The following is a 57,262-nucleotide window of genomic DNA, read 5'->3' as shown; positions in this document are numbered from 1 at the left end:
TTGAACGTGCCTTCGCCCACTTCGGCAGGATCGAGGTCCACGCTCCAGGCGCCGGTCTCATCGACCACGACCTGTTCGATCGCGGCCCCCAGCGTGACGGTGACCGTGCTGCCCGCATAGCCGGTGCCGGAGACGGTCACCATGCCCGGATCGCCGGCGAAGTCCGCCGCGTTCAGGTCCAGCGGAGAGGTGCTGGTGATCGTCGGGCGCACTTCGTCTTCGGTCAGCGGCACGTCGATATCGATCGAACTGGTCGCCGTGGTCGACGTGTTGCCCGCGATGTCGGTCGCATAGGCGCTGACATCATAGGACGCGTAATAGGTATCGCTCAGCGTGGGGTTGTCGAAGGTGATGTCCCACAGGCCGTTCGTTTCATCTGCGGTCGTGGTCAGGCTGACACCGGCAAAGTCCACATGCACGGTCGCGCCCGGTTCCGCCGTACCGGAGAACATCACGGCCGCAAGGCCCGCCGCGTCGGTGACCGATGCCGGGGCGTCGATGGACACGGTCGGAACCGTGGTGTCGATGATGAAGGTCTGGCCGGTGACCGACAGCGGAACGCCCTCGTAGGTGCTGGCCGCGGTCACGGCAAAGGCGCCGGTGCCGATGTCGGCCACGTTGATCGTGGCCATCCAGGACCCGGTCGTTCCGGTCTCGGCGTTGCCACCTTCCACCGGCACGGTCACGCTGGCGTCGCCGAGCGTGACGGTGACCTCCAGCCCCGGATAGCCTTCGCCCTCGAAGGTGAAGGACGTCACGCCCGAAGCCGCATCCACCGTGGTGGTCGACTGGTCGTAGATCGTCGGCGCGCCCACCACGAAGATCGTCCCGGATACCGGGTCGCTGCTGTTGCCCGCCGCGTCAAGCGCGGTTGCGGTGATGGCGCTGGTCTCGGTGATGCCGCCTGCGGGCACGGTGACGGACCAGTCACCCGCCGCGTCGGCGGTGCCCACGTAGGGGGTTCCGTCCACGGTGACCGTCACCGTGGCGCCGCCTTCCGCCGTACCGGCGATGACCGTCTCGGCAGAGGCATCGGACAAGATGACGGGATCGACCGTCGGATCCTGCGTCACCGTATCCACCGTGATGCCACCGCTCACGTAAACGATCCGCGAATTGCCCGCGAGGTCCGTCGCGGTGACGCTCATCGTGTAAGAAGCGTCGTGGAATTCAGACATGTCAAAGTCGACGATCCGCCAGATGCCGTTCTCATCCGCGTTGGCCAGCGGCAGATCGGAACCGGCGATGGACACCTGCACCGAGGCCCCCGGCTCGGCCGTGCCGGTGAGGGTCACGGCACCGATATTGTCGGCATTCACCACCGGCGGAGTGTCCATGCTCACCACCGGAATGATCGTGTCCACGAGGACACTGTCAAACGACAGCCCCGAGACCACGGTCGTATGGCCCGCCGCCGAGACGATCAGCGGGAAGCTGCCCTGACCGATGTCGGCCACGGTGAGCTGGATTTCCCAGTTTCCCTCTTCGTTCACGATGGCCGGGGTGGCATTGCTGGCCCCGCCCAGCGTTGCCGTGATCGCCGTCCCCGGAAAGCCCGAACCCGTGACGGTGATCGTCTCGCGGGCCTCTGCGTATTCGGCGTCGATGACGTCTGTTCCGACGCTGACGTCGGTCGGGGTCAGCTCCTCGACGGTCAGCGGCACCTGCAACGACATCGACCCGTTCACGGCGTCAGAGAGGTTACCTGCCTCGTCCATGGCATAGACGCTCAGCAGGTAATCCGCGTCGTAGGAATACGTGCGCGGCAGGGTGTCGGTGTCGAGCCCCTCGAAATCGTCCGCAGTCGCGCTCCAGGTGCCATCCGCGCCAACCGTCACCTCTGCCGTAACGGGGAAGTTCACTTCGTCGGGGCCGCTGTTCGCGAGGTTCAGCGTCACGTAGACGGTGTTGCCCGCCTCGCCGGTGCCGGTCAACGTAAGCGCGTCCAGGGCATCCTGCGTCGTGATGGTGCCCGGATCGTCGAAGGTGACGACGGGGGCGGTCAGGTCGACGTCAAAGGTCGCGCCGGTGGTGACGACCGTGCGCAGGACAGCGGAGTCGGCATTGAACGGATCGACATATTGCGTCGCCGTGATGCGGACCGTCGCCGTGCCTTCGCCCACCTCGCTGAGCGGCAGCGTGACCTGCCATGTGCCGCCCGAGACAGCCAACTGTTCCAGGGAAATGCGCAGCTGTGGTTGGGACTGCTGAACCCAGGCTTCACCGGTCGCACCCCCCATGGTGACTTCGATGAAGGACCCGATCTGACCCGAACCGGACAGGATGATCGTGCCGTCGATGTCATCCGACACTTCGATGTTGATCGTGCCGTCAGGCAGGTTGTCCGACTGGACCACGGGCTTCAGATCGGCAACCGCCGCCAGACCATCGGACACGGTCGTGGTGTCCAGTGTGCCGTCCTTCAGCGCGGTGACAACGTCGTCCTGAACCACGGTCTGAGTGGTGGCTATTTCATCGAGGGTCGTGGCCCGTTCGATGGCGTCCGCCGCTGCCGCCGCTGCCGCGCCGACCCCGGTGGTGTCCTGCAAATCGCCGCCGAAGGCATCCACCACAGCCTGCGCCGCCGCGGCAAAGGCATCGTCGTAATCGGAATCCACCAATGTGCCGTTGGCAATCAGCGTGTCCATCACGTGATCCAGCGCCGCTTCGGCGGCCACATCGGCCTGATCGGGATCGGCGTAGAGCGCCGTCGCCATGGAAATGACCGTCGCAAGGATCGCGGCGGACTGCATCGCCGCCACATCGCCACCCGCAGCCGCCTCGACCGGATCGAGCGTGCTGAGGTCCTGACCCTCAAGGCCAAGCGCCGTGGCCACTTTGCCGTTCGCCGTTGTGGCATCTTCGCCGGTGGCCACCATGCGCTGCTGCACCGCCGTGGTCAGCGGCGTGATCACCGTCGAACCAGAGGGAGCGGTCAGCGTGCCGGTGAACGCCTTGCCGGTGGAAATGTCCGTGCCGCCCGTGGCGGTCAGCGTGCCGTTGTCCAGTTCGTTCTGCGTCACGCCATTGGCAAAGACGAAGTCGCCGTTCGCGTCTGATGTCGTCTGGCTCTCGGTGCTGTCCGCAACGCCGTCGCCATCCATGTCGTAGAAAACGGTCGCCCCCGCGAGGTAGCCGTCAATCGCCGAGCCGGAGGCCGCGAACCGTGCCGCCTCGGTCGTGCCACCCGTAGACACCCCGCCAGAGGAGGAGGAGGACGAAGATCCGCCAGAGGACGACCCGCCGCCCGCACCGCCGATCAGTGCAAGCCCGCCGATCCCCGCCGCAGCGCCCCCGATGCCGCCCATGCCGCCAGCGATCCCGCCAGCCAGACCGCCCCCGGTGGTGGCTGCCGCCGAAAGTTCTGCAATCTGCGTCGCCGTCCCTTCGGCGATCAGGAATTCACCGTTCGGACCGATCTGGACCGAATTGGCGGGCAGCTCGAAGGTGCCGCCATCCTTCAGAGTGACCTTGAAATTGCCGTTCTCCAGCTTCTCGACCGAAGCGACGTTTTCCATCTGCCCGAGGTTGACCGTGGCGCGCGCACCCGCCTGCTGGGCCGCCGCGTCCTGCGGCACAGAGAACAGCATCAGCACCATCGCCGCGCCACCCATGGACATGAGCTTGCGGTTGCGGCGCCCAAGTTCCGCGAAGAACCGGCGCTTTTCCTCGTCAGTCTTCGGCAGCACGATCGGAATGGCGTTCCCGCCTGCCACGTTCTTCAGCAGGGAGTCCCCTTCGGGCGAGGTCGCCGTGCGGACATGCGGAAAGAAAGTGCCGCCCAGACCCACATGCGTGGTCAAATCCTTCAGGGCGAAACGGCGGGAAACTGCGTCGTGCATAAAAACCTCTCATTTCCGGCTTCTTAAAATATGGTCCAGGCTGCTCAGATCGATGTCCGTGACAATCCTCGTATATTCCCAGTGACCTAACACGGCAAAGATTTTCTTAATTCCTAACCGCATATGCGGAGCCTCCTTGACCAGAGGCCGTGAGCGGGCGGGCAAGTTCCATCAAGGGTTGCGTTCCGCCCGCTTCGACGCCATCCCGACCGGGTCACCGCCTTGTGTGTCAGACCAATTGGCACAGTGCCGCGCGATATGGACCAACCGTCACTTTCAAATGGAAAGGCTGTTTGATTTCCAGTCCGGACGCAGGATCTTTTCGGCTGGCGACAGCTTCGACAGAAACGCAACCAGTCGCAATTGATCCACCAGCAACATCCACCACTCGGCAACGGACCCAAAGGTCCCCGCAAAGATCCGATCAGCCCACGGCGGGCGCACGCATGATGACGTTGGCATAGCCGTCGTGGATCACGCGGCTCATGGCATCGCGCGCGTCGTTCGGCACCCCCGAGGCGATGGCCGACACGATGGCCCGATGCCGTTGCGCCACCGTTTCGCGCCGGTCCGAAAAATCGCCGATATGTTCGGACATGAACAACGAATACAGCGCGGTCTGCACAAGGTCGCCGAGCGATTGCAGGAAACGGTTGCCGGACAGGCGCAGCACCTGCTTGTGAAACTCGTAATCCGCCAGCGCGAAATCCGTCCGGTTGTCTGCCGTCGCCAGCCGGTCGCACAGGGCATAGAGCGCTTCGAGATCAAGCTGGTTCACCCGCCCCGCCGCCTGCGCCGCCGCCGCCGGTTCAAAGATCATGCGGATCTCGTACAGTTCTTCGTAGAACCGCGTCGGATTGCGCGCCGTGGCGTGCCAGCGCAGCACGTCCTCGTCGAACATGTTCCATTCGTCGGCAGGGCGCACATGGGTGCCCACCTTGGCCTTGGACTGGATGAGGCCCTTGGCGATCAGCGTCTTCTTGGCCTCGCGCACGACTGTACGCGACACGCCGAACATCTCGCACAGGTCGGGGTCCAGCGGGATCATGGTCTCTGCCGGGTATTCCCCTGCCACGATGGCCCGGCCCAGCTGGTCCACCACAAAGGCCGTGTGATTGGACGCGCGCGCGTCGCCGCCGCTGACAAGGGTCATGAGAGAGCGGCGGAACCAGTCGCTGTGCGCAGCCTTGCCTGCGCTGCCCTTTTCTCTGCCGCCCACGTCAGTCCTTTCTGCAGGAGGATGAATGCGAACAGCAGTCCTCCGATCACGATCTTGGTCCACCAGCTCGACAGGGTGCCGTCGAACACGATGTAGGTCTGGATCAGCCCCATGATGAGGATGCCAAAGAACGTCCCCGCGACAAAGCCGTAGCCCCCCGTCAGCAGCGTGCCGCCGATCACCACCGCCGCGATGGCGTCCAGTTCCACCCCCACCGTCGCCAGCGAATAGCCGGCAGAGGTATAAAGCGAGAAGACGATCCCGGAAAGCCCCGCCAGCCCACCCGAGACGGCGTAGATGCCGATGGTGGTGCGGGCGAGGGGGACGCCCATGAGGCGCGCCGCCTGCTCGCCACCGCCGAGGGCGTAGACGTTCTGGCCGAACCGCGTGCGGTGGGCGACGATGATGCCGATCAGGAAGGTCAGCACCATCAGCCCCCCGATCAGGCGGAACCGCGCGCCGTCGATCTTCCAGTACAGCCCTTGCAGCGTGTCGTAGAACTCATGCGTGATCGGCACGCTTTCGGTGGACAGCACATAGGCCGCGCCGCGGGCCAGAAACATCCCCGCCAGCGTCACGATGAAGGGCGGCATTTCGAGGTAGTGGATCGTCGCCCCCATGGCCGCGCCGAAGGCGGTGGTCAGCGTCAGCACCAGCGCAAAGGCCATGAGCGGGTGCATGGAGGTGTCGCGCAGGATCACCGCGAGGAACACGCCGGTGAAGGCGATGACCGACCCGATGGACAGGTCAATCCCCCCCGATAGGATCACGAATGTCATCCCCACCGCCGCGATCCCCAGAAAGGCGTTGTCCGTCAGCAGGTTCGCCACCACCCGCGTGGACAGCATCGCCGGGTAGGCCGAGGCACACAGCGCATAGGCCAGGATAAACGTCGCCAGCGTGATCAGCAACGGCAGGTGGGTGGAGCGGATCATCGCGCGGCTTCCTTGTCGGTGCGGGGCAGGGGGGGTGTCTCGGGCTGCGGTTGCGGGCCGGAGGCGCGCAGCAGGTAGATCACGTTGCCGATCCGGGGCGACTGGATCACGAGGATGCCGAGGATCAGCAGCGCCTTGATGACAAGGTTGAACTCTGGCGGCAGGCCGGACAGCAGGATCACCGAGTTGACCGACTGGATGATCAGTGCCCCCAGGAGCGACGCGACGATGGAGAACCGCCCGCCCAGCAGGGAATTCCCGCCGATGACGACCGCGAGGATGGCGTCCAGCTCCAGCCACAGCCCGGCGTTGTTGGCATCCGCGCCCTTGATGTCGGCGGCGACGATCACCCCCGCCAGCGCGGCGCACAGCCCCGAGACGAGGTAGACACAGACCAGCAGCACGCGCGAGTTGATCCCTGCCAGCCGGGACGAGCGTTCATTGATCCCGATGGCCTCGATCAGCATTCCCAGCGCAGTCTTGCGCACGGCAAAGGTCACCAAAGCCCCCAGCGCCAGCCAGATCAGGATCGGCGTCGGCACGCCCGCCACGGTGCCCGCGCCCAGCTGGATCAGGCCGGGGTTGTCGAAGGTGAGGATCTTGCCCTCGGTCACCAGCTGCGCAATCCCGCGCCCCGCGACCATCAGCACCAGCGTGGCCACGATGGGCTGGATGCGCAGCACTGCCACAAGGAACCCGTTCCACAGCCCGCACATGCCTCCCGCCGCCAGCGCGGCCAGCAGCGCCGTGCCCCAGCCGTGGCCCTGCACAACCATCGACGCCGCCACCGCCCCGGCGATGGCCATGACCGCGCCGACGGACAGGTCGATGCCTTTGGTCGCGATGACCAGCGTCATGCCGATGCACAAGAGCGCGACCGGCGCGCCCCGGTTCAGCACGTCGATCAGGTTGCCGAACAGACGCCCGTTGCGGAAATCGATGTGGAAAAACTCGGGGAACACCAGCACGTTCAGCGCCAGCGCGGCGGCAAGGATCAACAGTTGCGGCATAACCCGCTTCAGCAGCGAGGGGCGGGGGCCGATGGGGGTGGCGGTCATGCGTCCTCCGTCGCGATGGCGTTGACGATATTGTCGGGGGTGATCTGGTCGCCGGTCAGTTCGCTGACCTGCTGGCGGTCGCGCAGCACGATCACGCGGGTGGAATAGGCGACCAGCTCCTCCAGTTCCGACGAGGCGACGAGCAGCGCCATGCCATCGGCACGCAACTGTTCGATCAGGGCGATGATCTCGGCGTGGGCGCCGACGTCGATGCCACGGGTGGGTTCATCGAGGATCAGGAAATCGGGGTTCGTCGCCAGCCAGCGGGCCAAGAGCGCCTTTTGCTGGTTCCCCCCCGAGAGCAGTCGGATCGGCATGTCGAGCGAGGCCAGCCGGATGTCCAGCGCGCGCACGTAGCTTTGCGCGATCTCCTCGATCCTCGCGCGGGGGATGGGGCGCATCCAGCCTTGCCGCGCCTGTAGCGCGAGGATGATGTTGTCGCGGACGGACAGGTCACCGACGATGCCGTCGACCTTGCGGTCCTCGGGGCACAGGGCAAAGCGATGCGCCACCGCGTCGCGCGGATTGTTGATGTCGATGGGCTGGCCGCGCAGCGTGATCCGCCCCTGATCCGCGGCGACCGCGCCGAACAGAAGGTTTGCCGTCTCGGTCCGCCCGGACCCCAGCAGACCGGCAAGGCCCACCACCTCGCCCTCGTGGATCGCCATGGAGAACGGCGCGATCATGCCGCGCCGGCCGAAGTCCTGCACCTGCACCAGCGTCTGCCCCGCCACGCCCACGTCGCGCGCCTTCACCCGTGCCTCCAGCTGGCGGCCCAGCATCATGGTCACCACGTCGCGCTGGGTCACCTGCGACAGCAGGCATTCGCCCACCACCCTGCCATTGCGCAGCACCGTGGCGCGGTCGGAAATCTCGAACACCTGGTCGAGGAAATGCGTGATGAAGACCACCGCCAGCCCGCGTGCCTTCACCTTCCGGATGACGCCGAACAGCAGTTGCACCTCGTCGCGGTCGAGGCTGGCGGTCGGCTCGTCGAGGATCAGCACCTTGCCCGACATTTCCACCGCGCGGGCGATGGCCACGACCTGCTGAATCGCCACGGAATAGGCGGTCAGCGGCTCGGCGGGGTCGATGTGCAACCCATAGCCCGCCAGCACGTCGCGCGCCTGATCGTTCATGCGGCGGCGTGCGACAAACCCCCAGCGCGTCGGCTGGCGCCCCAGAAAGAGGTTCTCGGCCACGGTCAGGTTGGGCAGCAGGTTGACCTCCTGGTAGACCGTGCCGATGCCCATCTGCTGGCTTTCGGCGGTGGACCCCGGCTCGACCTCCACCCCGTCCAACACCATCACCCCCGCATCGCGGCGGTAGGCCCCGGTCAAACACTTGATAAGCGTGGATTTTCCCGCCCCGTTTTCGCCCAGCAGCGCGTGGACCTCGCCGGGCATCAGGCGCAGTTCCACGTCATCCAGCGCGATGGTGCCGGGAAAGAACTTCGACACGCCGCGCGCGTGCAGCACGGGGGTGTCGGGGGTGAACGTGTCTTTCATGAAAGCGACCTTATCCGCCGGGGCATGGCCTGCCTACGGCCAAGGGTGCCGGGCGGGGGAGCGCCCGGCGAGGGGGACCGGTCGGGAGGACGCCCTGCCGATCCCCGGTTTCGTGGCCCGTGACGGGCCTTGGTTCAGTACCCGAGGTCCTTCTTCTCGTTGAAGATCGCCAGGTTGTCGTCGGCGCTGGTGAACAGCTTCGACTCGGTCTGGATCCACTTCTCCGGCGCGGTGCCGTCTGCCAGGAACTTCTCCAAGGCGTCCAGCGCAGGCCCGGCCATGTTCGGCGTCAGCTCGATCGTGGCGTTCATCTCGCCGTCGGCGATGGCCTTGTGCGCGTCGGGGACCGCGTCGATGGCGACGATCTTGATATCCTCGCCGGGCTTCAGCCCCGCTTCCTTGATCGCCTGGATCGCGCCCACCGCCATGTCGTCGTTATGGGCATAAAGCGCGCAGATGTTGCCCGCACCCTCGGCCTTCAGGAAGCTTTCCATCACGACCTTGCCCTGCGCGCGGGTGAAATCCCCGGTCTGCGAGCGCACGATCTGCAGGTTGTCATGCCCGGCGATGCCCTGCTCGAACCCCGCCTTGCGGTCGATGGCGGGGGAGGACCCGGTGGTGCCCTGCAACTCCACGATGCGGCAGTCCGCGCCGTTCATCTCGGAGGCCAGCCATTCGCCTGCCACCTTGCCCTCGTGCACGAGGTCCGAGGTCACGGCGGTCAGGTAGAGCGACTTGTCCGCGTCCACGGTGCGGTCCAGCAGCACCACGGGGATCTCGGCGTCGGCGGCTTCCTCCAGCACCTCGTCCCATCCGGTGGCCACCACGGGCGCAATCAGGATCGCGTCGACCCCTTGGGCGATAAACGAGCGGATCGCCTTGATCTGGTTTTCCTGCTTCTGCTGCGCATCGGCGAATTTCAGGTCGATGCCGCGCTTCTCGGCTTCCTGCTTGGTCACCGTGGTTTCAGCGGCGCGCCAGCCGGATTCCGAACCGATCTGGCTGAAACCGATGGTCAGGTCGGCGGCAAAAACGGCCGCCGGTGCAAAGGCAAATACGGACGCCAGAAGCGTTCTCTTGAATGTCATGATTTCCTCCCTGTCGGAGCCTTCTCCTACTCCGTGCATGTGATTAAGTAATATTTTATCACTTTTGTAAATAGCCCAGGTACGCACTGGAGGCACATGGCTTCGTTTGATGGCCAACTTACTGGTGAGACATGGAAAAACCCGGCCTTGAACTTGGCCGGACCCAAGGAACGGCGCCTTGCAGGGACCCGACGAGCCTGCGAAACCGCTTCGGAAAGGATCTGCGCAAGCGCACCGCGTCGAACCGGGGCGGCGCGGGGACCAGTGGTCATGGAGGAGGGCAGTCAACCGCCGATCGGGCATGTGCGACCCGGTCGTCTCAAGGGGCATCACCCGTCCAATGCACACGCGCCCGCAGCGCTGGCCGGAAAAGTGGCGTCGCTTCGGAGCTACATTTGATTCTGGCGAGTCTGAAGGCTCAAGCCTCGTTGCGACAGGCGGCTCTATCCCAGTTTTCTCATCTCTTCCCGGAAGGCTTCCAGGGGAGTGCGCCAGCCGAGGCACTTCCTCGGCGTGCCGTTCAGCCGGTCGCAGACGTCCTTCATCGCATCGTCGCCGAGCAGGACCACCGGCGTGTCACGAGGCAGCCAGCGGCGGGCGCGCTTGTTCAGGTTCTCGACCGATCCCTTTTGCCACGGGGCCTGCGGATCGCAGAACCAGGCTGTGGTTCCGATGCCAGCCTCGAGCTTGCGCCAGTCGCGGAACGCGATGCCGCGGTCGAAGGTGATCGACTGTCTCGCAGGCTGGGGAAGGGGTTCCATCACGGCCATCAGGCGGCGCTTGAAGTGGGTCGTACTCCGGTCGTTGTTGCGGAACAGCACGGCGAAGCGGGTCTTGCGCTCGATCAGAGACGCCACGTTCATTTTCCCTGTGGCCCGTTCGAAGATCATTAGGTCTCCTTCCCATTCTCCGAAGGTTTCCCGTGACTTGACGTAGTCGGGTCGCTGATGGATCGACCGCTCCGGCGGAAAGACCCGCCCGCGTGGCTTGCGCGCATGCCGCGGTTTTCTCCGCTTTCTGCGGCTGGGAAGGTGCCGGGCCAAGTCATCGGCGCGGCCTTCGGGGCCATAGACCCAAGCATAGATCGTTTCGTGGCTGATGCGGGCATCAAAGCCCTCAAAACCAAGGCGGCCAGCGATTTGTTCCGGTGACCACCCGAGCTTGAGCTGGTCAATGATGGCATGGCGAAGCGTCTCAAGCCTCAATAGCTTGCGCCGACGCGCACGTCTGGCCAATGCATCCTTCTGAGCGATCTCCCCGTAGTACCCGTTCAGTTCCGGCAATTCCTCATCACAGAAGGCGTTGCGCTTGATCTCGCGGTAGATTGTCGAGCGATGCCTGCCGATGGCATCCGCGATCTTCCGTATCGGGGCCTGGGCATTCAGCATGTCTTCAATCCGACGTCTTTCACGCAGGTTCAGTTCCGTGTGGGCCAAATCTCGATCTCCTTGCTTTCCAGCAGGATAGAGTGTTGGATGTCACTGAGAACTGACCCAGCAACGATAGAAATTGTCACTGAGAATTGACCCATGTGGAACCCTTCCCCTGACGGGATTTGTCGGGGGTCATTGGAGTGATCGACATGGATATTTTGAGCGTCATTCGACGTTGGGCACTTCGGGATAAGTTGCCCATCCGTGAGATTTCGCGACGGACTGGTCTGTCGCGAAATACTATCAGGCGTTACCTGCGTGCCGGGATCGTCGAGCCCAAGTTCAATGCACCATCGAGACCGAGCAAACTCGACCCGTACGCGGAGAAGCTGTCCGGCTGGTTGCTGGCCGAACAGCGCAAATCGCGCAAGGAGCGGCGGACGGCGAAGCAGATGCACGCGGATTTGGTTCAGCTGGGGTTTGACGGGTCCTATGAGCGGGTCTCGGCCTTTGTCCGAGCCTGGAAATCGGACCGAGTGCGCGCGCAGAACACGACGGACCGCGGGACATTCGTGCCTCTGGTGTTCAAGCCTGGCGAGGCCTTCCAATTTGATTGGAGCGAAGATTACGCGATCATCGGGGGTGAACGGACCAAGCTTCAGGTCGCACACATCAAGCTGTCGCACAGCCGCGCGTTCCTGGTCAGGGCGTATTTGCTGCAGACACACGAGATGCTGTTCGACGCGCATTGGCATGCGTTCAGAATCTTCGAAGGCGTGCCGGGCCGCGGGATCTACGACAATATGCGCACGGCGGTAGACCGCGTGGGCGTCGGCAAAAAGCGCGACTTAAATGCGCGCTTCATGGCGATGACCAGCCACTACGTGTTCGAACCCGACTTTTGCAATCCGGCGGCGGGATGGGAGAAGGGCCAGGTCGAGAAGAACGTCCGCGATGCGCGCAGCAGGATGTGGCAGGTGATGCCCACCGTCCCTGATCTCGATGCGCTGAACCGCTGGCTGGAAGAACGGTGCAAGGCGCTATGGGCCGAGACCGCACATGGCGGTTTGCCCGGCAGCATCGCAGACGTCTGGCAAGCGGAGAAGCCCTCGCTGATGCCGTTGCCCACCGCGTTCGACGGCTACGTCGAGCAAAGCAAGCGGGTGTCTCCGACTTGCCTCATCACGTTCGATCGCAATCGCTACTCCGTGCCTGCCAGCTTTGCGAACCGGCCGGTCAGCCTGCATATCTACCCCGAAAGGCTTGTTGTCGTTGCCGAAAGGCATGTCGTCTGCGAGCACCGGCGCATCATTGAAAGGTCGCACCGGCAACCGGGCCGCGTCATCTATGATTGGCACCATTACCTCGCCGTGGTCCAGCGCAAGCCGGGCGCGCTGCGCAACGGTGCCCCGTTTGTCGAGATGCCCGAGGCATTCCGCCAGTTGCAGGATAAACTGCTGCGCAAGCCCGGCGGCGATCGAGAGATGGTGGAAATCTTGTCCTTGGTGCTCCATCACGACGAGCAAGTCGTGCTTTGCGCGGTGGACATGGCACTGCAGGCAGGTGTGCCGACAAAGACCCACGTATTGAACCTGCTCCATAGGTTGGTGGATGGCACGCCGACTGACCAGCCAGACGTGACGCCGCCTTCGAACCTCGTCCTGACGAAAGAGCCCGAGGCCAATGTCGCACGCTACGATGGGCTGCGAACATCCGGAGGCAAACGCCATGCGTCATGACCCCGCCGGCGCTGCCATCGTCATCATGCTCCGCAGTCTGAAGATGCCAGGCATGGCGCAGGCCGTGCATGACCTCATGGAACAAGGTGCGCCTGCGTTCGAGGCGGCGATTCCAATCCTGTCGCAGCTGCTGAAGGCCGAAATGGCCGAACGTGAAGTGCGGTCTATCTCTTATCATATGAAGGCAGCGCGCTTCCCGGCCCACAAAGACCTGTCGGGCTTCGACTTCGCGGCCAGCGAGGTCAACGAGGCTCTCGTCCGGCAGCTTCATCGATGCGAGTTCCTGGATGCTGCCGAGAACGTGGTCCTGATTGGCGGGCCCGGCACCGGGAAAAGCCATGTCGCGACCGCCCTCGGTGTCCAGGCGATCGAGCATCACCGCAAACGTGTGCGCTTCTTCTCCACGGTCGAGCTGGTGAACGCGCTGGAACAGGAAAAAGCGCTGGGAAGGGCCGGGAAGATCGCCGAGGCGTTGGTGAAAACCGAATTGGTGATCCTCGACGAACTCGGATACCTGCCGTTCAGCGCCTCGGGCGGTGCCTTGCTGTTCCACCTCCTCAGCAAACTTTACGAACGCACCAGCGTCGTGATCACCACGAACCTGAGCTTCAGCGAATGGGCCAGCGTCTTCGGTGACGCCAAGATGACCACGGCGCTCCTCGATCGCCTCACACACCGCTGCCATATCCTGGAAACCGGAAACGACAGCTATCGCTTTAAGGCAAGCTCGGAGACCGCGAAAAAGAAGAGGAAGGAGACGCCAATGTTGACCCCATCATGAACCGACCGACATACTGACAGGCGGGTCAAATCTCAATGACAATGCTGGGTCAGTTCTCAGTGACATCCAACAACAATGGGTATCCGAGGCATTCCCCCTCGCAACATATTTTTGCAAGCGTATGCAAACATCCATCAGCGTGCGTGAAGGCAAGCCTTGCTCCTGCCCCGGCAGCGCATAAGGAGGATCAGGTCCGCGTGGTGCCGCGATGGATGGCGACCGGCTCGATGCGCACTTTACGCACGGGGTGGTCGTCGTTTTCGATGGCGCCGATCAGCTCGTCGACGCAGGCCGACACCATGGTGTTCAGCCGCTGCCGCACGGTGGACAGGTTGAACGACGGCCAGGAGGCCTGTGTCACATCGTCGAACCCCACCACGGCCACGTCTTCCGGCACGCGAAGGCCCAGTTCATGCCGGATCACGTCCAGCGCGGCAAAGGCCATGTGGTCGTCGCTGACGAACAGCGCGTCGGGCGGGGTCTCGACGCTGAACAATTCGCGCGCCGCCTCTGCCGCCTCTTCGTAATGGTAGTTGCCTACGGCCCGCGCGTGCAGCGCCACCCCGGCATCCGCCAGCGCCGCGCGGAACCCTTCCTCGCGCTCCTGCTGGGTAGAGGCCCCTTCGAAGCCCGCCAGATGCGCCACCCGCTGCGGGTTGCCCTGCAACAGCATTTCCGCCGCGATGCGCCCGCCCGCCACGTTGTCCGAGGTCACGGCCCGCATGTCTTCGCGCGGCTGGTCGCGGTTGAACAGCATGACGGGAATGTTCAGCTCGCGGCAGCGGTCGGCCAGCGTCGAGGACATGGACACCGACATCAGCACGATGCCGTCCACCCGGTAGTCGAGGATGGTCTGCACCACGGGTTCGACATTGCCGATGGTGTTGGAGGCCATGAACAACAGGACGTGATAGCCGTTCTCCTGAAGCGCGATGGACAGCTTTTCCACCGCTTCCGGGTAGAACTGGTTTTCGAGGTAGTAGACCACAAGCCCGATGATACGGCTCTTGCCGGTTATCATGGCGCGCGCCAGCACGTTGGGCCGATAGCCCAGCTCGTCGGCGGCGAGTTTGATCTTCTCCGCCATTTTCTTGGACACCGAAGCGCCCGGCGTGAAATAGCGCGAGACGGCAGACTGGCTGACCCCGGCCTTGCGGGCCACATCCACGGAAGTCACTGGTTTGCCGCTCACGTCACGCACCTCTCTTTAACCTACAATCGTCTACCCGCGTGCGCGGGGGCTGTCACCCCTCACGCTGCGGTCTGTATGTCAGGCTCTGGCCCGTGGTCACGTCGAACAGATGGCAGGTCGCCACCGGGATCGTGGCGCGCACCATGCTGCCGATCTCCGCCCTGAAGTCCTTGGCGGCCTTGAGGTTCACCAATTCGCGGCCGACGCGCACCGCCACCATCGACGCTTCGCCCAAGAGTTCCAGCGCAAAGATCGGTGCGTGAATGTCGCCGCCCTCTGGCACGAGGCTCACGTCCTCGGCGCGGAAGCCGAGGATCACCTTGCCGGAATGGCCCGTGGGCAGACCCTCCAGACTCAGGTTCTCCGCCTCGAAGACGCCATCCGCAATCACCCCTTCGACGAGGTTCATCGCCGGAGAGCCGATGAACCCCGCGACGAAGGTATTCGCCGGGTTGTCGTAGATCTCGGTGGGGGTCGCCACCTGCTGCACCACGCCCTTGCTCATGACCACCACGCGGTCGGCCAGCGTCATGGCCTCGATCTGGTCGTGGGTGACATAGATGGTCGTGGTCTTCAGCCGGTGTTGCAGGTTCTTGATCTCGGCCCGCGTGCTGACGCGCAGCTTGGCGTCGAGGTTCGAGAGCGGCTCGTCCATCAGGAACACCGTCGGTTCGCGCACGATGGCCCGCCCCAGTGCCACGCGCTGCCGCTGGCCGCCGGACAGCTCGGCGGGCCGCCGGTCGAGCAGTTCCAGCAGGTCCACCTGTTCGGCGGCCTTCATCACCCGGTCATGATGCTGATCCTTCGGCACCTTGCGCACCTTCAGCGGAAAGCGGATGTTCTCGTAGACCGTCAGGTTCGGATAAAGCCCGTAGGACTGGAACACCATCGAGATGTCGCGGTCCTTCGGCTCCAGGTCGTTCACCACGCGCCCGCCGATGAAGATCTCGCCCTCGGTGATGTCCTCCAGACCGGCGATCATCCGCATGGTGGTGGATTTGCCGCAGCCCGACGGCCCCAGCAGCACGAGGAATTCCTGATCCCGGATATGCAGGTCGAAGTTGTCCACGCCGACCACGTTGCCCCACTTCTTGGAGATGTTCTTGAGGTGAATATCGGCCATTGGCTTATCCCTTGACGGCGCCGGCGGTCAGGCCGCTGACGATCTGGCGTTGGAAGAACATCACGAGGATGAACAGCGGCACGGTGGCAGAGACCACGGCGGCGACCGCATACATGATCGTGCCCTCCGTCTGCACCGTCCCGAGGAAGGAGTTGATCTTGGGCACCATGGTCTGGTTATCCTGGTTCAGCAGCATCGCCGTCACGGCAAAGTCGTTGTAGGCGAGCAGGAAGCTGAACAACCCGGTCGTGATGACCCCCGGCCACATCACCGGCATGATCGCCCAGCGGAACGCCTGAAACCGGGTGCAGCCATCGACCATGGCGCTTTCGTCCAGATCCCTGGGGATCGACAGAAAGAACGAATGCAGCATCCAGATGGTGAACGGCTGGTTGATCGCCACGAGCACGATGATCGCCGTGGGCAGGTAACCCCAGATGTTCAGCTCGAAGAAGGGCAGCAGGTAGCCCGAGACCAGCGTGATATGCGGCATGGCGCGGAACACCAGCGCCGCCATCAGGATCCAGAAGGTGTATTTCCGCGTCGACCGCGACAGCGCGTAGCCACCCAGCGTGCCGAACACCAGCGAGATGGAGGTGACGCAGACCGTCACGATCACCGTGTTCCAGGCTGCGTGGTAGAACTCCCGCTCCACCCACGCGCCGCGATAGCCGTCGCCGGTGAACGGCCCGCCGGTCTGGCGCGTCGTGGCCGGGCCGAAAATCGCATCCCAGAACGACGCGCGGGAGAAGAAGTCCGCCTGCACCTTGAACGATCCCCAGACCGTCCAGAAGAAGGGTAAAGCGGCGAGGATGAGCCAGACCACCAGAACCACGCCGGTGACGATCATCAAAGGCTTCGATTGTCCGATCTTGCTGTCCATCAGCGGGCCTTCCGGTTGAATTCGCGCCATGTGCGGATCAGCACCGGCATCAGCAGGACGATCACGCCCAGCATGGTGAGGATCGAGGTCGCCGCCGCCGAGCCGAACAGCGGGTCCACCTGCCCGTTCAGGTCGTTGTAAATGCTCCACGAAAGAGAGGTGGCATTGGCCTCTGCCGAGAAACCGATGATCGGCTCGAAGACGCGGAAGTTGTCCATCATCAGCACGAGACCGACAAAGGTCGCCAAGGGCACCAGATGCGGCATGACCACGTAGCGGATCCGCTCCCAGCGGTTCGCGCCGTCGATCATCGCCGATTCCAGCGTGTCCTGCGGCAGGGTCTGCAGACCGGCGTAGAACACGACAAAGGGAAACGGCGCCATGTGCCAGATGCAGTAGACGATCAGCGTGACCCATGTCAGCGCGGGCGAGGCCTTCAGCGACAGTTCCGGGTCGTCGAACAGCCATTGCAGCGTCGCACCGATCACCCCGTCGGAGTTTATCATCCAGAACAGGATCAGCGAGCCGATCAGCGGTGTAACGATATAGGGCAGCAGCGAGAGGAAGATCACCGGCCCCTTCCAGACCTTCGGAATGGTGTTCACCCCCAACGCCACGGCAAAGCCGAGGATCATCGCCAAGGGCGTCACCAGCGCGGTATAGACCAGCGTGAAGGACAGCGCCTTGTAGAACGGCAGGTTGTAGATCCGCGCCATCACGTCTCTGAGGCCGTCATTGTCCGACAGGATCGCGCCGACCTCTTCCACTGCCAGATGCGCACGGTTGAGATAGGTGCCAAGCCCGTTGAAGCGCCCCAGCGGTTCGGCCTCTTTCAGCGCGGCGGTGGCATCCGGGTCCACCTTTTCCTGTGTGTCGCAGCCGAAAGGGGCCGCAGGTTTCAACCGTCACCAGCACCTGCTCGTGCTCGACAAACAGCGATTGCACCGCAACCGAGACGATCGGCAGCGCGATGAACAACAGCATGGCGAGGGCGGAGGGGAGGATGAAGGCGGCAAAGTCGCGATGGCGCATGTCGTCTCCTTGAAAGGCTGCGCCCCCGGAGCGGGGGGGAGGAGACCCCGGAGGCGCTCGGGTCCGGTCCCGTCAAGGGCCGGTGTATCATGTCAGTTCAGGAAGCCCGCTTCGTTCGCGGCGGTGCGATAGGCGGCAGAGACATCGGCCAGCGCCTGTTCCGCGCTTTCCTTGCCCTGCATGAAATCCGCCAGTTCTGCGCCAAGCGCCGTGTGCATCAGGCCCATGTAGGGCGACATCGGATAGGGTTTCGCGCCCGCGCCCGCATTGCCCAGAACGCCCTTGGCGGTCTCCGGCGCGGTGAAGTCCTTCATCAGCCAGGTGGCAGCAGAGGGGTTTTCCTGCGCCACTTCGGGGCGGATGCCGTGGACCATCGCGATAAAGGACGCTTCGGCATCCTCGTCAGAGAAGTTCTTGGCGATGGTGAAACCATCCCACCACAGCGCCGCCGCCGGGGTGGAGCCGCCGCCCACGGTCGGAGCGGGGGCCAGCACCGTCGCCGCGCCGATCTCCGGCGCGGGGCCGGTCGGGTCGATATGACCGTTCACCATGCTGCCCCACTGGTTGATGATCGCCACGTCCCCGGCCAGATACATCGCCTTCATCTCGTCCGAGGTGAAGGTCATGTACTCCGGCTCCATGTATCCGGTCATCGCCTTCATCATTTCCAGCGTCTTCAGCCCGGCCTCGCCCTCGATGGCCGGCTCCGCGGACCCTGCGGCAAAGAACGCGCCGCCATAGCCGAGGTAGGTATTCACGAACTCATTGCCCAGATACCAGCCCGCCTGGTCGGCCCCCGCCAGCGGGTATTCCATGATGCCCTTCTCGCGGATTACCTTGGCCGCTTCCAGGATGCCCTCCATGGTGGTCGGCTGCTCCAGCCCGGCCTTCTCCAGCACGTCGCCGCGCATGAACAGGTGCTGACCGTTGCCCATGAAGGCCATCGCCATGATCTTGCCGTCGATCTTGATCAGCTGGCTCGGCTGCAGCGTCTCGCCGTATTTCGCCACCAGATCATCCAGCGGCCGGATCAGGTCATCGTTCATCAGCGGCACGATGGAGTTGTTCGCCACCACGGCCACCGTGTATTGCGCCGGGTTCACCGTCAGCGCGGGCACCTGAAGCGCCTTGTGCTCGGTGGTCATGTTCTTTTCCACCGTCACGCCGTCGCCCGCGCAGCTCTCGGCCTCCGCGATCACCAGCCCCAGCGCGTCGCAGTCATTGGCGAGGATGCGGACAGAGCCGCCCTCGATGCCGCACCCAGCCTGTGCCGCCGTGGCCATCAACAGGCCCAGGGCCGTGCCCAAAGCGGTGGAGTTCAGGAATTTCATGGTCTCTCTCCTTGTCGGCCCGACGGTTGTTTGCCACCGTTCGGGGGATCGGGGTGACGGGCGGGGTCATCCCCGCCCGGGGGTCAATTGTCCAGAACCTCTTCCGAACAGGGTTTATCCGCCAGCTGCGCCATCCGGATCTGCACCAGCAGCGACAGCTCGTCGTAGACGGTCCATTCGTCGACGATCTTGCCGTCCTTGTAGTGGTAGTGGCTGATGCCCATGACCTGCACGCGCTTGCCCGTGGGATCGCCGAGGCTGGTCAGCCCGCCAAAGCCCAGATGATGACCCTCCATCACCCAGCGCACGGCGACCTTGGTGCCGCCCTCGTTGCAGGGGGTCGAACAGATGTGCTGCGGCGCGAACTGCGCATCCGGGAAGGCCCCCACAAGGCCAAGCGCCTGATGCGTCACCGAAGCCACGCCATACAGCTCCTTCATCAGCGGCCCATGCCACATGACGGTCGGCGCATAGACGTCGCGGTAACAGCCGAACATCTTGCGGTTAAAGCTGTCATGCAGCCAGGTCAGCGTGTGCCGCTCCAGATCGGTCCTGGCGATCGACAGGTCCGCCTTTTCGGCCACGGGATACTGGCCCAGCATCAGCCCGGTCTCGCCAATGTCGAGCACGGTCTGCCCTGCGGCCAGTTTCGACATGGCGATCCGCTCGGCATAGGCGTCCACGTCCAGTCCCAGCTGCCGCACGATGGCCATCTGGTCCGACACAACCCACTCGCGGTAGATCTTGTTGCGATGGATCATGCAATCCGCCACGGTCCGGCTGACAAAGGGCCGCCCGTTCGCCGGACCGTAATGGCCATTCTGCGTGTAGCGCCCAGACCCGGTCACCAGGTGCGAGGTGTAGAACCCCTCCTTGTCGTCACCGCCCCAGACCACATGCGTCGCCATGCCCCGCCGTTCGGGCAGCGACACCAGCCGCTGGATCGTGTCGCGCACCACGGCCTCGCGGTCGTAGATCGTCGCCATCGGCGTATGAAGCACGATGTTATGCGTGTAATGCGTGTAGATCAGGCCGACGTCGCGCTCGTCCCAGATCTTGTGGGTGCAACGCACGATGTAATCGACGATATCGCTGTAGCAGGGATCGAAGCCGTCCATGCCCTGCACCGGCGCACGGCCTTCGGGCACCAGTTCCTGGAAATCCGCGCGCTCGACGTTCATCACCTCTCCGTTGAACGGCGCATCGTCGCGTTTGGGCGCAGCCTTTGCCGCCTTGGGGAGCGTTGGCGTCTCGTCGGTCAAAGCCATCTTGTCCTGTTCCTTCCGCGCGGCCGAGCCGCGTTTGCATACCTATTCATTTACCTGCCGCAGCTTTTACGTTCTGGCAACGGCAAAATGCATACTTATGCAAAAATCATCGGAAGAGGCTCTCCGCGACAGTCTGCCCTTGCCGGAGGGCGGTTGCATACATATGCAATTCAGCAGGCTGCGAGGAACCAAATGACCGCCGAAAATCTGGACAAACTACTGCAAGATGCGGGCATTTCCCTGCCCGAAGAAGAGCTTCGCGCCACGCTCCCCGGTGCCGACTGGCTTCTGACACTGGCGAGTCATCTCCCGGAGGCCGCGCATGACTGACCCCCTCGACCAGACGCTCACGGAACAGGCCCGCGCCATCACGGAAGAGCGGATCACCGTGCAGGACATCCTCACCGCAACCCGCGCACGCATCGGCGCCCGCGACACCGCGTTCCGATCTGTGGTGTACCTGCCGGAAACCGACAACCCCGCCAGTGGACCGCTGCAAGGCCTGCCCATCGGCATAAAGGACCTGCTCGACGTCGATGGACAACCGACCCGCTGCGGGTCCCACGCACATTCCACAACAGGCCCCGAAGGCACCGCGCTCCAGCGCCTGCGCGCGGCGGGACTGACGCAGATGGCGAAACTCGCCACCTATTAATACGCCCTCACCGGCCCCGCTTGGGACCAACCGAACCTTCCCGCGCGCAACGCATCCACCTGGTTGCCCTGCCCGAATACGCTCCGCTGGAGTCCGCGGGCTGCGTCATCCTGCAACACGAGGCCTGGGCGATCCACCGCGACCGCCTCGCCGACCACTGGCAAAGCTATGGCAAGGACGCCCGGCGCAACCTGATGACCGGCGCGGTGCTGACACAGACCCATGTTGACCGCGCCCGCGCCATCGCGGCGGCCTTCCGCGAAACGGTCGATCAGCACCTCACCACCCATGCCGCGCTGTTGACGCCGACAACCCTCTCCCCCGCGCCAAGGTTCTCGGACTTCGAGGATGGCCCGGTCTGGACGGCGATGCGCACACTGCCCTTCAACATGAGCGGCCACCCGGCGATCTCGGTGCCCTGCGGGCTGGCGGATGGCCTGCCGCTGGGCGCACAACTGGTTGCGGCGCATGGTCAAGAAGCGCAACTCTGCCGCATCGCCCACGCCTTTGAACAGGCCGGGCCCTATCTCTGCGCGCCGACCGGCCTCACGCAAGGCATGGAAAAGGCGGACGCCTGACCGCGCCCGCCCCTGCTTCTTCCTGCTACAGATACATCCGGGGGTGTGGGGGCAAAGGCCCCCACCCGTTCAGGCCTGCACCTGCATCCGGTCCAGACGCAGCTGCGCCGCCCGGCGATGCCCTTCCAGCGTCTCGGATGCCGCCTGACGCGCCGCCGGGGGCGCGACCTGACGCACGCCTTCCTCGGTCAGCCACTGGTGCGTCACGGTCTTGATGTAGGTGCCCACCCACAGCCCGCCGGTATAGCGCCCCGCGCCCATGGTCGGCAGCGTGTGGTTGGTGCCCGAACATTTGTCGGAATAGACCACGCTGGAATTCGTCCCGATGAAGAGCGAGCCGTAATGGCGCAGCTTCTTTGCCAGCCCATGCGCGTCCTCGGTGTGGATCTGCAGGTGTTCCGCCGCGACGATATCGGAATAGGCGATCATCGCCGCCTCGTTCTCGCACACGACGATCTCGCCGTAATCGCGCCAGGCTTGTCCCGCCGTCTCGGCGGTGCTCAGCGTCTCCAGCTGCACATCGACCTCCGCCAGAACAGCCTCGGCCAGCGCCGCATCCGTGGTGATGAGACCCACCCGCGTCCGCGTATCATGCTCCGCCTGCGCCAGCAGGTCGGTCGCCAGCATCTCGGCATCGCCGGTGTGATCCGCCAGCACGAAGATCTCCGACGGGCCCGCCAGCTGGTCGATCCCCACCGGGCCAAAGACCTGCCGCTTCGCCTCGTTGACAAAGGCATTGCCCGGCCCGACGATCTTGTCCACTGGCGGCACGCTCTCCGTCCCCAAGGCCATCGCGGCAATTGCCTGCGCCCCACCGATGCGAAAGATCCGGTCCGCGCCCGACAGGTGACAGCCCGCGATCATCGCCTCGTGGGCATTGGGCGGCAGGCAGGCGATCACCTCCTCGCAGCCCGCGACCTTGGCGGGAACGATGGTCATGATCGGCGCCGACAGCAGCGGATAGCGCCCGCCCGGCACGTAGCAGCCGACCCGCTCCAGCGGGATGTTGCGATGGCCCAGATGCACACCGGGGCGGATTTCCACTTCGATCTCGGACAGCGATCCCAGCTGCGCCTCTGCAAAGGCGCGCACGTTGGCGATGGCGAATTCCGTATCCGCGCGGGTCTGCGGGTCGAGCCGGTCGAGCGCCGCCTGACGCGCCTCCGGCGTGACCTCGAAGCGGTCCAGTTCGGCCTTGTCGAACCGGGCCGAGTAGTCGCGCACGGCGGCATCGCCCTCGGCCTTCACGCGGGCGAGCACCTCGGCCACCAGCGCCTCGACGGGCGCGTTGTCGGCCACCGCATCACGGTCCGGGGATTTCACGAAAGTCAGCCCCTCGGGCAGTTTGAGACGGGTCATGTCGGTCCTCTTCAGGTGTCTGGAACGGGCGTTCAGAGCGGGTTCAAGTCATGTTCTGGCGGCTTCGAAGGCCGTCCATGCGGCCTCGAAGCGGTCGAAATCGAAATCGGGGGCGCGGGCGGCATCCAGAACGATTCGCTCCGTGCGTTGCATCTTCGCAATCGCGGCGGGCAGTTCGGGCAGGCAATGATCCGCGATCACCACCGCGCCGTGCGGGTCCGCGTGCAGCCAGTCGTCCGGTGCGATGCCCAGGCCAAAGATCTCCACGCGACAGGCGACCTCCGTCACATGCACAAACGCATGGCTTGGCCCGACATGCCCCGCCAGAACGGGAAACCCGGACGCGAGATCGCCCAGATCGCGCATCACTCCGTTGGTCAGCGCCCCGGCCATGCCAAAGCCCTTGTGGACGGCGGTGTTCAGCTCGCCCCAATAGGCCCCCACCGGTGCCGGGTCGATATCCTCGACCACGGCGATGCGCGGCCCCTGCCCGCTGGCCATGTGGCGGTAATAGTCCATCCGCCGGGCGCGGATGACCTCGGGCGGCTCCTGCGCGGGGCGCACCGCCGAAATCCGCGCCGTGCGCGCGCGACCAACCATCACGCCCGCGGGGTCAGAGGCCAGCACCCGCCCCCGCGTAAACGCATCGAAGCCGCGTTTACCGTCGATCACCTCGATCGCGTTGCAGACCGTCGGCGTGTCCACACGCCGCAGCAGGTCGAGGGTTTCTGTCAGGTCAGCCATTGGCGCAGCGCCTCCGTCACGATGTCAGGGGTTTCCAGCGTCGGCAGATGCCCCGCCCCGCCGATCACCACGTACTCGGCATGGGGCATCAGCCCATGCATCAGCTCATGCCGCGCCACCGGGCAAAGCGCGTCTTGCGCCCCGCAGAGGATCAGCGTCGGGCCGTCAAACCCCGCCAGCGTCGCGCATTGGTCAGGCCGGTCGCGCAGCGCCAGCGACTGCCGGACAAAGACCTGTGGCCCAAGGTCCAGCGCCATCGCTTCGCACATCCGGGCGATTTCGGGGTCCGGGCGGGCGAGGTAGCGCGGCACGAAGGTATCGGCCATCATCGCCCCGAGGTCGCCACCCTCCGCGCGCGCCACCTGCGCCGCCCGGCCTGCCTGCACCTCCGGCAGTTCGGCCAGCGGGTTGGTGTCCAGCAGCGCCAGCCGCTCGACCCGCTCCGGCGCCTGCCGCAGCACCTCCATCGCGACGATGCCACCCATCGACAGCCCCGCGAGCGCAAAGCGCGGCGGAGCCTCCCGCAGCACAGCCTCGGCCAGCGCCGCGACCGTGGCGTGACGCGAGATGTCCATGCAGGCGACCATCCGCCCCCCGGAAAGCCCCGCGATCTGCGGCGCAAAGAGCCGCGCGTCGCACATCATGCCGGGCAGGCACAGCAGCGGCGTCATGCGGCGGTCCATCCGCCATCGACCATTAGCGCCGTGCCCGTGACCATCCGTGCCGCATCCGAGGCAAGGAAGAGCGTGGCCCCCATCAGGTCTTCGACCTCCGCCACATGCCCCAGCGCGATCTTCTCCATGATCCACGCCCGGCGCGCGGGATCGGCAAAACTCGCCTCCGTCAGCGGCGTCTTCACAAAGGTCGGGCACAGCGTGTTGATGCGGATGCCCTGCGGCCCCCATTCCAGCGCCATCGCCTTCACCATGCCTTCGAGCGCGTGTTTCGTGGCGCAATACACGGCCCGATCCGGCCCGCCGACATGGCCCATCTGCGACGACACGTGGATGATGCTGCCCCCCTGCCCGGCCGCGATCAACGCGCGGGCGGCGCGCTGCGACAGAAAGTAGGCTGCGCGCAGGTTGACGCTCAGCACCGCGTCGAAGTCCTCGGGTCTTGTGTCGAGTGCCGGGCCATGGCGGGCCATCCCGGCGGCGTTCACCACCACGTCGAAGGGCGCGTCGAAAAGGCTGTCCAGCGCGGGCAGGTCTGCCATATCGAGCGCCCGTTCCTCCGCACTGCCGCCCTGACGGCGGATCAGCCGGACGGCTTCGTCCAGCGGCTCCGCCCGCCGCGCGACACAGACCACCTCGGCCCCCGCCTCCGCCAGCGCTGCCGCACAGCCGAACCCGATGCCGGAGGAGGCGCCAGTGACCAGGGCACGACGTCCGTCGAGGCGGAAGGAGGGTGTACGCGGCAAATGCATGGGTCGGAGGGCTCCCTCGCAGGTGTCTGGAATGGCAAATTGCATACGCTTGCAAAATCGTTAGCGCGACACAAATTCCCATGCAAGCTCATTTTGCATACGCTTGCATTTTTGACCTTCCGCCCGGATCCAGAAGGATTACCTGACGGCGGCCAATTCCCGTCCGAACGACAAGTGTCGTCCTCCCTATCAGAAGTTCTGCATCGGAACCGTGACCCGCCCCGTTCCATGGTCGGCAAAGGACATATGCTGCGCGTTCCAGTAGGGCGCGTCCTGAAAGCGACGCTCCTGAAGGTAGAACATGCAGCGCGTGCGCTGGTTGGTCCGGTAGACGTCAGACACCTGCGCGCAGTAGCGCGCCATGGCGTTTCGCGCCCCCGCAGGGTCGGCGAGGGCCGCGCAGATGGCCTCGGCCGCCATGATCCCGCTGTAAAGGGCAAACTGCAGCCCTTGCGAGGACAGCGGATCAAAGGACAAGGCCGCATCGCCCACCGCAAGCCAGCGCGGGCCAGCCACATGCGGGGCGAGCTGGACGCAGGCGTCGCAGGCCTGCAAGGGAGCGACCGGGGCGATCAGCCTGGCCAGCACCACCTCACCCGCCTGCCGCGTGAACCTGTCGGGGTCGCGGTGCAGGGCACTGACCGCCTCGGCAAGCCCGTGGAACGCCACGACCCGCAACCGCCCCGGCAGCGGCGCCGTGTACCACCAGCCCGACTCCACCGAACGTATGCGGGTGATCTGCTCGACCGGGCCGTCGTCGGGCGTGGTGAACCAGCCGACCACCGCCATCTGCGCATCGCCTTTGACCGGAGGGCCCGCAAGCCGGCGCACCAGCCAGGCCCTCCGCCCCGTCGCATCGACCAGACGCGGCGCGAGCACCGTCGCCCCGGCCCCGAGCTCCACCCGGTAATCGACGCCATCGTCGGCCAGCGCGCCCAGCCGTCCGGGCCAAAAGCCGACGCCCTGCGCATGCGCCGCCTCCGCCAGCCGCTGTTCAAAGCGATGGCGCAGGATGTGCCAGCCGCCGCCCTCGGGGTCGTGCAGACTGTCCTGCCAGGCCCAGTCATCACCGCCCCAGGCCGAGACCTTGGCATGGCACGGGAGGCGGTCGGCGTCATGCAGGACCTCTTCGACCCGGCCCAGCCCAAGCGCCCGCAGCAGGCGCTGCGCCGAGCCGGGCAGGTATTCCCCCGGTTTCAGGGCGTCTGACGCGGCATCGCCCAGCACCGCGACCCGCAGACCCTTCGCCCGCAGCGCCAGGGCCGAGGCGACGCCCGCAGGCCCCGCCCCAAGCACCGCCACATCGACGTGCAGCGCCGCGTCGTGCCGCTGGCGTCTACTGACCACGCTGCTTGATGGTCAGGAATTCCTGCCGCTGCTCTTCGGAGGCCCAGCCCGCCTCCTGCAACAGCCGGTCATGGAACCCAAGCCGCGCGTACCGCTGGGTGAAGTCCTTGTGCGCCTCTTCCAGTTCGGATTCCTTCACCTCGGTCAGGTTCTCGACATAGAGGACTTCGGGCAGCTCCGGCATGTCCTTTGGACGGGGCCGCGCCTCGAGCACGCCCAGTTCGCCGAAATGCTGGATCATGTACATCATCTGCTCGGGGGCCGGGTCCTGCGACGGCAATTGGCGCAGCCACGCCGGCCGGTTGTGGAAGGCCGCGATGCGTTCGTCCATCGGCCGCCGCGTGTCGCACAGCGTCTGGTAGTCGATCAGCGTCAGCACCTGGTTGGGCACCCTCGCGGGCCAGTAGGTCGGCACGTAGGGATCATACTCCATGTCATAACCGGACCGGCAATAGGCGGTGTCGCCTTGCCAGGGCAGCGCCATCCAGCGCGTCAGGTCGCCCGGCCCCTGCGCGTAAAGCGGTCCACCCATGCGCAGGACCTCGGTCTGGGTCAGGGTCGCACCGTAATCCGGTTCGGCCTTGCCCTCGGCCCGCTCGCGGATGCGATAGGGCGCCCGGAACATCGAGGCATGGCGCATGGGCCAGGTCAGTTCGCAACCGGGGTGGAAGGCATCCGCAAGGCAGAAGTGCATCGCCGCGCGGTCCAGCATCTCGGGCTGGTCCTGAAGGTCGACCTCGTCGAGCGCTTCCGGATGCGTCCGCTTTGGATCGTAGTCGCTGACGAAATCACCGCGCACCCAGCGGGTCAGGATGTAGTCGTAATAGGGCGGCAGCCGCAGGTAGCTTTGCGCGGCGATCTCGGCGCTGTCATCGGCGGCATTGCTGTAGCCGTAGGTGTCCCCGTACTCCCAGGGCCAGCTGCCGATATCCATGTCATGCCCCGCCGTGCTGCGGAAGCCCGCGTAGACCCGGCGGCGCAATTCGGCATATGGGTCGGGATAAAGGCTGCTTTCCGGGGCAAAGGACAGCTTGCGCATCAGGGCATCGTCGCCAAAGTTCAACGGCCCCTCGGCCCCGAACATCGCCGCGATCCCCTTGTTCACCCATTGCAGGGCGCTCATGCGTTCAAGCACCGGCTGGACATCGCGGGCAAAGGAGATGCGCTTGGGGAAATCCATCATCCCCGCCGTGATGTAGACGCTGCGCAGCAGGTCATCCATCGTCCGCCAGCTGGTCAGGTCGGGCGCGTAGTTCGGCGGGGCCGAGGTCACCCAGGCGGGATCGGCGCGGAACTCCTGATCGCCGATGCGCACCGTGGCATGAACCGGCCCGTCCGCGATGTCATCGTACCACCCGGCGGCATTGTTGAAGCTGGCGGGATGTGTCGGATCGAACACCGGCTGGTTCGAGGGACTGGCGGACACACCGTGCCCCGGAAACACCATCAGGCGCCCGACCGGATCGGTGCGCAGCTCGCCAAGGTAGACCTGCGTCCCCTGAAAGCTTCCGTTCATGGCATAGCTCGAGTCATTCATCGACAGGCCCGAGATCCGCGTCACGCCGGGGTCGATGCAAAGTGCCGCCCGCCCGCTGCCGCTGACCTTCGGATTGCGGCGCGGCACCGAGATCTCAGCCGTCGCGGGCAGATCCATGGCCGCGTCGAATTCGTACCACTGGGCCTTGCGGTTCGACACATGCACCGACCAGTTGATCTGGGCGGTGTCGGAATGCTGGACCTCCGCCACGACCTTGCCGTGCTTGTCGTAGCCATAGACCCGGAACCGCGCCACTTGCCGCTTCAGGGCGCCGCCGGGATCGCGGCTGGCGCCAAAGGCGGTGCGCCTGGGGTGCATGACCTCCGGTCCGATATAGTAACCGTCGTGCCCGCCCTGCGTGCTGTTGCCGACGCGGGCGACGCCGATGCCGGGATGGATGCGGACTTCGCAGATGCGGGCGATCTGGTCCTTTGTCAGGGGAATGGGTGCCTCCGCCGCCTTTTGGTGGGGGAAGGGGCATTTCGGGTTCTCGACCTTCGGCTGACCGGGTTTGGCCGGTTCCTCCACCGGCTGCTTGTTCTGGCTGCGCCGGTAATCGGCGCTGGCCTGATAGACCGCCATGCGCGCCTCGGCGATGCTGCCCACCGGCGCGTTCTCCTTTGGCACGCGCCCGATGTTGAAGGCCAGCCAGTCGCCGTAGATCTCCTGTCCGGGCTTGTGTGCATCCTGCTTCGGCAGCCGGATCGTCGCCACGTGCTGCGGCTTGGCCTCCGCCTCGTCCCAGGCCACCGTCAGACGGTCCAGCGGGAAATGCTCCTCGACCCAGGCCGCGCCCTGCTCTGCCGGATCGGGGCGCTTCTGGATGAATATCTCGAGCGTCGCATCACCGCGCGCCATGCGCCCCGCAAGGTCCTTGGCCAGGAAGTCCGGGTCGTCCGTGTCAGGGTCCCCGGCAAAGGTCGAGGTCCCCGGTTCCAGCTTGTACTTGCAATAGGACGACCCCAGCCGGAAGGGGACGACGCTCCAGAGGTCGGTGGCCAGCACCGAGCGGATCGGCTTGGCCATCGCGTCGAGCAGGATGTTGGTCGCGGGGGCATTGCGCTGGATCCATTCGTCCGACCAGCCCTCGAAGCTGGACTTGGTGAACTCGCACATCTGTTTCGCGTCATCGACAAAGAAGAAGGGCACGTTCTGGAACAGCAGGTCGGCGGTGTCATGCCCGTTGTCGGACACGACCTTCTCGCCCGGCATGCCAAAGATCTTGATCCCCAGACCGATCGTGCTGAGCCAGTCGGGCCGCCCGTCCGCAAGATCCGAGGAATACCGCAGGTAGACCGGGTGTTTCGCGCCGGGATTGGCAAACATCCCGTGCCGCAGGTCTTCGGGGATGGCCTTGTCAAAGGTGATTTCGCCCTTCAGCACGCCATGGGTGCGTAGAAAGACAGGTCGCCGCGCGGGGCACTGTCCCTGCGTCTCGACCCGCCGTTTTCCGGTCATGTCCACGAACATGTGCCGCAGGCACTTCACGGGATCGTGGCAGCTGCAGGTCTCTGTCAGGTGCTCGATCTTTTCTTCCAACAGGCTTCGCATGGAGCCGCCTCCCCCTTTTGACAAATGCGCTCGGGCCGTCCGGGCGATCCGGGATGGGCCATGGGTCTGCACTGAGATTTCCCCAAAGGGTAGTGTTGACCATCCAGTCGCGCAACGAATGAGTGTTGACCACTGTCCAAATGCCGACACCTTTGCGCAGGCTGGCGATGCGTGACCGGCCATCGAGGCCGCGTCATGGGTCAGAGGGTCTTTGGACGAGAGCACACGATGCAGGCATCGTACCTGCGGGATCAGGGCACCCACCAAAGAAAAGCGAACCAACTGTCGCCAAGTTTACTAAAGGTTGCATGGTGCGTTGACGGATTGTTGGGAACCGCCTCTACTACTCCCACAGTTGAATTCGCCGCGACCGCCAGCCTGGGTGCTCCTGACCGGATTCATCCGATAGCGATTCAAAATTTTTGAAAACTTTTCATTAAGTTGCGTCCGGCCAAGCGACTTGCGGCCCCCCCTGCCCCGTCGGCAGGAGGCACTGTTTCGTCATCCGCAGGACTCCGTGGAGCAGGATTTGCAACGGGAGGGAGACCAAGAGATGAACGAGATCATCAATGGCGGTTAAGGACATCCGGACAGCGCTCAGCCCTGTCGGCGGCATGAAGGTTCAGACGACCAAGCTGGCAGACAACATTCAATCCATGACCACATCCGTCGGGTTGCTGCAGCAGACGGTAACGGCGGTCCAGTCCGGCGATGCGCTGGTGCGCCAGAAACTGGGGCCGATCCTGACGCAGTCCGTGGTGCCGCTGCTCCGCATGGGGCAGTCCGCAGAGACGGTCCTGTCGGTGGTCGCCGGGGACATCCGCCAGTTCATCGGCGACGTGCAGACCATCACCAAAGCGGTGGAATCCGACGCCGACACACCGGCCGAGGCGGTCCTTCAGATCTATCTCGCGGCCATGGCGAACGAAGCAAACATGGTGCAGTCCTCCGCCAAGCAGGCAAGCACCCTGCTGACGTCCTACAAGAATACCGCCGATCAGGCCGAGGCCGCGCTGAACACCTATAGCCAGACCTTGATCCAGCAGGACAAGAAGCTGGCGCAGGAGGCCGCCAACCTGCGCCAGCAGATGCACGACATGACCAGCGGCAATTGCTGTAAGCAGATCGGGCATGCCTTCCAGATGGCCTTTGGCCACCTGAAGCGGGATCTGGAGGAGAAGTCGAGAGAAATCCGGCAGTTGGAATACGTCGTGGCGATCAACGAGGAGGCAGTATCCGGCCTGACCCAGATGGTTCAGCGCCTCGCCGATATTTCTTCGGTCGCGTCGGCGCTCCAGGTGTCCTGGGAAAGCGTGTCGGTGAACGTCTCCGGCCTTGGGTCGGACCTTGCAACTGTGCTGAAGGACACCACCCGCGCCGAGCTGCAAGGCGACCTGGCCTACGTCAATTCGGATTGGCAGGCGATCCTCGCCACGCTGAACAAGATTACCTGAGTTCAATTTCCAAAGGAGATTTTCTGATGACTGCCACAGCCAACACATCCGCCGTCGTGCAGGCGCTCGGCACCGGCGACCTGAAACAGCATGTGGGCAACCTGGGTGCCTACCAGCAGATCATGCAAGCCTTCGTGAATTATATCACCTCGGTCGGCACGCCGCCGCATTTGCCTGCCAACGACGACGTCGATGCCAAGATCACGAATGCCGCGAACGCGGCAATCGACCAGCTCGGCACCGATTTCAAGGCCGCTCAGTCCGTGGCCAGCGGGCTCAGCACCCAGATCAACGGGATCACGGATGTGGTCACCGATGCCGGAACCTATACCCGGCACAGCGAGATCACCATCGCCCAGATCCTCGACGCCGTCCTCGCCTACAAGAAGGGCGATCCGCTCGACAAGGATCAACTGGCCTCCGACCTGAACCGGATGGAGACGAACGCCCGCCGCCTGCAGGAAGAGGTCAAGAAGGCCCATACGAACACCGATGGCGCGGTCAAGCAGCTGCAATCCTGGGAAGCGACGCTGAACACGGATTTCCAGGCGCTCCAGACCGCCATTCCCCCGGCGGACGGCAAGGCGCTGAACCTTGACACCCTGACCGAAGCGCAGGCCGCCCAGAAATTGCAGGATCAGGTCTCGAACCTGAACGACGAGATCGACAGCCTCCAGAACGACATCAACTGGCTGACCTTTGGCGAGATATCGGTGGGCATCGTCGGCGGCCTGATCGCGGTCACCAATTTCTGGAATCCCATCGGCTGGGTCGCTGCGGGCCTGACGGCCTTCGGCGAGGTCGAGATGGTCGGCAAGAAGGCGCAGGACATCGCCCAGAAGAACACCGACCTGCAGAAACTGGCGCTGACAGAAGACGAGCAAGCCATCCTGCACCCGCTGTATTCCATCAAGAACGCGGTGCGCCGCCTCGGGACCGGGGTAGATGCCGCCGAGAAGATCTCGAGCCAGCTGGAATCCATGGCCAATGATTTCGCCGCTGCCGCCGGGGACATCGACACTTTCCTCAATGACCTGACGGCCAATGCCTCGGCTGACGATCTGGAACAGGACGCCGAATACGTCAAATCCGACTACGACGCCCTGCAGAAACTGATCTCGGCCCTGCTGACGCCGGTGCCGGTGCAACAGGTCACGCAGGAACAGATGACCAAGGTCGTGAACGCCAAGTCCGGCAGCTGAGACCCGAGGCCGCGCCGATGCACGGTCTTGCCGGGCGGCGCGGCACCCGCAACCTTCATCGAGGAGCTCCCCATGAGCGCCAATATTTTCGACATACCCGATCCGCTCGTGGCCCAGGTGACGCAGGCTTCGGCCCTTGGGCAGAACACCCTGATCGCGAACCGGCTGCTGGAGAACCCGGTGCCGCAGATCAACACGGACAACGGCACGCTGGACAAGGCGCAGATCGCGCTGGTGGTCGACGCCATAGATACCCATTACACAAATGCCGTCGAGATCGCCGGCCAGTGGCAGCAAAGCGATCCGGTGTCCGGGCTGGGCTCGGTGCGGGATCTCGTGGTGACCACGCTTCAGGAATTCGAACGCTTTGCCCAACATGTGCAGGCCGAATACGGCAAGCTGGTTCAGGCCGCCTACGAGAAGGACGAAACCCGGGTCACCTCGGAACTGGAACGTTTCAAGAGCATCATCGAAATGGTCCTCGCCAACACCAAGGGTGCCAAGACGGCTGTGAAAAACTACCAGGATGCGTTGAATGGCGCTCTGCACGCCTTCGACGACGACTTTCCCCGGGTTCTGGCACAGGTCGGCGCGGCGGCGGACAAGATCGGCCAGTTGAAGGCCAAGATCTCCAGTCTCGAATCCGACATTGCCGCGAACAATGCCGCGGTGATCAACACGGTGATCGACACCGCCGGAACCGAGCTGGTGCAGGGCGTGACGCTGGCGTCCAAGGCCGCGGCAGAAGACCTCGGCGGGACCATCCTCGCGGGGGTCCAGATGGGCGTGGCCTATGTGAAGGGTCTGAAGAAGGTCATCGAGCTGAACCAGAAGACGCTGGATGACATCCTCGCCATCCGCAAGGCGGGTCTGAGCCTCGGCGAGGATGAACTGATCCTCGTGCAACTGATGAACATCGGCACGATGCTCAGCGGGCTTGGCGCGACGCGCGGGCTGTCGCTGGACATCGTCGGAGACATCATCGACTGGTGGGATGCGATGGACACCGCCATTGGCAACGTCCTGCAGCAGGGCGGTGCCCCGTCGGGTCATATCGACACGACGAATTACTCTCCGGCGACCGTGGACAGGAAGAACCCGGATTTCCCGCCGTGGAACGTGATCTTCCCGACCGAACATGCCTCTGCCGTCTTCGACAAGGTGATGACGGTCACGCCGATGGTCTTTGACGACGACACGGTGTTCGAGGTCCTGGGCAGCAACGCCGCGATGGCCTGACACGCGCGCCAGCACGCCGATGCTGCACGCAATCTGGCCCCGGCGGTCCTTCCCGGCCGCCGGAATGCTTTTGCCGAGGCGGTGTCGCGCCTCTATTGGGCCATGCACGGCCACTTGCCCTGGTTCCGTCCGGCGCAGCGGTGACGCCTGACAGGCGCGCCACCCGCTTTCCGGCCTGCGACCCGCGCCTCCACGCAGATCACGCACAGGCAAAAAACTCGTCCGACTTGACCGACCTCAAGTCGCCGCCCCGTGCAAAGGTGCATATCACCAGCATGAAACAGATCGACCGCCTTGGATCCCTCGGCCTCTTTGACGCCCGGGTGCCCCGCTACACCTCCTATCCCACCGCCCCGGTCTTTTTACCGCAGGTGGGTGCCACGCAACAGGCCGCGGCGCTGGCCGCGCTCGACCCGGACGATCCGGTGTCGGTCTACATCCACATCCCGTTCTGCGAACGGCTGTGCTGGTTCTGCGCCTGCCGCACGCAGGGCACGCAGACCCTCGCCCCGGTCGAGGCCTACATCGGCACGCTGGAACAGGAACTGACCCTGCTGCGGGACATCCTGCCAAGGGGTCTGCGCATGGGCCGGATGCATTGGGGCGGCGGCACACCGACGATCCTGCCGCCTGCGCTTATCCACCGCCTCGCCCGCGCGGTGAAGGCCGTGCTGCCGCCCGCCGACGATTGCGAATTCTCGGTCGAGATCGACCCCACCATGGTCGACCGCGCCAAGATCGCCGCCCTCGCCGCCGAGGGCATGAGCCGCGCCAGCATCGGCATTCAGGACTTTGACCCGCTGGTCCAGCAGGCCATCGGCCGCCAGCAGCCTTTCGACGTCACGCGCGCCTGTGTCGACGACCTGCGTGCCGCCGGGATCGGCTCGCTGAATGCCGACCTCGTCTATGGCCTGCCGCACCAGACGGCGGCACGCCTCGCGGATACGGTGGACAAGGTTCTTGACCTCGCCCCCGACCGCATCGCGCTGTTCGGCTATGCCCATGTGCCCTGGATGTCCAAACGGCAGAAACTCATCAAGGATGCCGACCTGCCCGGCGACCGCGACCGCTTTGCCCTGGCGGAGCTGGCGGCAGAACGCTTCCGCACGGCGGGGCTGGAACCCATCGGCATCGACCACTTCGCACGGACCGGCGACGGGCTGGCACAGGCCGCGCGCTCTGGCCACCTGCGGCGCAACTTCCAGGGCTACGTGGACGATCGCTGCGCCACGCTGATCGGGCTGGGCGCGTCGTCGATTTCGCGTCTGCCCGGCGGCTACATCCAGAACGCCGCCGCCACCCCCGCCTATGTCCAGCGGATCGAGGCCGGTGCGCTGGCGGGCGCACGCGGCCACATGCTTGGCGCCGACGACCTGCTGCGCGCCCGCGCCATCGAGATGGTGATGTGTGATTTCCGCCTCGATCTTGGCGCGATGCGTCAGGCTTTCGGCCCACGGAGCGAGGTGTTGCGCGCCGACATGACCCGGACCGCCGAGCGCTTCGGTGATCTCGTGCGCCTCGACGGCGACGTGATGGAAATCCTGCCGGAGGGCCGCGCGCTGACCCGGATCATCGCCAGTGCCTTTGACGCCTACAACGACACCGGCGCGCGCTACAGTCAGGCCTCCTGAGCGACGAACGGCCCCGGACATCCGCCGGGGCCGCCCCTCATGCCGTCACTGACCGAGGCTGGCGAGATAGGCGGCCATGTCCGCGCCGCCCGTCTTGTGCTTGTAGGTCATCGCGGACCTGGCCTTGGGATTGCCGGTCGCGGCGCGCACCCAGGCACGCGGGTCGGCGACATACTCGGCCAGCGATACCTCATCCCAGACCACGCCCGCCTCTCCGGCGGCTGCCATGTCCTTGCTGTAGGTGAACCCGTCGAGCGACCCCACCGGCCGGCCGATCACACCGAAGAGGTTCGGCCCGGTCTTGCCGCCCTTGACGATTTCGGTGCCATCTGCGGCGATGATCGAATGGCAGGCCTTGCACTTGCCGAAATCCGCCGCGCCCGCCGCCGGGTCCCCCGCCTGCGCGCCCGCGCCCCAAACCAGCAGCACCGCTGCCGTTGCGATAATCCTCATGTCTGTCTCCTTTCAGCTTCGGGATTGTTCCGGGATGAAGGACTCAAGCCGCACGCCGCGCGCGCCCGCCAGCAGCGCCCGCGCCGCGGCGGAGTCCCCTAGCAGGCACAGCCCGGTGGACAGCGCATCGGCCAGCGCGGCGCTGTCCGCCGAGACCGAGACCTGCCGACCTGCGCCCTCCACCCCCTCCTCCGCCGCCCCCCACGGGTTCAGGATATGCCCCTGCGCGCCAAGCCGCGTGCCATGGCTGGCCGATGTCGCCAGCGCCCGGTCGCGCAGCACCAGCCGTCGCGACGTGCCCGCGATCCGAACCGGCCAGCCCCCCTGCCCTTCCGCCGTCCCCCGTGCCACGATCTCGCCGGTGTCGACCAGAACGTCCGCCAGCCCCTCGGACTTCAGCAGGCGCGTCACGCGGTCCGCGATATAGCCCTGCGCGATGCCGTTCAGGGTCAGCGCCTGCCCTTGGCCCAGCACCACCGCCTCCGGCGCGAACCGCACCCGGTCGAAACCGATCCGCTCCCGCGCCTTGGTGATGCGGGCCGCCTGCGGTGTCCTGCCCTGCTCCACCGCCTCCGCCATGACCCGCCACAAGGGCTGCACCGTCGGATCGAACAGCCCGCCCGTCACGCGATGCGCCACGCGCGCCACGGCCAGACAGTCCAGCAACTCGAAAGACGGTGCGTCCAGCCTGCCGTCGCGGTTCAGCCGCACCAGTTCCGACTCCGGTTGGTACAGGCTGAAAACCCCCTCCAGCCGCGCGATCTCCGCCCGCGCCATGGCGGTCAGCCGCGCCGCTTCGGGGTGGTCCATCAGGATCCGGGCCCTTGCCCCCAATGCGCGCCCCTCCCAGTGTTGCGTCTCCGCAGGCAGGGCCGTCGCCAGCCCCGATACGGTGGCCGCCAACAGGAAACGGCGGCGTGTGAAACCCTTGGTCATGGCTTTTGCTCTCCATGTTATCCGCCGGACAGACGGCTGAGCCGCGCGCCCATATCGTCGTGCTCCGATGCCGGGCGCTCAGATGCCTCCAGCACGTCCGCTGCCCGGATTTCGACAAAGGACCGCACCCGTCCGCCATGCTGCGCGGCAAAATCTCCGGCGGCTTCTGCGCTGGCAAAGGGCACCAGCTCGGCGCCGCCCATACCGCCGACCCTGTCCGAGCCGATCACATAGAGCGCCGCTTCCGCCCTGATCCATGGTCCCGGTTCGGCCCATGTCGCCCCCGTCATGTCCTGCACGTAGGTGACGCGCACCGCGTGGCTTTGCTCCGGCATGTGCAGGTAGGCCACCGCGTCCCGGACCTGACTGAAGAACAGCGGCGCGGGCATCCCGTCGAGGTGGACCTGCCCCTTCGGCCCGTCATGTTCCAAAAGGCTCATCTGGCAGTAGAAGCCCGCCGACTCCGCCGTGATCGCCACCGGGGCGGGCAGGTCGGCGACATCCTCCTTGCACGCCGCCAGGACCAATGTGGCCAGCAAAACCCATCTCATGCCATCACCCTCCCGAAACTGAGCCGCGCCAGAAGCGCCGCCGCGACGGGCCACATCACCAGGGAGGCCAGCGGCTTCCACACCGCGATGCTGTGCGCCGCGCCAGACAGCCCCGAGGCCGCGTCGACCGCCTCTGACGCTGCGAGATTGAACAGCCGGAAGGCATCCGCCGGGTTCAGCACCAGCGCCCAGGGAAAGACCTGCGTGGTGAACACCCCGCCATCGTCGGCAATGATCGCCGCCAAAAGCCCGAGGTCATACAGCACGATCACCACCAGCCACAACCCGATCGCCAGCGCCGCCGCACCAGAGGCCCGCCGCGACAGGCAGGACAGCGCGTGACCCAGCGACAGAAACGCAGCGCCCAGCAGGACGGAGGTCCAGACCAGCCGCCACAGCGCGCCCAGCCCCGCCAGCGCCGCCATGCCCCCGGCGGCAAAGCCCATCACCGCCGCCGCGCCATAGCCCGCCAGCACCGCCAGCGCGACCACGCCGGTCTGCGCGACCAGCTTGCCCAGCAGCAGCTCGCCCCGCGACAGCGGGTAGGTCAGGTGCAACGGCAGCGTGCCGCGCTCCGCCTCGCCCGCCACGGCGTCGAAGGAAATCAGTAGCGCGATCAACGGCACGAGGTAGACGGCCAGCGAGACGAGGCTCGCCACGATCACCGAGAGCGGATCGGCGGCCAGCCCCGTGGCCCCTGCCCCCGCCGCCGACAGGACCAGCGAGAACAGCACCATCATCGCCGCACCCACCGCCACCCATCGGTTGCGCAGCGCGATGCGGAATTCCAGACCGGCGGTCGACAGGATACGGCCCAGCATCACGCGGCCCTCCCGCTGATCTGTGCATAAAGCGCGTCCAGCGACGGCGGCAGCACATCCACATCCGCGATCAGGTCGCGCCGCGCCGCGATGCGCTCCAAAAGCGCCAGCTTGTCGCCGGGCGGACAGGCGATCACCAGCCGCCCACCCTCCGCACTTGCCTCCGGGAAGGCTTCTGCCAGAGGGCCGGTCAACCCCGCCCGTGCCACCAGATGCGCGATGACCGGCAGTGCCGCGCCTTGCCGCAGGCTGGCGAGCGTCCCTTCGGCCACCATCCGGCCGCCGGACAGAACCACGATCCGATCCGTGCGCGCCTCCAGCTCCGACAGGGCGTGCGAGGACAGCAGGATCGCCGTCCCCTGCCCCGCCAGGTCATCGAGCAGCGCATAGAAATCGCGGCGCGAGATCGGGTCGAGGCCCGAGGTCGGCTCGTCCAGCACCATCAGGCGCGGCGTGCCGATCAGCGCCTGCGCCAGCCCGACGCGCTGGCGCATCCCCTTGGAATAGCCGCCGATCCGTCGCCGCGCGGCATCGCCCAGTCCGACCTTCTCCAGCAGGCCTTCCGCCTCCCGTACATCACGCCCGCGCAGCCGCAGGTAATGGCGGATCACCTCCTGCCCCGTCAGCGAGGGGTGAAAGGCCGCGTTCTCCGGCAGGTAGGCGGTCAGCGTCCGCGCCACCGCGCTGCCGGGGGCCTGCCCCGCCACCTCGACCCTACCGCCGTCGGGTGTGAGCAGCCCGAGGATCAGTTTCATCAGCGTGGACTTCCCCGCGCCGTTGTGGCCCAGCAGCGCCACGCGCTCGCCCGGCTGCACCGTCAGCGTGACCGCATCCAGCGCGGTCTGCGCGCCGTAGCGCTTAGTGAGATTGCATAGGGTCAGCATCGTTTTCCCCGCCTCCCTTCACCCAGAGCGGTTCTGCCCTGGCAAACAGTTGAACATCCTCGGGAACCGCGCGGTCCGGAGCGGCGACCAGCGGGTGACTGTCCACCACGCCCCCCGTCCGAGCCGCCGGGAACTGCGACTGGCTCCAGCGCACCAGTTGCACCGCAGGCGCGCCCATCAAGAGCTTTGCAGCGGGTTGCGACCACAGGATGTGGTCCATCACGTCATTGGGCCGATAGGGTGAATCCGCCCGTGCGTCACCGTCGAGGTCAAAGGCCGCGTGATCCGACCAGTAGTTGCCGCGCCCCTCGAAACTCCACTCCACATCCGTCGTGCCGACGTATTTCACCTGGGTCCGGTTGCCGACAAAGGCATTGCCGGTGATCGTGTTCCTCTCAGACCCGGCGGTGAAATGAACGCCGATGTCACAGCCCTCAAACACGTTCTCTGCCAACAGGTTACGGTGCGAATTGTAGACAAAGGTGCACTTCCCGGTTCCCCCGGTGACGAGATTCCCGAAGATGTCCGATTGGTTCGTGTAGTTCAGCATCACGCCGTGATCGCGGTCGTTGATCGAGATATTGTCCCGCGCCACGATCCGGTCCGAATACATCATGGCAAAGCCCAGATGGTTGCCGATGGAGACATTCCCCGACACTTCGGAATCGTTCGTATACATGTAGTGCACAGCGAACCGCAGGTCGCGGAACAGGTTGTCCCGGTAGGTGTTGCGCTTCGAGGAATTCGAGAAGATCCCGTCGCGGCCAAAGCGCACCTCGTTGCCTTCGACCACCGATCCCGGCGCGTTCCAGACATAGATGCCGTTGCCACGGTCGTTCATCCGGGGCAGTCGCAGACCCTCGATCCGGTTGCCCTTGACCAGCGCGTCCCGCGCGCCGTGGATGTCCACGCCGACAAGGTTCCCGGTCAGGGTGTTGTCCATCACACGTGCCCCGCGCGCACGTTTCGTCAGTTTCACCCCGGCGTCGATCGCGTCGTGCGAGCGACCGGAGTTGGTGACGGCCAGCCGCCTGACCGTCACCCCTTCGGCATCCACCGTGATGACAGACCCCGCGCCGTGCCCGTCCACCACGGCCCCGGGCGCCCCCTCCAGCGTGAGGGGATGTGTCAGGATCACCGGGCCATCGTGACGGCCCGGCGCAAGGATCAGGACGTCCCCCTCCCCGGCCTCTGACACGGCGCGCGCCAGCGCACCGGGCTCGGCGGGGACGTGCAGGCGCTCTGCCCATGCGGGCGCGGCGAGCAGGCAGAGGAGGAGGACGAGGCGCATCAGATCGCCCTCGGCTCGACGAACATGCGGCCACGCATCTCCATGTGGAGCGCGTGGCAGAACCACTGGCAGTAGTACCAGTAGACGCCCGGTTTCGCCGCCTTGAAGGTCACGGAGGCCGTCGCCTGCGGTGCAACCTCCATCGCCACGCCGTGATTGTTCAGCGTGAAACCATGGGTCAGGTCGTCGATGTCATCGAGGTTGGTGACGATCACCGTGACCTCGTCATCCTGCTGCACCGTAAAGCTTTCCAGCGCAAAGGCCGGGGCCATGGAGGACATGTAGACGCGCACCTTGTTGCCGTCGCGGATCACCGCGTCATGCACGTCGTCGATATCCACGCCGTCCTTTTCGGCCTGCGCCCGCGCATCCGCCCACATGGGGTCGTTACGGTCCCAGATCGCCTTGGGGTTCACCACGGAGCGGTGGACGATGATGCTGTCATGCGGCTCGGCAAAGGTCGGGCCGTCGTGCATCAGGGTCAGCGCGTCACCGTCGATGGCAAACAGCTGCTCGTTCTCGGGCTTCAGGGGGCCGACGTTCAGGAATCGGTCTTTCGAGAACTTGTTCATCGAGATGTAGAACTTGCCGTCCGCTTCCAGCGTCTCGCCCATGGAGGTCGAGTTGTGGCCCGGCTGGTACTGCACGTCATGCTTGGTGATGATCGGGTCGACATCGGCACCGCCATAGGCCTGCACCGCCTTCTCGATGTTCCACATCACCACCTGGCTGTCGAGGAACAGCGTCGTCAGCGCGTTGCCCTTGCCGTCAAAGCAGGTGTGGAGCGGCCCGAGGCCCAGTTCCGGTTCGGCCACCACCGCCGAGCGCGGGTCGGCGTCGCTGTCGAACAGGGCGTCCAGCTTGCGCACGTCGATCACCGACACCGTGGGCGAAAGCTTGCCGTTGATGCAGAGGTGGACCTTGTCGGGGGCCATGTTCACGCCGTGCGGCGAGTTGGGGATCGGTATATACCGTGTATACTTCTTGTTCTGGCCCTTGCGGCCGTCGATGACCTTCACGCCGTTCAGCTCGGTGAAATCGCCCGCGGCGATGCCCGCCTCGATTTCCTTGATGTTGAAAACGACGACATGGTCCATCTCGTTTTCCATCATCTCGGCGAGGTTCACACCCATTTCCGAGTTGTAGGAGGTCGAGAAGGCGTATTTGCCGTCATAGTCGCAATCGGTGTTGTCGAGGTTGCCCGACACCATCACCTGCCATGCCACGGTCATCTCGTCGGCGTTGATCGCGGTGTAGAAGTTCACGTATTGCGACGGATCGTCCAGCACCTTGCCGTCATTGACCATCGGCACCTCGTCCTCGCCATTGGCGAACACGTAGTTCGTGCGCGGCCATTTCTGCGGGCGCAACCCGTGGATGGCCTTGGCGTTGGGAATGTCGATGATCTTGTCGGCCTTCATCACGTCGCAGCGCACCCGCGCCACCCGCGTATTGGCCTTGTCGTTCATGAACAGGTAGCGCCCGTCGTATTTGCCCTCGGTAAAGGACATGTGGACGTGGTGCAGGTCGCCGTTGTCATGCACGGTCTTGCCCTGCGCGGCGAGGTATTCCTTCGTCTGCGGCAGCATGTCCTGCGTCAGGATCTTGAGGCTCTCGTTGGTCGACCCCCAGCCGGTGGCCGAGCAGCGGTTGAAGACCGGCACGCGCATCAATTCGCGCATGGACGGGATGCCGAGGATGCGCATCTCGCCGGTCTGGCCCGAGGACCAGAAGCCGTAATACTCGTCCAGCTCGCCCGGTGCGGGGGTGGCGTGGGCCTGTGCCTTGGCTTCGGAGGCCGCCAGCGTCAGGGCTGCCGCGCCGCCCATCAGGCCCATTCGACCCCCGGTGCCGCCCAGCATCGCCGCGCCCGTGGCCGTGGCCCCCATGAAGCCGCGACGGCTGAGGCCCTTGTTTCCCGTGTCAGACATTCTGTGTCTCCTTCTTCGAAGCATTGGGATGATTGGTAAGCCCGGCCCTTGGCGCGGACTCGGGTTGGGACACCGCCGCACGCCGCTTCAACTGGCGGATCACGACGGGGCATTTCTGTTCGGATTGGTAAAGGACCTGGCAGTGCATGCAGTTCAGGCACTCGTTCGGGTTGATCTCGCCCGTGGGGTGGATCGCCTGGACCATGCATTCGTTGCCGCAGGTCTGGCAGGGGCTGCCGCAGTCCTTGTAGCGCTTGAGCCAGTCGAACATCCGCAGCCGCGCCGGGATCGCCAGCGCCGCGCCCAAGGGACAGAGGTAGCGGCAGTAGAACCGTTCCACGAAGAGCCCCGCCATCAGCAGCGCCGCCGCATAGGCGACAAAGGGCCAGGCGCGCATGAACTTCAGGATGATCGCGGTCTTGAACGGTTCGATTTCCGCCAGATGCTCCGCCTGCTCGATGGAGGCCAGCGAGACGCCGAACAGCCCGAGGAAGATCATGTATTTCACCGCCCAGAGCCGTTCGTGCAGACCCCAGGGCAGCTTCACCTGCGGCACGCCCAGGCGGCGGGCCGCGTGGTTGGTCAGCTCCTGCAAGGCACCGAAAGGACACAGCCAGCCGCAGTAGGCTCCCCTGCCCCAGAACAGCAGCGCCGCCGCGACCGAGAACCACAGGATGAAGGTCAGCGGATCGAGCAGGAACGCCTGCCAGCTGAACTCCGTGGTCAGCGCGCCGAACAGCGCCATGAGGTTGACCACCGACAGTTGCGCATTGGCGTACCAGCCCAGAAAGACCAGCGTCAGCGTCAGGAACCCGTAGCGGAACAGTTTCACCGCACGCTCCGACCGGGTGAGCTGCATCTGGAAGAAGAAGCCAAGCGTCAGAACCGCCAGCATCGCGGCCAGCACGGCGATTTCCGGTGTCTTGTCGCGCCAGATCTTCTGCCAGAGCGTGCTTTGCGCGTCCGTCTCGCTGACCTCTGGCGCGGCCTCCACCGCCACCGGCATCAGGAACCGCTGCGGCAGCTGGTAGCCCAGGTCGAAGGTGGTGAAGACCTTCTCGATCGCCGCCACGTCGCGCTGCACCAGCAGTTGCAGCCGGAAGGGTTTGGTCGGGTCGAACCCGCTGTCGGAAGGAATACGGAACAGGTCAGCTTCGGTGAACTTCGGCGCATCCTCCGCCGCGATGACCCCCATCCGCCGGTGATCCCGATCCCGGAAGCGCACCGACACATCGTCCTGGATCAACACGATCCGGTCGAAGATCCCGCCGCGCACATAGCCTGACCCCTTGAAGGAATAGAGCCCCCGACCGACCACCGCGATGGCATGATCGCCCTCCCCCAGCCAGCCGCGCAGGTTGGCGTGCTCCGCAGCCCCCAGCACCGCCTGCCCGATGGCGGGCACCGAAACCAGCGCCATCTGCATGTCGATGAAGGTGCTCTCGGGCGGCTCTGTCAGCGCGCGCGCCGCAGCCCTCGGGTCGTCCATGGCCGCAAAGGCGGCGTTGACCTGCCCCACGTCCAGCGACAGGCGGCGCACCGTTCCGTCACCCTCCATCTGCATCCAACTGTCCGGCGCGGACACGTCGGGGCGCAGCGCGAACTTCGGACCGTTGTCGGCCTCGACCGCCAGCCCGCCGAGGCCAAGCGACCGGGCCACCTTCAGGCCCGAGCGGATGATGCTGTCGTCGATCACCATGACGGTCACGGTCGCGCCCGAGATGATCTCCAGATCATGATCCGCACCCCGCGCCGCCTCGATCAGAGAGACACCGCGATAGGCGTCCATCATGGCGCGGATCTCGCGTTCGGGAATGCCGATCAGGACGATGGGCTCGGAATGTTTCACCAGATCGACGCCGAGGACCGTCGCGTCGTCCGACAGCGCCACGAGCGTGTGGATCGGCTTGCCGGAATACCCCGTGGTGCCGACGAAATCCGAGGTCAGGAAGACATGCCCAACCGGCTTGCCGCCTTTCAGGATCGGGGCCACGGCGATGTCGTCGCGGATCGGGCCAAAGCCATCGGCGCCCTCGACCAGATGGGCCGGATCGGCCCTGGCAAGGAACTGCGGCAGCAGCGCGTCGGTGCCTTGGGCACGGGCCGTCGCGGTCATCAGGACCAGCAGAAGCGCGGCGCGCAGGCAGGAAAGGAGTAAACGAAAGACCATGGATCAAATACCTTTCGTCGCCGGGGGACCGCGCGCACGGGACGGGTCGACGGGGATCGTGTTCAGCCTGCGCGCCAAGGGGGGCGACAGGCGACGGGACTGCGCGACGGGCCGCGCGATCGTCGGCACCGCAGCGAACAGGACCGCGGCAGGCACCGTGCAATCGGCGCAATGCGCGCAGGGCGTGGCGGGTGACACCGGGTTGCCGTCACGGTCCAGCGTGATCGTTTCGGCCCCGGTCTCACCGCAGATGACAAGCGTTTGCTGCCCCGCGCGGGCGACCGCATGCGCCGTGCGAAGAAAGCCGCTGCTGCCTGCCGAAAGCAGGAGGCTCAGGACGAGCAGCAGCGCAATCAAAGGGGATGTGCAACGTGTCATGCCCACGGGGTACGACCGCCACCGAGTCGCCTCCTTGACGAAAGTCAGGCCTGCGGTACGGCGTTAACAATTTCCTGCACCACGCACCGGACGACTCGATCGGGCAGCAGGACGGGGAGAAACCGCGCGAATCCCCTGTGCAGCAACTCGCCCCTGACGTACTGTGGATAAAATGGTGGATGATTTTCGGGCCGTCCCGGGCCGGGAAACATCCTATAAGCTGCTGATAAAATTGCACTTACCGTCGCACCCTTGCGCCGTCAGCCCCCTCCCCAGTCACGCAGGTTCTAGACGCTCGTCAGCTTTCGGTGGACTTTGCGAGGTTTGCTGATGTAAACAGATCGCAAAGAAGAACGAGGACAGAGCAGATGCGAGCGCTTTTGGGCTCCGAAGTACTTGGCGCATTCAGCGATGCGCTGGATGAGGCTTTGCGTCAACAGGCCAGCCGTCTCAACGCACCGGACAGCCGCAAGTCTGATAAGGCCCTGCGCAGGTTTACGATCCGTGAAATGGCCGATCTGGCCTACCGCGTGAATTACAACACCCTCCGCCATCACCTCAAGACCATCGAGGGCCTGCCCGAAGGGCTGATGGAACCGGGCAACCGCCGGACGTTCTCGCTGGAGGAAATCCACGAGATCCAACAGGCGCTCTATGCGGCGGGGAAGCTGCCTCTGGACACCTTCCCCGGCAAGCTCGACGGCGAGGGCACGACCAAGCTGCTGGTCTACAACCTCAAGGGTGGCGTGTCGAAAACCTCGACCGCGGTAAACCTGTCGCAGTTCCTGGCGCTGCGCGGCTTCAAGGTGCTGCTGGTCGACCTCGACCCGCAGGCCAGCTGCTCGGACCTGTTCGACATACAGGCCGATCTGGACAACATCCCGTCGATCTATGACGTGCTGCGCTACGAGGAAGAGGACGGCGCCCCCCGCGTGCCGATCACCGATGCCATTCAGGCGACCTATTTTCCGAACATCGACATCATCCCCGGGTCGATCTCGCTGACGGAATTCGAATACGAGACCGCCAGCGCCGCGTCGAAGGGCATCCCCTTCTACTCGCGGATCTCGGATTCGCTGCAACTGGTCGAAGACGCCTATGACGTGGTGATCTTTGACACGCCCCCGCATATGTCGTTCTGCGTGATCGCGGCGCTCTATGCCTCGAACGCCATGCTGATCCCGCTGTCTGCGGGGATGCTGGACGTGGTCAGCCTCGTGAAGTTCCTCGACCTCGCGTCCAGCACCCTCGAAAGCATCGAAGGCGTGGACCCCGACAAGCGGTTCGACTTTGTCCGCATCCTGCTGACGCGCTATTCTCCCAACGATCCTGCGCAGTTGCAGCTGAGTTCCTTCCTGCGCAACACGCTGGGGACGGCGATGCTGAACACGGATTTCCTGAGTTCGACGGCCATTGCCGACGCGGGCAACACCATGAACCCGCTGCTGGAGGTCGACCCCTCCGGCTTTACCCGCAAGACCTATGACCGCATCCTCGAAAGCCTGCATGGCATCGCGCTGGAAATCGAGCGCGAGATCATGGCGGGCCGTGGCCGGATCGCGGCAAGCGAAGGAAATGACTGATGGCACGCTCTGTATTCGGCACCGGTGACGGGGCGGACAAGACCGCCGAGGATCAGCCCCCTGCCCGCCCGGCCGCCAAGCGCAAACCGATCATCAAGGGCGGCGCCGCCAGCGACAAGTACATCCGGGCCGCGACCCAGGGCGGCGCCGATCGCACCTATCAGGAAATCGCCGTCGAGGAGATTGCCGACAGCCGCATCCGCGACCGGATCGACATCAACGAGGATCTCGACAGCCTCGTCGACAGCCTGCGCGAGAACGGCCAGCAGATCCCCATCCTGGTGCGGATCGTCCAGGGCGGCGCGCAGCCCTACGAGATCGTCGTCGGCAGGCGGCGTCTGGCTGCCACGCGCCGCCTCGGCCTGCCCCGGATCAAGGCATTCGTGGCGCGGATGGACGACCGCGAAGCCTTTGTCGCGCAGGGGATCGAGAATTCGGCCCGGCTGGAAACCAGCTACATCGAACGGGCCCGTGCCGCGACGCAGGGCGTGCGCGAAGGGTTCGAACAGAAGGACGTGGCCGAGTTCCTGAACATCTCTCCGACGTTGGTGAACTTCATGGTGAACACCTACCTCGCCGTGGGCGAGGATCTGGTGCAGGCCATCGGCCCGGCGCGCGGCGTCGGTCGCCGCAACTGGGAAAAGCTGGTCCGCATGTTGAACAAGGGCGACATGACCAGCGCCCGCGCGCTGGCGCTGCTCGACCGCACCGAGCCCGACAGCGTGGCCCGCTTTCACCAGCTTCTGGCCGCCGTGCAGGCCGCGCTGAGCAAGAAGGCCGAGGCCCCTGCCCCGCAGGCACAGGACTATCTCGGCGGACGGATCACGGTAGAGCGCAAGACACGGTCACTGATCGTGAAGGGCGGACGGGACATGCCGCCCGAACTGCTGGACCGGATCGACGCAGAGGTGCGGCGCATCCTGTCGGATCACGAGGGCTGAGGCCAAAGACTTTACCGCGGTAAATCCCTTGCCGCGGTTTTCGAATAACGAGCAACCACAAAAACAGGAGCAGACACCAGAGCAAAGAAAAAGCCCCCACCGAAACGGGTTCCGGAGAGGGCCTGATTGGTCTTGTAGCAAAGCCTTTCTACCCCGCCTCCGAATCGATTTCAACACTGGTTCGCCAGTGAACGGGTAAATTTTGCCGTCTGAAATGCGATGAAACAGATCATGCCCGCGGCGATGCCGCGCGGGCAAAGGGTATCCCCTTGCCCCACCCCCGGTCACCATGCGGTCGACCGCTGGGAGCTGCTGTCCCTTGTCACGGAATTGCGCCGCCCGCTGGGACTGGCCGACCGCGACATCATGGTGCTGCGCGCCCATCTGTCGGTGCTGCCGCAGGGGCCTCTGGTGCCCGGTGCGCTCAACATGTCCTTCATGAACCTGACCGAGATCCTGGACCGCGCCTGTGGCATGGACGAGCGCCGCTTTCGCCGGGGCGAGGTGCGCCTCGAAGAAGCCGGTCTGCTCATCCGCCGCCTCAGCGCCAATGGCCGGCGGTTCCCGGAACGTGACGCCGCCGGTGTGATCGTCGGTGCCTACGGGATCGACCTGAACCCGCTGATCGACCGCCATGATGCGCTGCGCGCCATGAAGCAGGAGATCGACGAGGACATCCAGCGTCAGCGCCAGCGACGCAACGCCCTGAGCGCCCGCATGGCCGCCGTGCTGCGCGCCTGCGCCTCGGTGCCCCCTGCCCTCGCCGATCTGCGCGATACACTTCGCAACGCCCTGCGCCGCAAACATCCCTGCGAAACGGAACTGGCCGTGCTCGAAGCGCGGTTGACCTCCGCAGAAGCCGAAACCCTCGCAAAGGCCGCGCCCGTCCCTCGGACGCCGGACAGACCTGCCGCCGATGCCGGTCAAACTGTCCGGCACATAGAGTCTGAACAAAAAGATTTAAAAGAAGAAGGCCCCGGACTTGATCCAGCCGAGATCCCGTTGTCCTGGGCGCAGACGCGGACTCTGAAAGAGTTCTACGGCACCCCACCCCAAACGCAGCAGGCCGCCTATGAAACGCTGACCGACTTTGCCAGCTTTCTACGGATCACCCGAGGCACGGTGGAAGCTGTGCTGATGAAATGCGGCTGGGCAGAGGCCATTCGCCTGATCGACCATATCGCCACCGGGTTGGACCGCATCCGACACCCTGACCACTATCTGCGGGCCGTCCTTGAAGATGCGCGCTGTCTGCGTCCCAAAGCGACTTTACCGCGGTAAATCCAAAAGCCGGGAGAAGGGACAACGATTTACCGCGGTAAAGTGATGGCCGTTATCAAGCCCGGCCTTCCGCCTCGCGGATCAATCCGTCGATCCAACGCACGGCCAGCCATGTCGCGGGAAGACCCAAGGGACCGGCAATGAGCAGCGCCATCAAGGGCGACAATGCCGTCACTCCCACCGCCTGAAGCATCAGGAACAGCAGGAAAAGGTTGATCGCCACGGCAGAGGCCGCGAAGGGATAGACAGCGAGGTAAACCAGCACTCGGCGCGGGGCAGGGATCATGGGCATGGTGCAAGGCTCCTTGTCCGGGCGATGGCCTCTCCCAACAGCGCCGGAACCTCTGGCCAGTCGATCAGTGGTGGCAGAACCGATCCCGCGAACCCGGCAGAGTCCAGCGCACGGGGCAAGTCTTCGGTCACATGGCCCGAGGACAAGGCAAACAGCGGCAGGCACAGCGCGTTCCGCCCCATCCCGCGCGCGACATCAGCGATATATGGTGCTTCTTCCAGAAATCCGATCCGGGCCGAGGGACAGGGGAGCAAGCCTGACAGTGCCGCGGTAAACCGTACTGTCGCTTCAGCGGACCCACGTGCGGTGCGGCTGCCATGGGCCGCGATCAGGATCTGGCAGCCGGGCAGGTCGTCGGGCGCAATCGTGTCCGCAATACGCGCCGCCGCGAGGGCGGGAAGCGTCGGATGCAGGCCAAAAGGCTCCAGCAGGGCCACGTCGAAGGGCGCTGCGCGGCAGGGCAGGGCGCGCGTGGTAAACCACCCGCTTGCCATGAAGAAGGGCAGCAGGACGGGCCGGGGCATGGCGGAACAGACTGCCTCGAACCGTCCCGGCGCGGCCAGCGTCGTGCCGCGCACTTCCCATCCCGGCAGACAGGCCGACACCCGCACGGCCAGTTCCGCCACGGCGCGTTCCTGCGGCCATGGGTCGGACGGGCTGCCATGGGCGACGATCAGCGCCGCGCGGTCAATGGCTGGTGCCGTCCGAAAAGGTGATCTTGTTCCAGACATTGTACTTCCCCGAAGGTTTGCGCATCGGCAGGCGCTTCACCTCTTCGAGGGTCCGCGCGTCATAGACGATCACCGCGCCGTCCTCCTCCCAGAGCGACACCAGCGCGTGACTGCCGTCGCGGGTGAACTCGATATGCGCGACGGTCTTGCCGGGGGCGGGGTCGAGCGTGCGGACGATCTCCAGCGAGTCCTTGTCGAGAATTTGGATCTTGTCCTTGTTCGGGCCAAAGAACACATCCGCCCAGACGTAAGGCGAGTCCTCATGCGAGCGCAGGAAGAACCCCGGCCCCAGCGTCTCCACCGACTTTACCACCGACCAATCGTCGGTATTGATCACGGTCAGGCGGCCTTCTTTCAGATGCGGCGTGGCCATGACCCGGCGGCCCTGGCTGATCCAGCTGATGCCGGAGCCAAGGTGCGGCATTCCCGGCAGGGGCAGCTCGGCAATGGCGCGGCCCACGTCGAGGTTCACCACCACGCCGCGCGCGCCGTCCCGGCTGGCGCCGATCAGGTTGCGGTACGCGGGGTCGAAAAAGAAATCGTCGAGCGGTTCGTCCACCGCAATGCGACGGCGGGCAAAGAGGCCCTCTTCGGCGGCGAGGGCTTCGTTCATGTCCTTCTCGTAGCTGTGTACGAACCCGTCATGGTATGGCCCGGCGTCCTCTGATGTGGCGATTTCCCAGATCTCGGGGGCGTCCTTCAGCGCGAGGATGAAGCTGTCGCGCTGCGGGGCCTGATAGACGGCGGAGACGCGGCTTTCGCTGCCATCCGCCGCCACCACCCGGCGGACCTGCACCGGGGTCAGGTCCGCGTCGAGGATTGTCAGCGTATGCGGCAGGTAGTTCGCCACCGCCAGCCACCTTCCATCGTTCGACAGGGCGATGTTGCGCGCATTGATCGCGGCGCGGGTGCGGGCGACCTCTTGCAGCGACCAGATATCGTATTTCTGCACCCAGCCATCCCGCGACATGATGTAGACGAAATGACCGTCGGGCGAAAACTTCGGCCCGCCATGCACGGCGAAGGGCGTCGGGAAGCGATCCAGAACCTCGAAGGTATCGCCATCCAGCACGCTGAGGTGATGGTCGCCGGTTTCCACCACCAGCGTGATGTTCATCGGATCGGCGGAGAACACCGGGGCAGGGGAGGGGGTGTAATCCGGGTTCGGAGTGTAGCTGGCGGCGATGTCCGCCGCCGTCCAGTCGGGGACATGGTCGAGCGGCTGGCTGACATACTCCGCCACGGCGGTGATCTCGGCGGCGCTGAGGGTCTGGGCAAAGGCGGGCATCTGCGTGGCGACGCGGCCATGGGCGATGACCTCTTCCAGCGAGGCACCGCGCAGGCGGGCCAGCGCCTCGGGGATCAGCGCCGGGCCGATGGACCCCAGCCGCGCCTCGCCATGGCAGGAGGCACAAAGGTCGGTGTAAATCGCAGCCCCATCCTGGGCCCGACCTTCAGAGCCCGTGGCAACGATGATCGCCAAGGCACTGACGAGATTAGAAAAACTGATGCGCTGGGTCACGGGTCTTGCCTCGGAAAGGGGTGGGTTCCAGACGATCCGCCTCTGCCACGCCAATCTCGGCGTTGGACAGGTAGCAGGCCGGGTCCTCGGCCCATGGATCGCCGGTGATCTGCAGCGCCCGGATGCGGGTATTGCCGCCACAGACGCCCTTGAACGCGCAGGCGCCGCAGCGGCCTTTCAGCGGGCGGGGGCGCTGCCGCAGCGTCGCCAGCATCGGGTCGTTCCCGGTCCAGAGGGTCGAAAACGGCACGGTCTTCACGTTGCCGATGGTATAGTCGGACCAGTAGGTGTCCGGGTGCACCGTCCCCATGGGCGCGATGTTCGCCACCCCAAGACCCGAGGAATTGCCGCCCCAAGCGGTCAGGTGATCGCGCACATGCGCGACGCGCGCGGCGTCGAGGTGCCGTTCTGCCCAGTGCAGGAAATACACGGCGTCGGCATCGTTGTTGCCGGTGACGATCTCCAGCGGCTGCCCGCCTGTCACCGCGTCCCAGGCGCGGCCGATCAGCAGGTCCATGGCGCGGCGGGTGTGGCTGCGGCGCGTGTCGTCGCCCCGGTTCTTGTCCCCCCGGCCCGCGTAGACCAGATGCGAGAGGTAGAACTTATCCACCCCTTCGTCGTCACAAAGATCGAGCATGTCGCCCAGCATATGCGCGTTCTGCTCGGTCAGGGTAAAGCGCAGCCCGACCTTGATCCCCCGCTTGCGGCATTCGCGGATGCCGGTCAGCGCCGCGTCGAAGGCCCCACCGAGACCGCGAAACGCATCGTTCACCGCCCCGATCCCGTCGAGCGAGATCCCCACGTAGTCGAAGCCCACATCGGCGATACGGTCGGCATTCTGTGCCGTGATCTTCGTCCCGTTGGTCGACAGCGCGAGGTGGCGGAAGCCCAGCTTCGCCGCGCGCTCTGCGATCTCGAAGAAGTTCGGACGCGACATGGGTTCGCCGCCCGACAGGATCAGCGCCGGGATGCCAAAGCCGTGCAGGTCGTCCAGCACGCGCAGGGTCTGTTCGTCGTTCAGCTCGCCGGGAAAGGTCACATCCGCCGAGACGGTGTAGCAATGCCGGCAGCGCAGGTTGCAGCGGCGGGTGAGGTTCCAGATCACCACCGGCTTCACCGGGCCGCTGCCACGGCGGGTGCGGACCGGGGTGGGGTCGGTCAATTCACGCATGTATTGCGTCAGGCGGAACATCTCAGGTGTCTCCCTTCAGCCGCATCCCGGTCTTCTTCAGGATGCGCGTGGAATAGAGAATGTCGTCGGCCTGCAGGGTATCCCCCAGCAGGGCGCGGATCTCGGCGCGATGGGCCTCGACCTGCGCGCGGTCCGATCCGTGGATCATGGCGAACAGGTTGTAGGGCCAGGTGGGCCGCGCGCGGGGGCGCAGGTAGCAATGGGTGACGAAGGGCAGCGCGCCGACCTGCTCGCCCAGGCCCCCGGCGCGGTCGTCCGTCACGTCCCAGACGCTCATCCCGTTGGCCACCATCCCCAGCGCGTAGTGATTGGGGGCCACGGCGATGCGCCGGATAACGCCGTCGTCGATCATCCGCGACAGGCGGGCGGTCACCTCTTCGGGAGTCAGGCCCAGCCAGCCCGCCACTTCGGCATAGGGGCGGGGCACCAGCGGCAGGCCTCCTTGGGTGGCGGCGATGATACGGCGGTCGGTGGCGTCGAGCATGTCCTGTCCTCAGGCCTGAACGCGGAAGCCGATGAAGAACTCCCGCTCCTTGGGAAAGCGCAGCACGGGCAGGCCCGTCTCCGCCTCGATCGCATCGGCTGTGTCGGTGATCGCCTCGGGCGTCTCGCAGGCGAGGACGAACCACATGTTCAGCGCGTGATCGCGTTCATAATTATGCGCCACGGCGTCATGGGCATTGACCAAAGTCACGACCGCCGCGAACCGATCATGTGGCACGGCCATGGCACAGAGGCAGAACGCCCCGCCCATCGCGGCGGCGTCGAGGAAAGGGCCAAAGCGGGTGATCGCCCCCATGTCGCGCAGGCGGTGCAGGGTCTCGATCACCTGCGCCTCGCTCAGCCCCAGTTCGGCACCCACCGTGGCAAAGGGCTGATCGTCCAGCGGGAACCCGTCCTGAAGCGTGTTGAGCAGCGCCCGGTCGGTTGCGGTCAGCGCGTCGGCGGGCAGGGGTTTTCGGCGCATCATCATGCCGCGGCCTCCCGTTGCAGGCGGGCGCCGGTCTGCTTGAAACAGCGGATCGAAAACAGCGGCAGATGGTCCACGCTGTTCAGCGCGGGCAGGGCGGCGGCGCGGGCCAGTACCTCCAGCGCCTCGGCGCGCGACCGGGCGTGGATCATGGAATAAAGGCCATAGGGCCAGACCCCCGGCACGATGCGCCGCTGGTAACACAGCGTCACCCCCGGCACCTGCGCCAGCGCGCGACCGGCCTCCGTCATGCGCTCCGGGGCGACGTCCCAGACCACCATGGCGTTGGAGGTCCAGCCCACGGCACGATGCCGGACGATGACGCCGATCCGCGTCAGGATGCCCGCCGCCAGCAGCGCGTCGATCCGGGTCAGGACGCAAGGCTCCGACCAGCCCAGGCTTTCGGCCAGCGCGGCATAGGGGCGTGGCACCAGCGGCAACCCCTGACTGAGGGCATGTAGAAGGGGCCGGTCGCTGTCGCGCAGCGCGTCCGCATCCACATCTGCCCGCGTGGTCATGCAGCGCCGCTCTCCCGCAAGCGGGAAACCGAGGTCGATGTTGAAGGGCTGCACCAGCCGCAAGTCCAGCACCTCCAGCCCCGTTTCAAGGCGGATGGCCTCCAGATCGCGCGCCAGATCCTCCGCCGAGGCGGCGGTCGCCACGAACCACAGGTTCCAGTCGTGTTCGCGCAGGTAGGCATGGTTGACGCCGGGCAGGCGGCTGACCTGCCGTGCAACCTCCTCGATGCGCTCCTCCGGCACGGCCATCGCCGCGAGGGTCGACGCCCCGGCGGTATTGGGCCGCACGGTGCCGCCGACGCGGGCGATGCGGCCATCACTCTGCATTGCCCGCAGGTGGTCCAGCACCACGTCTTCGGTCGTCCCGAGCTGTTCGGCCAGCACCGCGAAGGGCTGCGGGGTCAGGGGAAAATCGCGCTGGAAGTCGTCCAGCAGGCGTTGGTCGAGCGTGTCGAAACGGTCCAGCATGGGTTACAGCCCCGGTTGATGCGCGCGCGCGGTGAAGAAGATGCCGGAGGGCGATTGCGCCTCGATCCGGGCCTTTTGGGCATAGGTGCGGGTGTCGTAGACGAGGATGGCGTTGTCATCGCGCGAACTGATCCAGGCCTCGGCCCCGCGCGGCGCAAATTCCATGTGCAGGATCGCCTTGCCCGGGGTCAGGGTCTGGACGACCTCGTGCGTGCGCGAGTCGACCACCTGCACCACGTCGTTCAAAGGCGTGGCGAAGTTCACCCAGACGTAAGGAGACGCGGGCTGTGCGATGATGAACACCGGCTGACCGTGGACAGGGGTGCGGCCCGATTCCTCCAGCGTGTCGCGGTCCACCCACAGGAGTTCGTGCTGGCCCACGGCGGGCAGGACGAACTGGCCTTGGGCAAAGGCCCAGCCTTGCAGGTGGGGCATCTTGTAGACCGGCATGTCGTCCTCGGTCTTGCCGTAGTTTTCGAGGAATTTCCGGGGCTTCGGGTCGGTGTCCCAGAGGTCCACGGCGCTGACGCCCTTTTCCCCGAAAAGCCCGATCAGATAGGTATGCGCGTCGTCGGTGACGACCGCGTCGAAGGGGTTCTCACCCACCTTGCCAAGGTCGGTGATGACCGGTTCCGGGCCGGAGAAATCGCCGACGAAGGCGTGGCCCGTGTCCCAGACCGCCCATGCAAAGCGGCGACCGGGCAGGTCGGCCAGACCGATGGTCTTTCCTTGTGCGGGTATGTCCGCCACCAGCGCGAGGGTGTCGGCGTCAAAGACCTTCACCCCGCCCGGCGTGTAGTTCGACACGGCGACCAGCGCGCCGTCATCCGAGATCGCGCCGCCGATGGAGTTGCCCGCCTGAATGGTGCGGGCGACCACCTGTCGCGCGATCATGTCGACCTTGGTCAGCCCGCCGTCGCGGCCAAAGACATAGGCGAACCGCTCGTCGGGCGAGTAGGTCATGGAGGCGTGGGAGAGGTCGCCCAAGCCCTCGATCCGGCCCACGGCGGCGCGGTCGGAGCGGTCGAGCACCAGCAGCGACCCGGTGGCGCGTTCGACGACGAGGCCAAGGTCACCCGTGGCAAAGCCGTCCTCGGCCATGGCGGCGAAGGGCGAGAGCGACAGCAGCGCGGCCCAGAGAAAACGGTTCATGGTTTCACCTCCAGCAGGGTATCGGCGATCCAGCGCGCCTCGGCTTCGCTGAGCAGCGGACGCCATGGCGGCATGGCGGTGCCGGGGACGCCGTCGAGGATGATCGCGGCGAGGGTTTCTGGGTCGGCGCCGTCCAGCGCCTGAGGGGTGAGGGGCGATCCCAGCCCGCCTTTCATGGTCAGACCGTGGCAGGAGCCGCAGTCCTGAATCAGGATGTGTTTCAGTTCGGCGGCGCGGGGGGCGGGGACCTCGGCCCGCATCCCTTCGGCCCGCACCGCCCCGGCGCAAAGCGCGATCACGGCAAGCACCGCGAAGAGGAGCGCGTCCCGGTCAGGCATAGGCCACGTCCGCCAGTTGCGCGGCCTCGGCCGGGTAAAGCGTGACCACATGGCCGATGATGAAGAGGACGGGGGCGGTCATGCACCCCTGTGCCAGGGCGTCGGCCATGTCGTCGGAGAGGGTGGCAAGGGTGGAGCGCAGGCGCTGTTCGCGCGGGGTGGTGGCAGAGGCCACGGCCAGCACCGGCAGGGACGGGGGCATGCCGTGGACCTGCAATTCGTGGGAGATTTCGGAAATGTTCATCGCGCCCATGTAGACGACGAGGGTCGTGTCGGGATCGGCGAGCGAGGCCCAGTCGAGGTCCAGCGCCATGTCGCGGGCGCGGTGGCCGGTGACGTAGCGCACGCCGGTGGCGAGGCCGCGATGGGTCAGCGGGACCTTGGTGGAGCAGGAGGCCCCCTGCGCCGAGGTGATGCCGGGCACGTAGTCGTAGTCGATCCCGGCGGCGGCGAGGTCCAGCGCCTCTTCGCTGCCACGACCGAAGATCAGGGGATCGCCGCCCTTGAGGCGCACGACGCGTTGCCCCTGCCGGGCGAGTTTCACGAGGATGTCGTTGATCTGCTCCTGCGGAACCTTGTGGCATGTCGGCAGCTTGCCCACGTCGATGCGGTCCACGCGGGGTGGGATCAGGGCCATGATCTCGGGCGAGACGAGGCGGTCGTAGACGACCACGTCGGCCTCGGTCAGCAGGCGCAGGGCGCGGACCGTCAGCAGGTCCGGGTCGCCGGGGCCGGCACCGACAAGGGAGACTTTGCCGCAGGAGAGGTCTTTCATGGCACGGGTCCTTGGCAATGGGGGAAGGGGAGGGGGCCGATGGTCTCGGCCCCCCCTTGGTGTCAGTAGACGTCGGCGCGGGTGTTCAGGACGTTGAACTTGCCCGTGGGCGTGATCAGGCGGGGGTCCTTGATCACCTGCTTGAGTTCCAGCGTCTTGTCGTCGACCACGACGATGGCCGATTCCTTGTCCTTGGCGTTCCAGACGGAGAACCAGACCTCGGTGCCTTCCTTGTTGAACTCGGGCTGCACGACGCGCGGCTGGCCGTCGGTGATCCCAGCCCATTCCACGATGGGAAGGGTGGTGTAGTCCGGCTCGCCCCCGGCGGTCATCTTCGTGATGTCAAAGACCGCGACAGAGCCGGACACCTCTGCCTCCGGGTTCAGCGGCGCATCGACGTAGAGGTGCTGCGAATTCGGGTGCGTCTTGATGAACAGCGACCCGCCGCCCAGTGCCTCGAAGGTCTGCACCATCTTCCACGCCTGGTCGGGGTGGCCTTCGGGATCGGTGCCGATCAGCGCCACGGATTCGTCGCCCAGGTGCGAGGTGGCCCAGACAGGCCCCAGCTCCGGGTGGAGGAAGTTCGCGCCCCGGCCCGGGTGCGGTGTCTGGCCACCGGTTTCCACCAGCGCGGTCAGTTCGCCTTCCTTGGTGTCGACCACGGCGACCTTGCCGCGCGCGTTGGCGGCGACGAGGAAGTAACGGTGCGTCGAGTCAAACCCGCCGTCATGCAGGAAGCGTTCGGCCTCGATTTCCGTCACCTTCAGGTTCTTGATGTCGGAGTAGTCGACCAGCAGGATCTTGCCCGTCTCCTTCACGTTGACGATGAACTCTGGCTTGAAGTGCGAGGCGACGATGGAGGCGACGCGCGGTTCCGGGTGGTAGGTCTGCTCGTCGTAGATCATCCCGCGCGTGGACTCGATCTTCAGCGGCTCCAGCGTGTCGCCATCCATGATGACATACTGCGGCGGCCAGTAGGCACCGGCGAT

At 65.4% G+C, this 57,262-nt stretch carries 50 protein-coding genes and 1 pseudogene (2 of these 51 only partly in view); 12 read left to right on the top strand and 39 right to left on the bottom strand.

All coding sequences use genetic code 11. The annotated features are described in order from the left end of the window. From ACP16H_RS16710 to ACP16H_RS16680, 7 genes are all read right to left on the bottom strand, one after another. Positions 1–3,842, bottom strand: partial view of a beta strand repeat-containing protein gene (locus tag ACP16H_RS16710; RefSeq protein WP_425073386.1) — the 5' portion only. It extends 3,064 nt beyond the left edge of the window; the window shows 3,842 of its 6,906 coding nt (coding positions 1–3,842); it begins with the start codon at positions 3,840–3,842; the stop codon falls past the left edge of the window. Positions 3,843–4,266: 424 nt separating this feature from the next. Further along, complete coding sequence (locus ACP16H_RS16705) at positions 4,267–4,995, bottom strand: FadR/GntR family transcriptional regulator (RefSeq protein ID WP_425073385.1); 729 nt, start codon at positions 4,993–4,995, stop codon at positions 4,267–4,269. Continuing rightward, positions 4,992–5,996 (bottom strand): galactofuranose ABC transporter, permease protein YjfF, encoded by a 1,005-nt coding sequence (yjfF, locus tag ACP16H_RS16700; protein WP_425073384.1) that lies wholly within the window; start codon positions 5,994–5,996, stop codon positions 4,992–4,994. The genes ACP16H_RS16705 and yjfF overlap by 4 nt, the downstream gene beginning before the upstream one ends. Next, positions 5,993–7,054 (bottom strand): ABC transporter permease, encoded by a 1,062-nt coding sequence (locus ACP16H_RS16695; RefSeq protein ID WP_425073383.1) that lies wholly within the window; start codon positions 7,052–7,054, stop codon positions 5,993–5,995. The genes yjfF and ACP16H_RS16695 overlap by 4 nt, the downstream gene beginning before the upstream one ends. Beyond that, positions 7,051–8,562: a sugar ABC transporter ATP-binding protein gene (locus ACP16H_RS16690; RefSeq protein ID WP_425073382.1), complete on the bottom strand. Its 1,512-nt coding sequence runs from the start codon at positions 8,560–8,562 to the stop codon at positions 7,051–7,053. The genes ACP16H_RS16695 and ACP16H_RS16690 overlap by 4 nt, the downstream gene beginning before the upstream one ends. Before the next feature lie 134 nt (positions 8,563–8,696). Next, complete coding sequence (ytfQ, locus tag ACP16H_RS16685) at positions 8,697–9,650, bottom strand: galactofuranose ABC transporter, galactofuranose-binding protein YtfQ (RefSeq protein ID WP_425073381.1); 954 nt, start codon at positions 9,648–9,650, stop codon at positions 8,697–8,699. Positions 9,651–10,093: 443 nt separating this feature from the next. Further along, positions 10,094–11,086, bottom strand: a complete 993-nt coding sequence (locus ACP16H_RS16680; RefSeq protein ID WP_425073380.1) for an IS30 family transposase — start codon at positions 11,084–11,086, stop codon at positions 10,094–10,096. A 146-nt stretch (positions 11,087–11,232) separates the two neighbouring features. Here ACP16H_RS16680 and istA point away from each other — a divergent pair, with 146 nt between their 5' ends. Beyond that, on the top strand, positions 11,233–12,762 hold the full coding sequence (istA, locus tag ACP16H_RS16675; RefSeq protein WP_425073414.1) for an IS21 family transposase: 1,530 nt from the start codon (positions 11,233–11,235) through the stop codon (positions 12,760–12,762). After that, the gene (gene istB, locus ACP16H_RS16670) at positions 12,752–13,543 is read left to right on the top strand and encodes an IS21-like element helper ATPase IstB (RefSeq protein WP_209059960.1); all 792 of its coding nucleotides are present in this window, start codon (positions 12,752–12,754) and stop codon (positions 13,541–13,543) included. Before istA ends, istB begins: the two co-directional genes overlap by 11 nt. Before the next feature lie 187 nt (positions 13,544–13,730). Here the strand turns inward: istB and ACP16H_RS16665 are convergent, their stop codons facing one another. From ACP16H_RS16665 to ACP16H_RS16640, 6 genes and pseudogenes are all read right to left on the bottom strand, one after another. After that, positions 13,731–14,735 carry a LacI family DNA-binding transcriptional regulator gene (locus ACP16H_RS16665; protein ID WP_425073379.1) on the bottom strand — a complete coding sequence of 335 codons (1,005 nt, stop codon included), beginning with the start codon at positions 14,733–14,735 and terminating at the stop codon, positions 13,731–13,733. A 52-nt stretch (positions 14,736–14,787) separates the two neighbouring features. Beyond that, complete coding sequence (locus ACP16H_RS16660; protein WP_425073378.1) at positions 14,788–15,858, bottom strand: ABC transporter ATP-binding protein; 1,071 nt, start codon at positions 15,856–15,858, stop codon at positions 14,788–14,790. Positions 15,859–15,862: 4 nt separating this feature from the next. Continuing rightward, positions 15,863–16,741, bottom strand: a complete 879-nt coding sequence (locus ACP16H_RS16655; protein WP_425073377.1) for a carbohydrate ABC transporter permease — start codon at positions 16,739–16,741, stop codon at positions 15,863–15,865. Then, positions 16,741–17,773 (bottom strand): annotated as a pseudogene (locus ACP16H_RS16650) (carbohydrate ABC transporter permease). Before ACP16H_RS16650 ends, ACP16H_RS16655 begins: the two are co-directional and overlap by 1 nt. 92 nt (positions 17,774–17,865) lie before the next feature. Beyond that, entirely contained in the window at positions 17,866–19,104 is a 1,239-nt protein-coding gene (locus ACP16H_RS16645) for an ABC transporter substrate-binding protein (RefSeq protein WP_425073376.1), read from the bottom strand. An 83-nt stretch (positions 19,105–19,187) separates the two neighbouring features. Continuing rightward, positions 19,188–20,372: an ester cyclase gene (locus tag ACP16H_RS16640; protein WP_425073375.1), complete on the bottom strand. Its 1,185-nt coding sequence runs from the start codon at positions 20,370–20,372 to the stop codon at positions 19,188–19,190. 192 nt (positions 20,373–20,564) lie between these two features. Between ACP16H_RS16640 and ACP16H_RS16635 the strand changes: the two genes are divergently transcribed. Genes ACP16H_RS16635 through ACP16H_RS16625 form a run of 3 tightly spaced genes read left to right on the top strand, consistent with a single transcriptional unit; the run spans position 20,565 to position 21,605 of the window. Then, positions 20,565–20,702: a hypothetical protein gene (locus ACP16H_RS16635; RefSeq protein WP_425073374.1), complete on the top strand. Its 138-nt coding sequence runs from the start codon at positions 20,565–20,567 to the stop codon at positions 20,700–20,702. Continuing rightward, positions 20,695–21,027 (top strand): amidase family protein, encoded by a 333-nt coding sequence (locus tag ACP16H_RS16630; protein WP_425073373.1) that lies wholly within the window; start codon positions 20,695–20,697, stop codon positions 21,025–21,027. The genes ACP16H_RS16635 and ACP16H_RS16630 overlap by 8 nt, the downstream gene beginning before the upstream one ends. A gap of 20 nt (positions 21,028–21,047) precedes the next feature. Further along, positions 21,048–21,605: an amidase family protein gene (locus ACP16H_RS16625; protein ID WP_425073372.1), complete on the top strand. Its 558-nt coding sequence runs from the start codon at positions 21,048–21,050 to the stop codon at positions 21,603–21,605. Between the two features lie 69 nt (positions 21,606–21,674). Here the strand turns inward: ACP16H_RS16625 and hisD are convergent, their stop codons facing one another. The 6 genes from hisD to ACP16H_RS16595 form a co-directional block, all read right to left on the bottom strand. After that, positions 21,675–22,964, bottom strand: coding sequence for a histidinol dehydrogenase (hisD, locus tag ACP16H_RS16620; RefSeq protein WP_425073371.1), 1,290 nt, complete (start codon positions 22,962–22,964; stop codon positions 21,675–21,677). Between the two features lie 48 nt (positions 22,965–23,012). Then, positions 23,013–23,708 (bottom strand): RraA family protein, encoded by a 696-nt coding sequence (locus ACP16H_RS16615; protein ID WP_425073370.1) that lies wholly within the window; start codon positions 23,706–23,708, stop codon positions 23,013–23,015. Continuing rightward, on the bottom strand, positions 23,696–24,379 hold the full coding sequence (locus ACP16H_RS16610) for an alpha/beta fold hydrolase (protein WP_425073369.1): 684 nt from the start codon (positions 24,377–24,379) through the stop codon (positions 23,696–23,698). Before ACP16H_RS16610 ends, ACP16H_RS16615 begins: the two co-directional genes overlap by 13 nt. After that, on the bottom strand, positions 24,376–25,134 hold the full coding sequence (locus ACP16H_RS16605) for an SDR family NAD(P)-dependent oxidoreductase (protein ID WP_425073368.1): 759 nt from the start codon (positions 25,132–25,134) through the stop codon (positions 24,376–24,378). The genes ACP16H_RS16610 and ACP16H_RS16605 overlap by 4 nt, the downstream gene beginning before the upstream one ends. A 189-nt stretch (positions 25,135–25,323) precedes the next feature. After that, positions 25,324–26,481: an NAD(P)/FAD-dependent oxidoreductase gene (locus tag ACP16H_RS16600; RefSeq protein ID WP_425073367.1), complete on the bottom strand. Its 1,158-nt coding sequence runs from the start codon at positions 26,479–26,481 to the stop codon at positions 25,324–25,326. Next, a complete protein-coding gene (locus ACP16H_RS16595; RefSeq protein ID WP_425073366.1) occupies positions 26,471–29,569 on the bottom strand; it encodes a LodA/GoxA family CTQ-dependent oxidase in 3,099 nt (1,032 codons plus the stop codon). The genes ACP16H_RS16600 and ACP16H_RS16595 overlap by 11 nt, the downstream gene beginning before the upstream one ends. A gap of 569 nt (positions 29,570–30,138) precedes the next feature. Here ACP16H_RS16595 and ACP16H_RS16590 point away from each other — a divergent pair. The 4 genes from ACP16H_RS16590 (at position 30,139) to hemN (ending at position 35,095) form a co-directional block, all read left to right on the top strand. Then, entirely contained in the window at positions 30,139–31,023 is an 885-nt protein-coding gene (locus ACP16H_RS16590) for a hypothetical protein (RefSeq protein ID WP_425073365.1), read from the top strand. A 26-nt stretch (positions 31,024–31,049) separates the two neighbouring features. Next, positions 31,050–32,225, top strand: a complete 1,176-nt coding sequence (locus ACP16H_RS16585; protein WP_425073364.1) for a hypothetical protein — start codon at positions 31,050–31,052, stop codon at positions 32,223–32,225. A 72-nt stretch (positions 32,226–32,297) separates the two neighbouring features. Then, the gene (locus ACP16H_RS16580) at positions 32,298–33,464 is read left to right on the top strand and encodes a hypothetical protein (protein ID WP_425073363.1); all 1,167 of its coding nucleotides are present in this window, start codon (positions 32,298–32,300) and stop codon (positions 33,462–33,464) included. Between the two features lie 275 nt (positions 33,465–33,739). Next, positions 33,740–35,095, top strand: coding sequence for an oxygen-independent coproporphyrinogen III oxidase (gene hemN / locus ACP16H_RS16575; protein ID WP_425073362.1), 1,356 nt, complete (start codon positions 33,740–33,742; stop codon positions 35,093–35,095). 45 nt (positions 35,096–35,140) lie between these two features. Here the strand turns inward: hemN and ACP16H_RS16570 are convergent, their stop codons facing one another. The 9 genes from ACP16H_RS16570 to ACP16H_RS16530 are packed head-to-tail and all read right to left on the bottom strand — an operon-like array spanning position 35,141 to position 44,510. Then, positions 35,141–35,548, bottom strand: coding sequence for a c-type cytochrome (locus ACP16H_RS16570; RefSeq protein WP_425073361.1), 408 nt, complete (start codon positions 35,546–35,548; stop codon positions 35,141–35,143). A gap of 12 nt (positions 35,549–35,560) precedes the next feature. Beyond that, positions 35,561–36,484 (bottom strand): FAD:protein FMN transferase, encoded by a 924-nt coding sequence (locus ACP16H_RS16565; protein WP_425073360.1) that lies wholly within the window; start codon positions 36,482–36,484, stop codon positions 35,561–35,563. A gap of 17 nt (positions 36,485–36,501) precedes the next feature. After that, positions 36,502–37,035 carry a nitrous oxide reductase accessory protein NosL gene (locus ACP16H_RS16560; protein WP_425073359.1) on the bottom strand — a complete coding sequence of 178 codons (534 nt, stop codon included), beginning with the start codon at positions 37,033–37,035 and terminating at the stop codon, positions 36,502–36,504. Continuing rightward, entirely contained in the window at positions 37,032–37,856 is an 825-nt protein-coding gene (locus ACP16H_RS16555; RefSeq protein ID WP_425073358.1) for an ABC transporter permease, read from the bottom strand. The genes ACP16H_RS16560 and ACP16H_RS16555 overlap by 4 nt, the downstream gene beginning before the upstream one ends. After that, complete coding sequence (locus tag ACP16H_RS16550) at positions 37,856–38,740, bottom strand: ABC transporter ATP-binding protein (protein ID WP_425073357.1); 885 nt, start codon at positions 38,738–38,740, stop codon at positions 37,856–37,858. Before ACP16H_RS16550 ends, ACP16H_RS16555 begins: the two co-directional genes overlap by 1 nt. Then, complete coding sequence (locus ACP16H_RS16545; protein WP_425073356.1) at positions 38,715–40,031, bottom strand: nitrous oxide reductase family maturation protein NosD; 1,317 nt, start codon at positions 40,029–40,031, stop codon at positions 38,715–38,717. Before ACP16H_RS16545 ends, ACP16H_RS16550 begins: the two co-directional genes overlap by 26 nt. Beyond that, the gene (gene nosZ, locus ACP16H_RS16540; protein WP_425073355.1) at positions 40,031–41,962 is read right to left on the bottom strand and encodes a TAT-dependent nitrous-oxide reductase; all 1,932 of its coding nucleotides are present in this window, start codon (positions 41,960–41,962) and stop codon (positions 40,031–40,033) included. The genes ACP16H_RS16545 and nosZ overlap by 1 nt, the downstream gene beginning before the upstream one ends. After that, entirely contained in the window at positions 41,955–44,132 is a 2,178-nt protein-coding gene (locus tag ACP16H_RS16535; RefSeq protein ID WP_425073354.1) for a 4Fe-4S binding protein, read from the bottom strand. The genes nosZ and ACP16H_RS16535 overlap by 8 nt, the downstream gene beginning before the upstream one ends. Positions 44,133–44,135: 3 nt before the next feature. Next, entirely contained in the window at positions 44,136–44,510 is a 375-nt protein-coding gene (locus ACP16H_RS16530; RefSeq protein ID WP_425073353.1) for a hypothetical protein, read from the bottom strand. A 368-nt stretch (positions 44,511–44,878) separates the two neighbouring features. On the opposite strand from ACP16H_RS16530, the gene ACP16H_RS16525 reads away from it, so the two are divergent. From ACP16H_RS16525 to ACP16H_RS16515, 3 genes are all read left to right on the top strand, one after another. Then, positions 44,879–46,093, top strand: coding sequence for an AAA family ATPase (locus tag ACP16H_RS16525; RefSeq protein WP_425073352.1), 1,215 nt, complete (start codon positions 44,879–44,881; stop codon positions 46,091–46,093). Further along, positions 46,093–47,034: a ParB/RepB/Spo0J family partition protein gene (locus tag ACP16H_RS16520; RefSeq protein WP_425073351.1), complete on the top strand. Its 942-nt coding sequence runs from the start codon at positions 46,093–46,095 to the stop codon at positions 47,032–47,034. The genes ACP16H_RS16525 and ACP16H_RS16520 overlap by 1 nt, the downstream gene beginning before the upstream one ends. A 219-nt stretch (positions 47,035–47,253) precedes the next feature. Then, positions 47,254–48,315 (top strand): helix-turn-helix domain-containing protein, encoded by a 1,062-nt coding sequence (locus ACP16H_RS16515; protein WP_425073350.1) that lies wholly within the window; start codon positions 47,254–47,256, stop codon positions 48,313–48,315. Between the two features lie 55 nt (positions 48,316–48,370). Here ACP16H_RS16515 and ACP16H_RS16510 read toward each other — a convergent pair whose 3' ends face one another. The 11 genes from ACP16H_RS16510 to ACP16H_RS16460 all read right to left on the bottom strand — a co-directional run. Further along, positions 48,371–48,607 (bottom strand): hypothetical protein, encoded by a 237-nt coding sequence (locus tag ACP16H_RS16510; RefSeq protein ID WP_425073349.1) that lies wholly within the window; start codon positions 48,605–48,607, stop codon positions 48,371–48,373. Further along, positions 48,598–49,338: a sirohydrochlorin chelatase gene (locus ACP16H_RS16505; protein ID WP_425073348.1), complete on the bottom strand. Its 741-nt coding sequence runs from the start codon at positions 49,336–49,338 to the stop codon at positions 48,598–48,600. The genes ACP16H_RS16510 and ACP16H_RS16505 overlap by 10 nt, the downstream gene beginning before the upstream one ends. After that, positions 49,295–50,860, bottom strand: coding sequence for a cytochrome D1 domain-containing protein (locus ACP16H_RS16500; RefSeq protein ID WP_425073347.1), 1,566 nt, complete (start codon positions 50,858–50,860; stop codon positions 49,295–49,297). Before ACP16H_RS16500 ends, ACP16H_RS16505 begins: the two co-directional genes overlap by 44 nt. Further along, positions 50,835–52,052, bottom strand: a complete 1,218-nt coding sequence (nirJ, locus tag ACP16H_RS16495) for a heme d1 biosynthesis radical SAM protein NirJ (RefSeq protein ID WP_425073346.1) — start codon at positions 52,050–52,052, stop codon at positions 50,835–50,837. The genes ACP16H_RS16500 and nirJ overlap by 26 nt, the downstream gene beginning before the upstream one ends. A gap of 1 nt (position 52,053) precedes the next feature. Further along, positions 52,054–52,536 (bottom strand): AsnC family transcriptional regulator, encoded by a 483-nt coding sequence (locus ACP16H_RS16490; protein ID WP_425073345.1) that lies wholly within the window; start codon positions 52,534–52,536, stop codon positions 52,054–52,056. Between the two features lie 9 nt (positions 52,537–52,545). Continuing rightward, positions 52,546–53,019 carry an Lrp/AsnC family transcriptional regulator gene (locus ACP16H_RS16485; RefSeq protein WP_425073413.1) on the bottom strand — a complete coding sequence of 158 codons (474 nt, stop codon included), beginning with the start codon at positions 53,017–53,019 and terminating at the stop codon, positions 52,546–52,548. Positions 53,020–53,021: 2 nt separating this feature from the next. Beyond that, positions 53,022–54,008, bottom strand: coding sequence for an Lrp/AsnC family transcriptional regulator (locus tag ACP16H_RS16480; RefSeq protein ID WP_425073344.1), 987 nt, complete (start codon positions 54,006–54,008; stop codon positions 53,022–53,024). 3 nt (positions 54,009–54,011) lie between these two features. After that, a complete protein-coding gene (locus tag ACP16H_RS16475) occupies positions 54,012–55,160 on the bottom strand; it encodes a cytochrome D1 domain-containing protein (RefSeq protein ID WP_425073343.1) in 1,149 nt (382 codons plus the stop codon). Then, entirely contained in the window at positions 55,157–55,498 is a 342-nt protein-coding gene (locus ACP16H_RS16470; protein WP_425073342.1) for a c-type cytochrome, read from the bottom strand. The genes ACP16H_RS16475 and ACP16H_RS16470 overlap by 4 nt, the downstream gene beginning before the upstream one ends. After that, entirely contained in the window at positions 55,491–56,273 is a 783-nt protein-coding gene (gene cobA, locus ACP16H_RS16465; protein ID WP_425073341.1) for a uroporphyrinogen-III C-methyltransferase, read from the bottom strand. The genes ACP16H_RS16470 and cobA overlap by 8 nt, the downstream gene beginning before the upstream one ends. A 62-nt stretch (positions 56,274–56,335) precedes the next feature. After that, positions 56,336–57,262, bottom strand: the 3' portion of a protein-coding gene (locus ACP16H_RS16460) for a cytochrome D1 domain-containing protein (RefSeq protein ID WP_425073340.1). 834 nt of this gene lie beyond the right edge of the window; 927 of the gene's 1,761 nt are visible here — the last part of the coding sequence; its start codon lies beyond the right edge, outside the window — the gene reads right to left on this strand; it ends in the stop codon at positions 56,336–56,338.

This window comes from Sagittula sp. S175 (assembly GCF_049800975.1).
Classification (GTDB): Bacteria; Pseudomonadota; Alphaproteobacteria; order Rhodobacterales; family Rhodobacteraceae; genus Sagittula.
Note: the sequence above shows the minus strand (reverse complement) of the source record. Positions and strands in the feature narration are given on the sequence as shown.

Excerpts from the sequence above, each read along its gene's own strand:
- hisD (WP_425073371.1), bottom strand. The coding sequence starts at position 22,964 with ATGACCCGTCTCAAACTGCCCGAGGGGCTGACTTTCGTGAAATCCCCG.
- ACP16H_RS16505 (WP_425073348.1), bottom strand. The coding sequence starts at position 49,338 with ATGTCTGGAACAAGATCACCTTTTCGGACGGCACCAGCCATTGACCGC.
- ACP16H_RS16580 (WP_425073363.1), top strand. The coding sequence starts at position 32,298 with ATGAGCGCCAATATTTTCGACATACCCGATCCGCTCGTGGCCCAGGTG.
- cobA (WP_425073341.1), bottom strand. The coding sequence starts at position 56,273 with ATGAAAGACCTCTCCTGCGGCAAAGTCTCCCTTGTCGGTGCCGGCCCC.
- ACP16H_RS16480 (WP_425073344.1), bottom strand. The coding sequence starts at position 54,008 with ATGCTGGACCGTTTCGACACGCTCGACCAACGCCTGCTGGACGACTTC.
- ACP16H_RS16610 (WP_425073369.1), bottom strand. The coding sequence starts at position 24,379 with ATGACGCCGCTGCTGTGCCTGCCCGGCATGATGTGCGACGCGCGGCTC.
- ACP16H_RS16485 (WP_425073413.1), bottom strand. The coding sequence starts at position 53,019 with ATGCGCCGAAAACCCCTGCCCGCCGACGCGCTGACCGCAACCGACCGG.
- nirJ (WP_425073346.1), bottom strand. The coding sequence starts at position 52,052 with ATGTTCCGCCTGACGCAATACATGCGTGAATTGACCGACCCCACCCCG.
- ACP16H_RS16545 (WP_425073356.1), bottom strand. The coding sequence starts at position 40,031 with ATGCGCCTCGTCCTCCTCCTCTGCCTGCTCGCCGCGCCCGCATGGGCA.
- ACP16H_RS16690 (WP_425073382.1), bottom strand. The coding sequence starts at position 8,562 with ATGAAAGACACGTTCACCCCCGACACCCCCGTGCTGCACGCGCGCGGC.
- ACP16H_RS16595 (WP_425073366.1), bottom strand. The coding sequence starts at position 29,569 with ATGCGAAGCCTGTTGGAAGAAAAGATCGAGCACCTGACAGAGACCTGC.
- hemN (WP_425073362.1), top strand. The coding sequence starts at position 33,740 with ATGAAACAGATCGACCGCCTTGGATCCCTCGGCCTCTTTGACGCCCGG.
- ACP16H_RS16475 (WP_425073343.1), bottom strand. The coding sequence starts at position 55,160 with ATGAACCGTTTTCTCTGGGCCGCGCTGCTGTCGCTCTCGCCCTTCGCC.
- ACP16H_RS16510 (WP_425073349.1), bottom strand. The coding sequence starts at position 48,607 with ATGCCCATGATCCCTGCCCCGCGCCGAGTGCTGGTTTACCTCGCTGTC.
- ACP16H_RS16635 (WP_425073374.1), top strand. The coding sequence starts at position 20,565 with ATGACCGCCGAAAATCTGGACAAACTACTGCAAGATGCGGGCATTTCC.
- ACP16H_RS16655 (WP_425073377.1), bottom strand. The coding sequence starts at position 16,741 with ATGGACAGCAAGATCGGACAATCGAAGCCTTTGATGATCGTCACCGGC.
- ACP16H_RS16470 (WP_425073342.1), bottom strand. The coding sequence starts at position 55,498 with ATGCCTGACCGGGACGCGCTCCTCTTCGCGGTGCTTGCCGTGATCGCG.
- yjfF (WP_425073384.1), bottom strand. The coding sequence starts at position 5,996 with ATGATCCGCTCCACCCACCTGCCGTTGCTGATCACGCTGGCGACGTTT.
- ACP16H_RS16560 (WP_425073359.1), bottom strand. The coding sequence starts at position 37,035 with ATGAGATGGGTTTTGCTGGCCACATTGGTCCTGGCGGCGTGCAAGGAG.
- ACP16H_RS16490 (WP_425073345.1), bottom strand. The coding sequence starts at position 52,536 with ATGCTCGACGCCACCGACCGCCGTATCATCGCCGCCACCCAAGGAGGC.
- ACP16H_RS16640 (WP_425073375.1), bottom strand. The coding sequence starts at position 20,372 with ATGGCTTTGACCGACGAGACGCCAACGCTCCCCAAGGCGGCAAAGGCT.
- ACP16H_RS16535 (WP_425073354.1), bottom strand. The coding sequence starts at position 44,132 with ATGGTCTTTCGTTTACTCCTTTCCTGCCTGCGCGCCGCGCTTCTGCTG.
- istB (WP_209059960.1), top strand. The coding sequence starts at position 12,752 with ATGCGTCATGACCCCGCCGGCGCTGCCATCGTCATCATGCTCCGCAGT.
- ACP16H_RS16590 (WP_425073365.1), top strand. The coding sequence starts at position 30,139 with ATGGCGGTTAAGGACATCCGGACAGCGCTCAGCCCTGTCGGCGGCATG.
- ACP16H_RS16615 (WP_425073370.1), bottom strand. The coding sequence starts at position 23,708 with ATGGCTGACCTGACAGAAACCCTCGACCTGCTGCGGCGTGTGGACACG.
- ACP16H_RS16705 (WP_425073385.1), bottom strand. The coding sequence starts at position 4,995 with ATGACCCTTGTCAGCGGCGGCGACGCGCGCGCGTCCAATCACACGGCC.
- istA (WP_425073414.1), top strand. The coding sequence starts at position 11,233 with ATGGATATTTTGAGCGTCATTCGACGTTGGGCACTTCGGGATAAGTTG.
- ACP16H_RS16630 (WP_425073373.1), top strand. The coding sequence starts at position 20,695 with ATGACTGACCCCCTCGACCAGACGCTCACGGAACAGGCCCGCGCCATC.
- nosZ (WP_425073355.1), bottom strand. The coding sequence starts at position 41,962 with ATGTCTGACACGGGAAACAAGGGCCTCAGCCGTCGCGGCTTCATGGGG.
- ACP16H_RS16570 (WP_425073361.1), bottom strand. The coding sequence starts at position 35,548 with ATGAGGATTATCGCAACGGCAGCGGTGCTGCTGGTTTGGGGCGCGGGC.
- ACP16H_RS16515 (WP_425073350.1), top strand. The coding sequence starts at position 47,254 with ATGAAACAGATCATGCCCGCGGCGATGCCGCGCGGGCAAAGGGTATCC.
- ACP16H_RS16565 (WP_425073360.1), bottom strand. The coding sequence starts at position 36,484 with ATGACCAAGGGTTTCACACGCCGCCGTTTCCTGTTGGCGGCCACCGTA.
- ACP16H_RS16520 (WP_425073351.1), top strand. The coding sequence starts at position 46,093 with ATGGCACGCTCTGTATTCGGCACCGGTGACGGGGCGGACAAGACCGCC.
- ACP16H_RS16645 (WP_425073376.1), bottom strand. The coding sequence starts at position 19,104 with ATGAAATTCCTGAACTCCACCGCTTTGGGCACGGCCCTGGGCCTGTTG.
- ACP16H_RS16555 (WP_425073358.1), bottom strand. The coding sequence starts at position 37,856 with ATGCTGGGCCGTATCCTGTCGACCGCCGGTCTGGAATTCCGCATCGCG.
- ACP16H_RS16605 (WP_425073368.1), bottom strand. The coding sequence starts at position 25,134 with ATGCATTTGCCGCGTACACCCTCCTTCCGCCTCGACGGACGTCGTGCC.
- ACP16H_RS16695 (WP_425073383.1), bottom strand. The coding sequence starts at position 7,054 with ATGACCGCCACCCCCATCGGCCCCCGCCCCTCGCTGCTGAAGCGGGTT.
- ACP16H_RS16530 (WP_425073353.1), bottom strand. The coding sequence starts at position 44,510 with ATGACACGTTGCACATCCCCTTTGATTGCGCTGCTGCTCGTCCTGAGC.
- ytfQ (WP_425073381.1), bottom strand. The coding sequence starts at position 9,650 with ATGACATTCAAGAGAACGCTTCTGGCGTCCGTATTTGCCTTTGCACCG.
- ACP16H_RS16585 (WP_425073364.1), top strand. The coding sequence starts at position 31,050 with ATGACTGCCACAGCCAACACATCCGCCGTCGTGCAGGCGCTCGGCACC.
- ACP16H_RS16550 (WP_425073357.1), bottom strand. The coding sequence starts at position 38,740 with ATGCTGACCCTATGCAATCTCACTAAGCGCTACGGCGCGCAGACCGCG.
- ACP16H_RS16660 (WP_425073378.1), bottom strand. The coding sequence starts at position 15,858 with ATGGCCGATATTCACCTCAAGAACATCTCCAAGAAGTGGGGCAACGTG.
- ACP16H_RS16525 (WP_425073352.1), top strand. The coding sequence starts at position 44,879 with ATGCGAGCGCTTTTGGGCTCCGAAGTACTTGGCGCATTCAGCGATGCG.